49 protein-coding genes and 2 pseudogenes (2 of these 51 cut by a window edge) are annotated in these 57,671 nt (G+C 47.8%); 8 read left to right on the forward strand and 43 right to left on the reverse strand.

Going from position 1 to position 57,671, the window contains the following annotated elements:
* Positions 1-237 carry the final stretch of a hypothetical protein gene (locus tag AC07KQ_RS10045; protein WP_003566723.1) on the forward strand. The gene continues 330 nt to the left of window position 1, outside the view, so only the last 237 of its 567 coding nucleotides appear in the window; its start codon lies off the left edge, out of view; it ends in the stop codon at positions 235-237.
* 251 nt (positions 238-488) lie between these two features.
* Here the strand turns inward: AC07KQ_RS10045 and AC07KQ_RS10050 are convergent, their stop codons facing one another.
* The 5 genes from AC07KQ_RS10050 to AC07KQ_RS10070 all read right to left on the reverse strand — a co-directional run bounded on the left by AC07KQ_RS10050 (position 489) and on the right by AC07KQ_RS10070 (position 4,100).
* Complete coding sequence (locus tag AC07KQ_RS10050; protein ID WP_019893179.1) at positions 489-824, reverse strand: PTS lactose/cellobiose transporter subunit IIA; 336 nt, start codon at positions 822-824, stop codon at positions 489-491.
* A gap of 56 nt (positions 825-880) precedes the next feature.
* Complete coding sequence (locus tag AC07KQ_RS10055; protein ID WP_480156553.1) at positions 881-1,981, reverse strand: DUF871 domain-containing protein; 1,101 nt, start codon at positions 1,979-1,981, stop codon at positions 881-883.
* 109 nt (positions 1,982-2,090) lie between these two features.
* A complete protein-coding gene (locus AC07KQ_RS10060) occupies positions 2,091-2,501 on the reverse strand; it encodes a DUF3284 domain-containing protein (RefSeq protein ID WP_480156554.1) in 411 nt (136 codons plus the stop codon).
* A complete protein-coding gene (locus tag AC07KQ_RS10065) occupies positions 2,473-2,679 on the reverse strand; it encodes a hypothetical protein (RefSeq protein ID WP_003588354.1) in 207 nt (68 codons plus the stop codon). Before AC07KQ_RS10065 ends, AC07KQ_RS10060 begins: the two co-directional genes overlap by 29 nt.
* Positions 2,676-4,100: a PTS sugar transporter subunit IIC gene (locus AC07KQ_RS10070; protein ID WP_003566732.1), complete on the reverse strand. Its 1,425-nt coding sequence runs from the start codon at positions 4,098-4,100 to the stop codon at positions 2,676-2,678. Before AC07KQ_RS10070 ends, AC07KQ_RS10065 begins: the two co-directional genes overlap by 4 nt.
* Positions 4,101-4,902: 802 nt before the next feature.
* Here AC07KQ_RS10070 and AC07KQ_RS10075 point away from each other — a divergent pair.
* The 3 genes from AC07KQ_RS10075 to AC07KQ_RS10085 all read left to right on the forward strand — a co-directional run bounded on the left by AC07KQ_RS10075 (position 4,903) and on the right by AC07KQ_RS10085 (position 8,953).
* Positions 4,903-7,125, forward strand: coding sequence for an alpha-galactosidase (locus AC07KQ_RS10075; RefSeq protein ID WP_003580183.1), 2,223 nt, complete (start codon positions 4,903-4,905; stop codon positions 7,123-7,125).
* Positions 7,126-7,187: 62 nt separating this feature from the next.
* Positions 7,188-7,931, forward strand: coding sequence for a peroxide stress protein YaaA (yaaA, locus tag AC07KQ_RS10080; RefSeq protein WP_003580186.1), 744 nt, complete (start codon positions 7,188-7,190; stop codon positions 7,929-7,931).
* 275 nt (positions 7,932-8,206) lie between these two features.
* The gene (locus AC07KQ_RS10085; RefSeq protein WP_003580188.1) at positions 8,207-8,953 is read left to right on the forward strand and encodes a DUF2087 domain-containing protein; all 747 of its coding nucleotides are present in this window, start codon (positions 8,207-8,209) and stop codon (positions 8,951-8,953) included.
* A gap of 50 nt (positions 8,954-9,003) precedes the next feature.
* On the opposite strand, the pseudogene AC07KQ_RS10090 reads toward AC07KQ_RS10085, so the two are convergent.
* The 3 genes and pseudogenes from AC07KQ_RS10090 to AC07KQ_RS10100 all read right to left on the reverse strand — a co-directional run.
* A pseudogene (locus tag AC07KQ_RS10090) lies at positions 9,004-9,195 on the reverse strand (hypothetical protein); the annotation flags it as partial.
* 103 nt (positions 9,196-9,298) lie between these two features.
* Entirely contained in the window at positions 9,299-11,881 is a 2,583-nt protein-coding gene (locus AC07KQ_RS10095; RefSeq protein WP_003580190.1) for an ATP-dependent DNA helicase, read from the reverse strand.
* Between the two features lie 40 nt (positions 11,882-11,921).
* The gene (locus tag AC07KQ_RS10100; protein WP_003570989.1) at positions 11,922-12,512 is read right to left on the reverse strand and encodes a hypothetical protein; all 591 of its coding nucleotides are present in this window, start codon (positions 12,510-12,512) and stop codon (positions 11,922-11,924) included.
* A 425-nt stretch (positions 12,513-12,937) separates the two neighbouring features.
* On the opposite strand from AC07KQ_RS10100, the gene AC07KQ_RS10105 reads away from it, so the two are divergent.
* On the forward strand, positions 12,938-13,543 hold the full coding sequence (locus tag AC07KQ_RS10105) for a WxL domain-containing protein (protein ID WP_003585334.1): 606 nt from the start codon (positions 12,938-12,940) through the stop codon (positions 13,541-13,543).
* A 685-nt stretch (positions 13,544-14,228) separates the two neighbouring features.
* Here the strand turns inward: AC07KQ_RS10105 and AC07KQ_RS10110 are convergent.
* The 4 genes and pseudogenes from AC07KQ_RS10110 to AC07KQ_RS10125 all read right to left on the reverse strand — a co-directional run bounded on the left by AC07KQ_RS10110 (position 14,229) and on the right by AC07KQ_RS10125 (position 19,032).
* Complete coding sequence (locus tag AC07KQ_RS10110) at positions 14,229-15,041, reverse strand: PfkB family carbohydrate kinase (RefSeq protein WP_003570994.1); 813 nt, start codon at positions 15,039-15,041, stop codon at positions 14,229-14,231.
* A gap of 321 nt (positions 15,042-15,362) precedes the next feature.
* Positions 15,363-16,025: pseudogene (locus AC07KQ_RS10115) on the reverse strand (hydantoinase/oxoprolinase family protein); the annotation flags it as partial.
* A gap of 18 nt (positions 16,026-16,043) precedes the next feature.
* Positions 16,044-16,850 carry a hypothetical protein gene (locus AC07KQ_RS10120; protein ID WP_003585337.1) on the reverse strand — a complete coding sequence of 269 codons (807 nt, stop codon included), beginning with the start codon at positions 16,848-16,850 and terminating at the stop codon, positions 16,044-16,046.
* Between the two features lie 46 nt (positions 16,851-16,896).
* On the reverse strand, positions 16,897-19,032 hold the full coding sequence (locus AC07KQ_RS10125) for a DUF262 domain-containing protein (protein WP_003580307.1): 2,136 nt from the start codon (positions 19,030-19,032) through the stop codon (positions 16,897-16,899).
* A gap of 117 nt (positions 19,033-19,149) precedes the next feature.
* Between AC07KQ_RS10125 and AC07KQ_RS10130 the strand changes: the two genes are divergently transcribed.
* The gene (locus AC07KQ_RS10130) at positions 19,150-20,286 is read left to right on the forward strand and encodes a restriction endonuclease subunit S (RefSeq protein WP_411814953.1); all 1,137 of its coding nucleotides are present in this window, start codon (positions 19,150-19,152) and stop codon (positions 20,284-20,286) included.
* Between the two features lie 47 nt (positions 20,287-20,333).
* On the opposite strand, the gene AC07KQ_RS10135 is transcribed toward AC07KQ_RS10130, so the two are convergent.
* From AC07KQ_RS10135 to AC07KQ_RS10155, 5 genes are all read right to left on the reverse strand, one after another.
* Positions 20,334-21,260 carry a site-specific integrase gene (locus tag AC07KQ_RS10135; RefSeq protein ID WP_003580311.1) on the reverse strand — a complete coding sequence of 309 codons (927 nt, stop codon included), beginning with the start codon at positions 21,258-21,260 and terminating at the stop codon, positions 20,334-20,336.
* A gap of 80 nt (positions 21,261-21,340) precedes the next feature.
* Positions 21,341-22,582 carry a restriction endonuclease subunit S gene (locus AC07KQ_RS10140; protein ID WP_263774509.1) on the reverse strand — a complete coding sequence of 414 codons (1,242 nt, stop codon included), beginning with the start codon at positions 22,580-22,582 and terminating at the stop codon, positions 21,341-21,343.
* A complete protein-coding gene (locus AC07KQ_RS10145; protein WP_003580315.1) occupies positions 22,575-24,173 on the reverse strand; it encodes a type I restriction-modification system subunit M in 1,599 nt (532 codons plus the stop codon). The genes AC07KQ_RS10140 and AC07KQ_RS10145 overlap by 8 nt, the downstream gene beginning before the upstream one ends.
* A 17-nt stretch (positions 24,174-24,190) precedes the next feature.
* The gene (locus AC07KQ_RS10150) at positions 24,191-27,241 is read right to left on the reverse strand and encodes a type I restriction endonuclease subunit R (RefSeq protein ID WP_076665435.1); all 3,051 of its coding nucleotides are present in this window, start codon (positions 27,239-27,241) and stop codon (positions 24,191-24,193) included.
* Positions 27,242-27,711: 470 nt separating this feature from the next.
* Positions 27,712-28,278 carry an SAV1803-related protein gene (locus tag AC07KQ_RS10155; RefSeq protein ID WP_003580320.1) on the reverse strand — a complete coding sequence of 189 codons (567 nt, stop codon included), beginning with the start codon at positions 28,276-28,278 and terminating at the stop codon, positions 27,712-27,714.
* Between the two features lie 249 nt (positions 28,279-28,527).
* On the opposite strand from AC07KQ_RS10155, the gene AC07KQ_RS10160 reads away from it, so the two are divergent.
* Positions 28,528-29,712, forward strand: coding sequence for an AbrB/MazE/SpoVT family DNA-binding domain-containing protein (locus AC07KQ_RS10160; RefSeq protein ID WP_003566756.1), 1,185 nt, complete (start codon positions 28,528-28,530; stop codon positions 29,710-29,712).
* Between the two features lie 557 nt (positions 29,713-30,269).
* Here AC07KQ_RS10160 and AC07KQ_RS10165 read toward each other — a convergent pair.
* From AC07KQ_RS10165 to AC07KQ_RS10265, 21 genes are all read right to left on the reverse strand, one after another.
* A complete protein-coding gene (locus tag AC07KQ_RS10165; RefSeq protein WP_027111533.1) occupies positions 30,270-32,231 on the reverse strand; it encodes a PTS sucrose transporter subunit IIABC in 1,962 nt (653 codons plus the stop codon).
* A 2-nt stretch (positions 32,232-32,233) separates the two neighbouring features.
* On the reverse strand, positions 32,234-33,901 hold the full coding sequence (locus AC07KQ_RS10170; RefSeq protein ID WP_003580326.1) for a glycoside hydrolase family 13 protein: 1,668 nt from the start codon (positions 33,899-33,901) through the stop codon (positions 32,234-32,236).
* A gap of 74 nt (positions 33,902-33,975) precedes the next feature.
* Entirely contained in the window at positions 33,976-34,977 is a 1,002-nt protein-coding gene (locus AC07KQ_RS10175; protein ID WP_003580329.1) for a LacI family DNA-binding transcriptional regulator, read from the reverse strand.
* 144 nt (positions 34,978-35,121) lie between these two features.
* The gene (locus AC07KQ_RS10180) at positions 35,122-36,600 is read right to left on the reverse strand and encodes a sucrose-6-phosphate hydrolase (RefSeq protein WP_003580330.1); all 1,479 of its coding nucleotides are present in this window, start codon (positions 36,598-36,600) and stop codon (positions 35,122-35,124) included.
* A 596-nt stretch (positions 36,601-37,196) separates the two neighbouring features.
* Entirely contained in the window at positions 37,197-38,072 is an 876-nt protein-coding gene (locus AC07KQ_RS10185) for an SDR family oxidoreductase (RefSeq protein WP_003566762.1), read from the reverse strand.
* 80 nt (positions 38,073-38,152) lie between these two features.
* A complete protein-coding gene (locus AC07KQ_RS10190; RefSeq protein WP_003580332.1) occupies positions 38,153-39,334 on the reverse strand; it encodes an SAM-dependent methyltransferase in 1,182 nt (393 codons plus the stop codon).
* A 99-nt stretch (positions 39,335-39,433) separates the two neighbouring features.
* The gene (gene accA / locus AC07KQ_RS10195; RefSeq protein ID WP_003580334.1) at positions 39,434-40,207 is read right to left on the reverse strand and encodes an acetyl-CoA carboxylase carboxyltransferase subunit alpha; all 774 of its coding nucleotides are present in this window, start codon (positions 40,205-40,207) and stop codon (positions 39,434-39,436) included.
* A gap of 152 nt (positions 40,208-40,359) precedes the next feature.
* Positions 40,360-41,175, reverse strand: coding sequence for an acetyl-CoA carboxylase, carboxyltransferase subunit beta (gene accD / locus AC07KQ_RS10200; protein ID WP_003580336.1), 816 nt, complete (start codon positions 41,173-41,175; stop codon positions 40,360-40,362).
* A 243-nt stretch (positions 41,176-41,418) separates the two neighbouring features.
* A complete protein-coding gene (locus AC07KQ_RS10205) occupies positions 41,419-42,783 on the reverse strand; it encodes an acetyl-CoA carboxylase biotin carboxylase subunit (RefSeq protein WP_003585370.1) in 1,365 nt (454 codons plus the stop codon).
* Positions 42,784-42,823: 40 nt separating this feature from the next.
* On the reverse strand, positions 42,824-43,264 hold the full coding sequence (gene fabZ / locus AC07KQ_RS10210; protein WP_003571030.1) for a 3-hydroxyacyl-ACP dehydratase FabZ: 441 nt from the start codon (positions 43,262-43,264) through the stop codon (positions 42,824-42,826).
* A gap of 112 nt (positions 43,265-43,376) precedes the next feature.
* The gene (gene accB / locus AC07KQ_RS10215; RefSeq protein WP_003580339.1) at positions 43,377-43,820 is read right to left on the reverse strand and encodes an acetyl-CoA carboxylase biotin carboxyl carrier protein; all 444 of its coding nucleotides are present in this window, start codon (positions 43,818-43,820) and stop codon (positions 43,377-43,379) included.
* A 5-nt stretch (positions 43,821-43,825) separates the two neighbouring features.
* Positions 43,826-45,046 carry a beta-ketoacyl-ACP synthase II gene (gene fabF / locus AC07KQ_RS10220; protein WP_003580341.1) on the reverse strand — a complete coding sequence of 407 codons (1,221 nt, stop codon included), beginning with the start codon at positions 45,044-45,046 and terminating at the stop codon, positions 43,826-43,828.
* A 22-nt stretch (positions 45,047-45,068) separates the two neighbouring features.
* Positions 45,069-45,797, reverse strand: a complete 729-nt coding sequence (gene fabG / locus AC07KQ_RS10225) for a 3-oxoacyl-ACP reductase FabG (protein WP_003580342.1) — start codon at positions 45,795-45,797, stop codon at positions 45,069-45,071.
* A complete protein-coding gene (locus tag AC07KQ_RS10230) occupies positions 45,794-46,717 on the reverse strand; it encodes an ACP S-malonyltransferase (protein WP_003580345.1) in 924 nt (307 codons plus the stop codon). Before AC07KQ_RS10230 ends, fabG begins: the two co-directional genes overlap by 4 nt.
* Before the next feature lie 36 nt (positions 46,718-46,753).
* Positions 46,754-47,740 (reverse strand): nitronate monooxygenase, encoded by a 987-nt coding sequence (locus AC07KQ_RS10235; RefSeq protein WP_016382227.1) that lies wholly within the window; start codon positions 47,738-47,740, stop codon positions 46,754-46,756.
* A 23-nt stretch (positions 47,741-47,763) separates the two neighbouring features.
* Entirely contained in the window at positions 47,764-48,003 is a 240-nt protein-coding gene (locus AC07KQ_RS10240) for an acyl carrier protein (RefSeq protein WP_003566774.1), read from the reverse strand.
* Positions 48,004-48,106: 103 nt separating this feature from the next.
* A complete protein-coding gene (locus AC07KQ_RS10245; protein WP_003580349.1) occupies positions 48,107-49,069 on the reverse strand; it encodes a beta-ketoacyl-ACP synthase III in 963 nt (320 codons plus the stop codon).
* Positions 49,070-49,084: 15 nt separating this feature from the next.
* Positions 49,085-49,534: a MarR family winged helix-turn-helix transcriptional regulator gene (locus tag AC07KQ_RS10250; protein WP_003566777.1), complete on the reverse strand. Its 450-nt coding sequence runs from the start codon at positions 49,532-49,534 to the stop codon at positions 49,085-49,087.
* 70 nt (positions 49,535-49,604) lie between these two features.
* On the reverse strand, positions 49,605-50,042 hold the full coding sequence (locus tag AC07KQ_RS10255; protein ID WP_003566778.1) for a 3-hydroxyacyl-ACP dehydratase FabZ family protein: 438 nt from the start codon (positions 50,040-50,042) through the stop codon (positions 49,605-49,607).
* 613 nt (positions 50,043-50,655) lie between these two features.
* Positions 50,656-51,639, reverse strand: a complete 984-nt coding sequence (locus AC07KQ_RS10260; RefSeq protein WP_480156555.1) for an alpha/beta fold hydrolase — start codon at positions 51,637-51,639, stop codon at positions 50,656-50,658.
* A 63-nt stretch (positions 51,640-51,702) separates the two neighbouring features.
* Positions 51,703-52,896, reverse strand: a complete 1,194-nt coding sequence (locus AC07KQ_RS10265) for an iron-containing alcohol dehydrogenase (RefSeq protein ID WP_003575944.1) — start codon at positions 52,894-52,896, stop codon at positions 51,703-51,705.
* Between the two features lie 352 nt (positions 52,897-53,248).
* Between AC07KQ_RS10265 and AC07KQ_RS10270 the strand changes: the two genes are divergently transcribed.
* On the forward strand, positions 53,249-54,493 hold the full coding sequence (locus tag AC07KQ_RS10270) for an ISL3 family transposase (protein ID WP_194958360.1): 1,245 nt from the start codon (positions 53,249-53,251) through the stop codon (positions 54,491-54,493).
* Between the two features lie 127 nt (positions 54,494-54,620).
* On the opposite strand, the gene AC07KQ_RS10275 is transcribed toward AC07KQ_RS10270, so the two are convergent.
* From AC07KQ_RS10275 to AC07KQ_RS10295, 5 genes are all read right to left on the reverse strand, one after another.
* Positions 54,621-54,812, reverse strand: coding sequence for a hypothetical protein (locus tag AC07KQ_RS10275; protein WP_003566781.1), 192 nt, complete (start codon positions 54,810-54,812; stop codon positions 54,621-54,623).
* A 106-nt stretch (positions 54,813-54,918) separates the two neighbouring features.
* Positions 54,919-55,218 (reverse strand): DUF2316 family protein, encoded by a 300-nt coding sequence (locus AC07KQ_RS10280; protein WP_003585389.1) that lies wholly within the window; start codon positions 55,216-55,218, stop codon positions 54,919-54,921.
* A gap of 39 nt (positions 55,219-55,257) precedes the next feature.
* A complete protein-coding gene (locus tag AC07KQ_RS10285; RefSeq protein WP_003580367.1) occupies positions 55,258-55,671 on the reverse strand; it encodes a MarR family winged helix-turn-helix transcriptional regulator in 414 nt (137 codons plus the stop codon).
* A gap of 290 nt (positions 55,672-55,961) precedes the next feature.
* Entirely contained in the window at positions 55,962-56,750 is a 789-nt protein-coding gene (locus tag AC07KQ_RS10290) for a zinc-ribbon domain-containing protein (RefSeq protein ID WP_003580372.1), read from the reverse strand.
* Positions 56,751-56,805: 55 nt separating this feature from the next.
* A protein-coding gene (locus AC07KQ_RS10295; protein WP_003580374.1) for an alpha/beta hydrolase crosses the window boundary here: on the reverse strand, positions 56,806-57,671 show its 3' portion. The gene runs 142 nt beyond the window's last position; the window shows 866 of its 1,008 coding nt (coding positions 143-1,008); the start codon falls outside the window, past its right edge — the gene reads right to left on this strand; it ends in the stop codon at positions 56,806-56,808.

Here is a 57,671-nt window from a genome sequence, read left to right on the forward strand (position 1 = left end):
GCCGACGACAATGGCTTTTACATTTACCAGCAGCGAGTTGTCATGTCAGACTTGCGGGAACAGTTGCTCAAACGTTATGGCACGGATGTCTTCAATCTTGATAATGCGGTCATGTATGTTGACGGCGTCCAAAGCGATGTCCTGTTGCCGAAAACAGTGATGAGCGATTTGGACAAAGAGAAACCTTATCTCACCTTGCCGATTGCCGTTGGTAAGTTGCGTAAGGTGATGGGTTGATCATTGTCCCCCAATATGGGATTCGTGAAAAGGTTGGGCTAAACAATTCTCTGTCGTGCCAAGCTCTGTAGTCGTAGACTTTGATCTTTCAAGCCTAAAAGGCACTGTGGCGTGGGCAAAAATTCTTTGTTTCGGTAATTGCAAATTTTGTCCTGACCTGTTCACTGTTTCTTGTTAGCTTTACACCATTCAAAAAAGCCGATCATCCTCTGACCGGCTTTTCGTTTGTCATTTTTGTGTTGCGCACACGATTACACAGTTGGCGCTGTTGTCATTTCCGCCATTCGCTGATAAACAGCGACAACTTCACCCGCCAAATCGCGGAAAGTGATGGCATTCATGAGGTGATCCTGCGCGTGAACCATTAGCAATGACACCTCGGCATGATCGCCGCTCGCTTCGGCAGTCAGCAGCTCTGTTTGCGCATTATGCGCTGACACTAATGCATCATCAGCTTCTTTTAACTGCACAGTTGCTTCAGGAAAGTCACCGGCTTTGGCAGCTTGAATCGCGGTGAAAACCGCACTTTTGGCATTGCCGCCTGCTATAATCAAGCCCATGATCGTCTGTTCATTCACTTGCGTCATCGTGTTTTCTCCTTTGTCATGATCAGTGTTTGTTAACTCATCGGCGGTTTGTGGCTCTAACTTTTAACATGCTTTAACATGAACGTCCGCCATGGTTTCAGCAACGGCAACAAGTCGAGATCTGAGTCAGTTAATTGACCAATTTTATTGCGTCGGCCATCATTTGCCAGTTCACGCAGGACAATCTGCAGTTCTCCGGCATAACGGGCATACGTTTCATTCACCACGACAACATCGCCACGGTGTAACGTGCCAGTTGCATCATGCGCTGGAATCGCCTGTCCTGCATAGCGAACGCGTGGTTGGGTGTCGCGAACCAGATAGTCTGAGGCGTCACCACGATATAAATGCGCCTCACTGAATGCAATCTTGGTTTCCAATTCAGAAATGGCCGCCGTTGGATGCACGCGCAATGCCGGATACGGACAGAAGAAGGCCAGTGCCGCGGCGTGCAAATCAGCCTCGCTCGCCATCGCATTGCCGATTAACACATCGTCAATCACCTCGGTCAGTCGCAAATGGTGCACCTGACTGGCAATGACCCGATCGCGATCACTTTCCAGTGTTGGCAAGCCTTCGCTGATCGGCCACGGCCCATGATCAGCACTTGGCGCAGTCACAAATGCCGCGGTGCGAATGCCATAATGTCGAAACTTCTGCGAGTAGGCCACAAACCGCTCATCACCCAAACCAGTATATTGCTGCGGGTAAAAATTATGACAGCCTAACAAGTTATCTAGACGTGGTCCAAACGGCATGATGGCATCAACATAATTCGTGCCAGCACTCATATTGATCTCAATTTTCAAGCCATACTGGTTATGCGTCATCAACGCCTCTTCTTGCCCAGTAAATCCCTCGTCAAGCCGCAAGCCCCAGACGCCCAGTTCGTGAAAGAAACTCAGATCATGATAATCAATTTCTAACTCGGAAAATAACGGTGGTGCAATATCGACAATCGTTTTAAATCCAAGTTGAGTTGCTTTGGCAACAACAGCCTTAAAAATGGCCAACTGATCGCGGCCTTTTTCGCCAGACAACTGCAATAGCGATGTAAACAGCCGCCGATACCCAAGCTGATGAGCCATTTCTAGATAAGCAGTCGCCTTCGCTACCGTGGTTTGTTCTGGGTAGAGACTGATCCCAATCTGTCCCATTTTTTCGCCTCCTTCTGTCGAGTCATTGTTTTTTGTTTCACTGTCTTGTATTGCTTGCTTCGTGCTCCGTGCCGATACACATGGTGTGTCACCTCTAAAGGCAACTTTTTTAAGATTGACACATCTTCAAGGCCATTTTCTTGAATCGGCGTTTCCGAAACCAGCCCATCAGTAGGCCGCTCACTCGATTGTTGGCCGTGCCGCGCGCCGTTTTTGCGACTAAGGATTCTTCATATTCCAACCGACTTTTCCCCAATGCAAGTGGCGCTAGGCGATAGCTAACGCGAAAGTCGTCTTGCGGCGTTGCCAATGTATAAGCATAGACTTTGTTCGGCTCCATGTCGGTAATCTGCAGCCACGCCTGCCGACCATTCGGCCATTTTTTAGCATAGCTAAACCCGCGCAAACTTCCCGGTAAAGGTTCCCGGCCGGTATGCGTGCGAATGTCTGCCAATGCCGAAAGCTGTAACTGTTTGAAAAAGACCGCCGGCTCAACCGGCAGATTCATGGTGATCTTCATCGCGCCCCTCCTGCTTTTGTGCCTTGATCAACTGAACATAGCAACGGACGAACACAATCGTTAAACCAATGCCGATGCCGCAGCCAACGATCTGCCATGGTGCTGGCAATAATGGACTGAACATCACGATGGCCATACTGAGATTGAGCAAGATCAAGTTTGCTGTCACATTTTTCAAACAGCATCACCTTCCAGCTTGCCTGTCTCCTTCACGCGTTTTTCTTTTTTCATCACCGGTTCGTCAACGGTCAACTCAGGGTCCAGCTTGTTGGCTGCTTTGACGAATGGCACATAGATCAAGAACCCGATGACCATATTGACTGCCTGTAGAATCGGTGCACGCCAGTCCATGGTTGCAATCAGCGAGTTGACAAACGGTGGCATTGACCAGACGATTTGATTCTTAACTGGCGATACCCAGCCGAGGATGTGGGCGCCATAAGCGATTGAGACCATGACCACTGGCGCCAAAATGAATGGGATGAAGTAAATCGGATCCAGCACGATCGGCAACCCAAACATCACAGGTTCATTCACATTGAAGCAGCCTGGGGCAATTGATAATTTTGCCACGGTACGTTGATCGTCTCGTTTTGAAAACAGGAGGATGGCAATCAGCAGCAGCAAGGTACTGCCGGCGCCGCCAATCCATGCATACAGATCAAATGCGTTTCGGGTCCAAACAAACGGTAACGCTTCACCTTTCATGAACGCATTCATATTAGCAATTTGCGCGGTCAACCAAATGGAATCCAACACCGGTCCGAGCACATTGGTCCCGTGCAGACCGAAGAACCAGAAGATTTGCACCAACAGTGTCATCAGTAAGACTGCCCAGAAACCTTGCGACATATTCAGCAATGGTTCCTGGATTAAGGTAGCAATAAATTCGATCACCGTTGTTTTGTTTAAGCTAATCAGATAGTTGATCACACCGGCTAAATACAACGCAGCCGTTGCTGGAATGATCCCGGTAAACGCCTTCGCAATAGCAGGCGGCACCGCCTCTGGCATCTTAATCGTGACATTCTTTTTCATGAGCCAGATGTATAAGGTCATGGCGATGCCGCCCATGATCATGACGGTGAAGAAGCCATAGGAACCAAAGAACTTGCCAAAGTTGAAGTAGCCCCACATGCTGATGTTCTTGCCATCAACGACCCCACCAGCATCGGTAATCAACTTTGTAGCGCCTTTACCAAGTGCACTGCTTAAAGCGACTGTGAAATTCTGCGGTAAACTCATGATGAATGCGCCTAGTACCACAATCCCCCCAGTCACCGGCTCAACTTGGTACTGGACTGCTAATTGATAGCCGAACGTGAAGGCAAACAGCAAGCCTAGAATCGCCAGTGTGCCGGTCCAAACCATCGCATTAATGCCGATCAGCCATTGCATTGAATCAACAATGCCCATCCACTTGAACTGGGTCGGAATATCGCGAATTAAAACGTTCAAGACTGTCGAAACTGCGCCGGCCATCATCGCTGGCATGATCGCAATAAACGCGTCACGCAAAGCAACTAACCACCGAATTGATCCAATCTTAGCCGCGATCGGCACCACATGCCGATTCAGCCATCCAATAAATGCATTCATAAAGATGCACTCCCCTCGAATATTTTTTGATAATGTCGCAGTCATTCTTTATTACAATTAAAATTTTACGGGAGTGCTGGTTCGCGGGTCAAAGATAATAGTAGTTATTATTTATAATTTTTATAAGCAAAATAGTTGCGGCGGCCTGTTCTTGTGTTGGCTTGTTGAACACCCTTAGTCCGAGCTGGCTACGCGGCGATTGGGCTGGAACGTGGTGGGCACGACTTCAAGCCCGCAAAGCCCGCGGTCTTGAAGCTCGGCCTTGGTCTAAGCGGAGAAAACCACTCCGCCAAGACCAACGTCACCACTGAGCCCATCGCCGCTCCGCCAGCTCTCTGCTTTCTATCCCATAACTTGAACCCGATTGCTCATAATTTTCCAGGTACAAGAACTACTTTTTCCACATCGAAAGTCGAATTCAAGAGCGGCTTCTTATTAATATATGGACACGAAAAAAATACTTCCTACAGCAGAAAGAAAGAGCTGGCGGAGCGGTGGCGGGCTCAGCCTTGAAATTGTTGTTGGCGGTTTACCGCCTACAACAAGGCCAGACTTTGAAATCGCGTGGGTTTTGCGGGAGTTCAAAGCTGTGCCCACGGCTCTAGCTTCGCGGTCGCCAGCCCCCGCCGCGGAGTTAGCTCGTTCTGTCGGTGTTCAAACAGCCCCCGTAAGAAAGGAAGCCCTCCCCCGATATCACAAGCAGTTCGACGGCCATTCGCTTATAATAGATTGAAACCAGTCACCATAACGCGCTCGCAGTCGCAGAAACCTGCTCGCGCTTTCCATCATGGGGGTAAACTTTATGGCAAATATTGAATATGATCCGGAACGTCAATTGTTTCATTTGCACAACGACACCTTTAGCTATGTCATTCAGGTTATTCGCGGTTATCTTGTTAAACGTTACTGCGGACCGGCGCTGGATCATTTTTCCGGTACCGCCAAACTTGAAGACTTCAGTCATGCTTTTAACATTCAAAATGATGCCGCACCTTACTCACTGACGACCTTGCCGCTGGAATATAGCACATTGATGGGTGGCGATTACCGTACGCCAGCTTACGCCGTGCGTAACGGTCACGGTCAGCTGATTGGTAATCTCAAGTTTGACCACTATCAAATCCTTGCTGGCAATGAAAGCTTTAACGGTACCTTGCCGACAGCGCGGACACCGCACGGGCAAACGCTGATCATAACGATGCACGATGAAACCCAGACGCTTGCTGTCAGGCTCAAATACACGATTGTCGGCGATTTACCTGTCTTGCTCAAACAAGTTGAGTATCGTAATCTGACAGACACGACACTGACGATTACTCATGCTGCCAGCCTTCAACTGGATTTTGACGACCACGCTTATGACCTCATTACGCTGACCGGTGCTCATCTCAATGAGGCCAAAGTGACCCGCCAGCCGCTGACCCCCGGCAAAAAGTCAATCGGCAGTAATTATGGCGCCAGTGGGCCGCAAGGTGTCCCGGCGACGATTCTTGCAGCGCCAGCGACCAATGAATTTGCTGGGGAAGCTTTAGGCGTCACGCTTTTGTGGAGCGGCAATTTTAACTATACAGCGCAAGTCGATCAGTTCGACAACAGCCGGCTCGTGATGGGACTGAATCCGGAGCTCTTTGCTTGGCAGCTCAAGCCCGGCAAGCCATTTGTCACGCCGGAAGCAGCCGTCGCTTACACCAACGATGGCTTAAATGATCTCAGTCGAATTTTCCATCGCTTTTTCGCCGATCATGTCATGCCATTGCCGCGCAAAAACCTAATTGAATACAACACGTGGGAAACCACTTATTTTGACGTTAGCGAAGCCAAAATTCTTGCCGAGATTCCCAAAGCGGAAGAGTTGGGAGTTGAGTTACTGGTCATTGATGATGGCTGGTTCAAAAATCGACCTAATGATGCTGGCCAACTTGGCGACTGGGTACCTGATCCCGTTAAGTTTCCGCATGGCCTGCGCCCGGTGGCTGACGCAATTCACGCTCGCGGCCTTGCTTTTGGACTTTGGGTCGAACCCGAAATGATCAGCGAAAATAGTGAGCTCTATGCCACCCACCCTGACTGGGCCATGCAATATGTCGGCCAAAAACCTCTGCGTTCTCGCAATCAGCTTATTCTCGATCTCAGTCAGCGGATTGTGCAGGATCACTTGATCACAGTTCTAACTAACCTCGTGCGCGATAATCATATTGATTACCTCAAGTGGGACTATAACCGCCACTTCAGTCAACCTGGCAGTCCGGTACTGCCACCTGATCAACAAGGTGAAGTCGGCTATCGCTATACCCGCGGCTTATATCGGGTTTTGAAAACGTTACGCGACACTTTTCCAAAGCTACTCATCGAAAACTGTTCGTCCGGCGGTGGTCGTTTAGATGGCGGGATGATCGCCTACACCGACCAAACATGGACCAGCGATTTTACTGACCCGGTTTACCGCATGAAAATTATGAACGGCTTCTCGCTGTTTTTCCCGCTCAAAATTTTTGTCTCGCATTTCACCGCCTCCCCGAATCTACAAGATGCGCGGTTAACGCCCTTGCATACCCGCGCACTGTTAAGTCTGGTTGGCATCACTGGCATCGAATGCCCGCCGAGTCAGCTCAGTCCCGCTGAAGCCGCGGCGGTCAAGGCCAGTTTTGCCTTTTACAAAGCGAATCGCAAAGAATTGCAGAATGGTTTGCTTTTTCGGTTACAACCTAGCCATGTTAATCAAGACGAGGTTTGTTGGCTGATCACTAACGCCGCCAAAACCAAGGCACTGGTCTTGACTTCAGTCGGTGTCACTTCGCCGATTCCCCATTATCAACATGTACTGCTGCATTACTTGGACCCAAGATTGTCTTATCAAATCGACAACACCAAAAATGCCACCGGGTTAGAACTGAACCACGCCGGTGTTACCTTACCACTTGCCCATGGTGATTTTTCAGCAACGCTCATGGAGCTGACGGCAGTAACCAACCTTCCGCAACCCACCGCAGCACCGACGCTTGATCAAATAACCACGCAAAGTTAGACCATCTTGTTGTTCAAGCATGACCGTTTAATCTCAGCCGTTAGAAAGTGAGTTTCGCTCGCATGAAATTTATCATCGCTCCCGCAAAGAAAATGATCCGCGCTCAAGACGATTTCCCGGTCCAAAGCCAGCCCAAATTCCGTGCCGAAGCTGGCGAGCTGTTGCTGCTGATGCAACAATTGACCTTTTCTGAAGCGCAAGCGCTGTGGCATACCAGTGACAAACTCACGCAAACCGCTTACAACCAACTGCAGCAAAGTGACCTGACTCGCCAACAGTCACCGGCCATCTTCAGCTATTCTGGCATTCAATACCAATACATGGCCCCGGACTTGCTAGACGACGCCGGACTGGTGTACATTCAGCAACATCTTCGGATTTTGTCAGGACTGTATGGCATTTTGCGCCCATTCGATGGCGTTGTGCCTTATCGCTTAGAAATGCAAAATCACTTACGTCTGCCTCATCATCGCAATCTATATGACTTTTGGGGCAACCGCCTTTATCAGGCTTTAGCCAGAATGCCCGGCCCCATCATCAACCTCGCCTCTGACGAATATGCCAAAGCCATTCGCCCCTACTTGCAAGCAAAAGATCAATTCATAGATGTCCGTTTCGCCCATCGCGTTAACGGTCAACTAAAAACCCGTGCCACTTATGCCAAAATGGCCCGTGGTGAAATGATTCGTTTTGCCGCCAGCCATCGGTTAACTAAGGCGGCTGATTTGAAAAATTTTGATTCCCCGACTTATCGCTTCGATGCCCACCTTTCAACCGCAACACAACTGGTGTTCATCGCGAAGTGAGTCTTTATAAAAAGCTGGCCCAAATTGCCTTTGATGAGTATCACCATGACCGACCCAGTCTCTTTTGGCCGGTAATGATGTGAAGAATCAGCCATCATTGACAGTTTGAGTCAGTTTTTTTGCGTAGGCGGCTCGCGCTCAAGCCCCACCATTAAACTTATCGCATGTGTCAAAAAACGCTTCTTTGCAGGTAAAAAGTCATCAGCGAGCTCAAAACTTGCAGTTTCGCAAAATCCAAGTTAATATATAAACAAATATTAGAAAGGTTTGTTCATATGGAAACCTCAAATAATTTTGTTTGCGAAAATTCAGAACTAACGTACGGTTATCGGCTCAAAGATCATCATTACCAATGCCGCTACTGTCCGGTCACATTTGCTGCGGATGAAGTCTACCCGCAAGATGGCCATTTTTTCACAGCTGAAGCCATGATCCGTCAGCATGTCGCCCAAGTCCATCATGGCGCGCTTGCAGCGTTAGTGGCACAACCCGCTGGTCAACTTGGGGTGTCATCCAGCCAACAGACAGTTTTACAGTTGTTCGCCCAGGGACTCAGTGATACTGTCATCGCGCAACGACTCAAAGTCTCGCCTTCCACCATCCGCAACTACCGCTTTAAGTTCCGTGAAAAGGCACAACAGGCACAACAATTTCTCGCCGCCATGACGTTGCTAGCGATGCCAGACGCGCTGATCATCCCTCACGACGGTGCAAAAATGGTCGATGATCGATATGCGATCACGCCTGAGGAACGAACCAAGACACTCAAAAGTTTCATGGACGCTGATGGTCGCGTGACGAATTGGCCATCAAAAGAGAAACGCAAGCTCATTATTTTGTCGGAAATTTTCAAAGGCTTCGATCCTCAAAAGAACTACTCGGAAACCGCGGTCAATGAAATCCTTAAGCAACACGTTGAAGATTATGTCACGGTCCGGCGTAATTTGATTGAATACGGCTTTCTCGATCGAACAGCAGATGGCCGCACGTATTGGGTCAAGGCTAGTGGTCCGCGAATTTAAGATAGCACGATAAATGTGTTCGCGGGATATTCAAAAAAGAATTTAGAATAAAGATTCTGCGCCGTGCCAAACTCCGCAATCTTCAGCCAGACGGGGAGGCGACGCGTAGCTAGAGCGGAGACGGCGCTTCGAGCGCAAAAACCGGTCTCGAAGTCGCCTAACAACATCAGCGACAAGGCCCGGTCCCTGTGTTGTTTGCACGGCTGAGCCCGATCTGGCCTACGATTGCTCCGCCTTGGCACTGAGGTCTTTAAAAAGTTATCGTGATAAGCCGAAAGGCGAGGGATTTTCCGAACTCTCAGAAAATCTCTCGCCTTTATTTGTCTTCCATGAATGATATGACTATCAAACATCCCGAGCAGGTTTTCTAGCCGGCAATTGAGCAACCTCATCGACAATCTGATCCAAGATGTCCAGTTGTTCCGCATAACGAACGGCAAATGGCTGCTCGCTTGGTTTGACTTCCTCTGCTTCCAGCGCGGGTCGCGTGGATAAGCGTTCAGCGTGCCGCCTATCCAACCAAGCCAAGACCTGATCAAAGGTATAGCGGCTGAACGTATCGACTGTCAGTTGACCGGATAGAAAACTACCAAGTAAATCATGACGAGCGTCGATGGGATAGATTTTGGTGCGGGCTAAGAGCACCCGAAAGTCACCAAAAAAGATGAATTGCTGCTGGGTGCGCGTCAACGCCGTATAAAAGCTTTGGGCATTGAGCATCATGTCGGCGCCGTTGACAATGGCAATAACGGTATCTGCCTGCCCACCTTGGGCCTTATGCACCGTAATCGCATAAGCCAGCGTCAAATCGCGCGGCACGCTGCCAAAACTGTAGTAACAATATTGCTGGCCGATTTGGACCACAACAAAATGGCGTTTGGTATCAATATGGGCTACCACCCCTGCGTCGCCGTTTGCCACAATTGTCTCACGCCAACGTTTAGTGCCAAAATCATCGGTCTGTTGCAAGCCATTTTCACCCAGCACCGCACGCCGTTCCCATGTTTTCGGATCAACAAGCGGGACATGTTTGTCGTTTTTCAAAATCATGACCCGATCATTGAGGCGCAAGTGATGTTTTTGATTAGTGACCGGGTCCACGTAACTGCTGATATACTCCGGTTCGCCATTTTTAGCCGGGTTGACCAACGCTTGCAACTCAGCATTAAATCGCAAGCGGCCAGTTGCGCCGATGTTTTTATTCACGATCAACAATTGCGCATCAATCTGCTGACCACTTTTGACCAGCGCATCCTGATACGCCTTCACCCCAGCATCAAACACCCGGCCAGCATTGCGTTGGTTATACAGCCCCACGTTGCCGCTGACATAGCGATCATCGTCTGGTCCAAAAGGCAGCGCTAACCGCTCACGAATGCGATTAGCTAGTGCTAACACGCCGGACTGGCTATCTTGCCGATAAACGCGCGTCAGTGTTGTCGCCGCCACCTGTTCATCGTCTAGACAATCTTTTAAAAAGTTGCCAGGACCGATGGGCGGCAGTTGGAAAACATCACCGACAAACAGCACATGCGCCTTTTTAAAATTAACGTTCTTCAAAACCGTGTAGGCTAGCGGCGTTGTCAGCATTGAGCTTTCATCCACCACAATGAGTCGCGCATCGCCAAAGGTTTCCCAGTCGGCATCCGCGTCAAACTGGCCGGTTTCTTCACCTGGAAGCAAATGCAGATAAGCATGAATCGTAGCAGCCGGCTCGTGCGTATACTTTGCCAAAACTTTGGCGGCGCGGCCAGTTGGTGCAAGCAAGACACTTTTCCCTTTTGCTTGGGCGTTAAAAAACCGAACCAGCAAATCGGTCAACCAAGTTTTACCGGTGCCAGCACTGCCGTTCAAAACGCTCAAGCCATGACGGTTCACATTTTGAAAAGCGGCGCGCTGTTGATCATTAATGGTTAAATGAAACCGATCGAGAAACTGATCGAGAGCATCATCTAGCTCACCCGGAGCCATCAACGGTTCGGCTGTTTTTTGAGCGACTTTAATAATCCGCGCCACCGATCCTTCTGTGGCAAACATATCGCAACTCGTCACCAGTCCATACTGCTCATTAAGTAAAAAGCCGTATTGCAAGGCTTCTTGCGGATCAGCAAACATTTTCAAATCGGCTTCGCGTACAGCCAATAAAGTAGCAGCTTGCTGCCGGAACCACGTAATGGTGATATAGGTCAATCCTTGCGTGAGTACAGCCGTGCGAAAAATATATTGCAATCCTGCCGTAAGCCGATGCGGATCATTCGCTGCAATGCCACGCGTCTTAGCAAAGGTGTCGACTTTCTTGAAATCAAGCTGGGCAACTGACATCAACAGGTACGGATTGGCATCAATACTTTGCATGGCCAAATTGGCATCTTTATAAGCCAGCCAAATTTTTTCATAGGTCATTGAGCTTAGTGCCTTGCCCCAGTGATTGGCCAACACGGCAATTTCCAGTTTGCCGCGGATGGCGGTAGCGATTTTCTTAATTGTGGCGGGACCAATGCCCGGGACACTATCCGGTTTTACCTGATCGGTTGAAAAAATCGTCAAGATCGGGGTGTCATCTGCAAAATGTTCATGCAATCGGCGCCGAACTGTCGGCTGATGCACCAGCAACGTGTCAATCAGCTGCCACTGCCGGCGCGGTTCTTTGGGCAAGCCAAAATGCAACCGCGCCAATTTGTAAGACGGCTTGTTATAACGCAATGAGCCAGCATCATCGTAAACCAAATCAGCGGTGATGATCGCTCGGCGATTGTAGTAGCCCATATCACCGGTAATGGTTGCCTCTTGGGTGAGCGTCATTTTAAGCGCCGGATTCGGATTCAGAATCCGCACGGCGTAAACTTTATAATCACCGTTATCGCTATTAAACAGCAACTTGATCACTTGCAGATCAACATTTTCATAAACTTGTTCCTGATTAGCCATGTGCGCCCCTCCTCTCAAAAAAAAATCACCGACAAAAACTTTATAGTTGCATTCTTAGTTTCGTTGTCTCGTGTGTCGCAGCCTTGTCGAGCTTCGGTGCAATCCGAAATCGAAAATCCTCCGGTAAGGCTTGCAACTCATGCTGAGCCCACTGTTGGATAAAGGTCGGTTGCTGCCGGGCCTGATAAAACTGCAACTCTGGGCGATGCGTACTGTAAACCACGACATCTTCTCGCCCGTGCTTCACTGACCACTGAATGGCCGCCAGCAGTGCGACCAAGCCGGCAGATGGTAGATAAAATTTTCGCGCCGGGTTGAAATCGTCCGGTGTCAGCTCAGCATTTGCTGGCGCATCAGCGTATGCCAACTCTTTGACTGCATCGTCCAAAAACTGGGTGTGGCGCAACAACGTTTTATCTGCCGCATCCGTGATTTTCAAGCCAAATCGATTGCCATTCAGGTCATTCAGCCACGCTAAATAAACCTTTGTCTGCGGCGCAAAATCTGCACTATCAACCTCATGTTGCAGATTAGCCATGCCGCGATGCAGCATGATCCCCTCAGTTGTGCCGCCATTAGGAAGTTTAATGATGTGTTGTGCCTCGCTTGATGTTGCGTGTGTATCTGCCATGATCGGCCTCTTTTCTTCAAATAAGCTTAACCGGTATGGTGGTTGGCTGCAAATATTGATTAGCTAACCCTCAAAACGGCGGCTGACTTGCTGCTAACATTGACTTTTGAGTGATCTCGAACGTCCCATTAGCATCGACTTTTACTACTATCATTCTTTTGATATTTTTGGGGTTGGAGCTTAGACCGGCAATTTAAGTCTCACAAATCGGCATTTATTTACCTTAAAACGAGACAAAAAGTTATTTTTAGCTTTGTGATCTCGTGAATTTGAAAGCGGGTTTCCATGTAAAGCCTATTAATAAGCGATTAAATAAATTTTGTTTGCTCACTCAATTCGTTTTTGTTGGCTCTCGCAACCATTCGCGTACAATTAAAGTTGTTCCAGCGAATGGAACGATTTGACATCAATTGGGGGGAACTTTTATGTCAAAGAAATTGTGGTTGAGCGGTGTCGCGTTTGCCGGTCTCGTTGTGGGGAGTATTGCAACCGGTTCATCGCTTGTAGCTGCGGACAATACCGTTGGCACGACAAATACGACAGTCGCAGTGACGGGTGGCACAATCGACCTTGCAGTGCCTGACACACTGACTTTTCCAAGTGAGCCTGTCGAAGGGATTGTTAGAGGCAATGTCAACGAGACGGTTAATTCCGCTGACAACTCATTATTAACGATCAATGACTTCCGCGGTACGGACGCCGGGTATACGGTGTCGGCCAAAGCGTCTGCGATCACAGCCGCTAATGGCGATGTTCTGCCAGGCGCGGCCATCGAACTAACGCCGGATGCCCCAGCAGTGACGAATGCTGATGCCCCGACTTGGAGTAAAGCGGTAACGTTGACGGATTCAGATCAACCATTATTCGCCACGACCAAATCGCTAAACGGTGCCGGCATTAGCAGTTATGATCTGAACAAAACAACGTTGGCAATTCCTGAGGACAACGCTGTTAAGGCTGAAAGCTATTCCGGTATCATCACCTTTACATTGACACCTGGTCAGCCAGCTGCACCAGCTACTGCACAGTAACGGTGGCGCGAGGTTGATGGTTTTCGACTTTTCTGGTTGTACTTGCCGGAAGGGAGTTGATTCATGTCAGGACATCACCAGAAGACTGTTCGGTCACAATTAAAAATCAGCGCGGGTACCCACGTCGTTTGGATCGGCAATCATTCACGCACCATATCGTATTGAATCTACAAGTCTTTCATCTCTCTTATGAATTTTCATCTCTACACATGCGGCATCACCATTGTCTTGGGGGAGACGGTGATGCCGCATGAAAAAGAACCAAAGTTAATGTCTTGCTCAAGGTTGACTTGCAACTGTCAGCTTTGATAACCAAGTCGCGACACGGCAACCAGCAACATCAGAGCGCAAACAGAAGCGCTAAAAAATCGGAACATGTTCAAATCCCAATTTGATGTTACCGGCATTGCTGATCGTTCACGCGCACGGTCAGCGATCCAAAACCCACAGTACCGATCTTTTCAAAGTTCCCGAAATGGGCTGCCGACTTGGTCTATCAAAAAGCATCAAAGAAACCGTCGATTTTATGATCGACGGTTTTTTCGTGAGCGCGAACCAGCCCGGGTAGAAACCGGAGCATAAGTGGCCTTGGGCGTGATGGTTGGTTTTTGACTATTGCGATCAAGGTCCTTATGCGAAGGTTTCTGGGCTGGCAAGCGCGTTATGGCGAAACACAGCGTAATTTTCACGAAAGCAGTGGTGCGCCATGCCCAAATGAACCGGGCAACAAAACCTGCGCCGAAGCGAACTTAGCCGCATGACTTAATGATTCCGAAACTTTGGCATCCAATGTTGGCTTGCTCGAAGAGTACAAGGTCGCAGCAAAGGACGTAATATAAGCATCCCCTGCTCCCAACGAATCCACCGCCTTCACGCCAAGCGCCTGCTGCCAAGACATCATGCCGTCAACCAGCGCCGCCGAACCACGCAATCCGCGTGAACAAACAATCCGATCACAACCAGCTGCCGCAACCCGGCGCATCAATGCCTCCACATCATCATCAGACCGTGCTTTGCCAGAAAGATAGGCGAGATCAATCTGTGGCGCAATCTTTTTAAACAGTTTGTCATCGTCAAGGATCGAAAAGTCATAAACCTTGCGCGCTGTGATAGCCTGCAGAAAAGCATCCGCATGACTTTCACTATTCAGATAGACCAGATCGAAACTATTGATATAGGCGATGTCCTCTGGGTCAAGTCGCAGCTCTTGTGGCGGCTCGCCGACCACTTTACGCCGTGCCCCGTCTTTGCCTGTGATCGTTGTAAAAGCATTTCGACCGGCATATTGTAGCGAATGCTGCACATCTACGCCGCGTTCGACCAACATGCGCCGCGCAAAATCGCCACGCGCATCATTCCCGAACGTCCCGATATAGGCCGCCTGCAAGCCGAGTTCGGCGGCAAAAACCGCCGTATTCGCTGCATGACCGCCAAGATACATCTGCTTATCAGCCGGATAAAGGTCAACGACATTGTCTCCAATCGCAATGACTTTCAACGATCTCTCCTTCTTTCCATCAAACGCAGCAACTGCAGTCTTCGATCAAACTGCCGTCATGCACACCCCTGCTTCCTGTTAACAAGGTCAAGTTTACCACAGCAGGAATTGGGTGTGGCATCAAGCTTGTCATGTTTTCCAGAATGCATGATCATCACCAAGCCTATCAGCCTGAGGAAATGAACAAAACGGCGTCCAAAACTGGCCGTCGTTTTTTCGTTTTATATGTTATTCCAAGCTAATGTCTGAAAACTTATTACGGTCACCAATAACAGTCTACAAATTTCGATGATGGGTATTATCATCATCAGGTTTGCTTTTTCATTTCGCCAAATTTCCAACCACCTTAATCTTCACCCGATTCGCATTCTCAGGATGATAAGCCAGCGGTACCTCATCAACTTCAACGACTTCAATCGTCGTTTCATCCGCGCCAGATTCAATTGCTGCGGCAGTAGCTTTCTCCTTTGCATCAGCCATCGCCTTGTCGCGCGGAATCTGGTTGTATGGATAAATTCGGCCGTATTCACCCGAAACCTGACTGATGGACGCACCAATCGCGTTTGCCACACCGCCCAATGGGTCACGAACTAGTTTGCCGACCCCTTTCAACCGATGCGGTGCGATGATCGCCCCGCCACCAACAAGGATCACTGTTGCCGGCTCAGCACTCGTCTTCATTTTATCAATCGCCACGGCGATCATGTCGCTGATCGTTTGCAAAGCCGCCTGAGCGAACTTCAGCGAAATTTGCTTGGTCAGTTGGGGATCGCCGACATCCGACAAACCCAAACGAACCGCAATGTCAGTGGCGGTGATGATGTTACCGCCAAACGTCAGCGCCTCGTCGGTAATTTTGTAGCCAACGGAATCGGGGCCCACCGTGGCACTGCCATCTTGCTGCTGGCGAACGATTGAACCACCGCCTAAGCCAATCGACATGATGTCCGGCATCCGGAAGTTAGTCGCCACGCCGCCACAATTAGACTTTATATGCGTTTTTCAGCCCAATATTTGCCGAATCGCCAGTAACACCAAACCCAATCCCATCATTGCCATCGTAACGTTAAGTACCTTCGTCACAATTCGCCGCTCTTGGTCATCCATCTCCTCTATCATGCTCAAACTATAGTCATTGTAAGGACCAGCATCCCAGTACCCGACATAATAACTCAGCAACTTCTTCTCACGACCAGTCAACGGCTTACTGTCAGCGCGAAGCAACAGTTGATCATCAAACAAAGCATACATATCATCGCTCAACATAGCGGTCTTACGATGCCGCCTCGCCTGCTCACTGACCCGATCGAACAACCGCTGAAACCGTTCCCGCGCCTGCGCATCTTCATCATCCTCCGCTGACCACGCCGTCAATTTCCGCTTAAAAATCGCCATCACCGCGTTAAAGTGCTTCCGTTGAAAATGATTTGCAAACGTCAGATAACGATTCTGTTCATTCAGATATTTATTTTGCCAAGTCTGATAAAGAAAGTAGCCAAACAACCACAACACGATCAAAGCATTGATCAAGTTCCCCAAGTTCCAAGCCGTCATCAATTTCTCAAGACTACCAATCACCCAAAAAGTCAGGATCATGAGACTAACAAACAATGACAACAGCTGCTTCTGCCGCATCTGCGGATTCCGCTGCATCTCGGCATAAATCGTCTGGCGATGCTTCAGGTAAAGGACAAAATAATCCAAAAAGTCCAACGAGCGGACTTGTCGGTAAGTTTTAACAATGTAAAAGAGCAGGATGACCAGTGAAACCATGTTGATGACGCGGTTGATGGTGTCGATTGGGGACATGAAGGACTCCTTTTCGGTTTATTGACGTGTCACACACCACTTAATGTTATGAATGGTTAACTTTACGCGTTTTAACATTTACTTCTGACAAATCATGATCACTGCCAGCTAACAATCGTTTGATGTGTTGTACCCGACTCCAAGCGCTATCTCCACCTGCGTAGACGGCAACGTCAGAATCACCTAGTTGCCGGTAACGTTGATCTGCCTCGACTTCATTAACATGTTTAACAAGGCTTTCATCACTATTGGCCATGGCAAAAAAGTTAGATGGGTCAGCATCCCACAGGAGATCAATCAGTTGATTGTATAAATCAGTCCAACTTTTAATTTGAACCACCTGATCATCAACAAAACTGAAAGCAACTGGCTTAGTGCCGGTTGGGTTGGCTTCTAGAATCACATCCAACGTATCCCATGAATTTGGATCGTCTGTCGCAAGCTGAGTTGACACATTGGGACGTGGCCAAACTGTTAACGCTCTTGTTAACAAATCTGCCTGCCGTTCCTGTAAAGTTGCTTCATCCCACTTATCGAATTGTGCTACCCATTGGTTAAGTTTAATACCTGACTTACGATAACCGTCTGCCATATCCCGCTTCTCAATATAAGGGCGATTGCTCATCTGACCATTAAACCCAGTTAAAGTCAGGTTAGCTAGTCGGTTCAACCAAACATTGTGGACCAGTCGCCAATCGGTCCCCAAAGCCTTCTGCCAACTATTATTCACAACTCGCGGCATAATATGTTCAATCGAGTACTTACCAGATTGCGCCGTATCGAATAGGTCCTGCTCCTCACCACTCGCATTATTCAGTTCATCTAGAATGAACCACAGTGACATAGAACTCATGTGGTAGTAATCTTTCTCAACCAACGCGTCTTTTAAAGATTGATCTGTTGGAAAACGTTTATTTTCTTTAACGACCTGCGTCAACACTAACTTCAAGCCTTCAACATAATCAACCTTAGCCTGGTCAACATAATGCTCCACTTGGCGATCCAGCGCGGCAAACAGCAAATTCAGTCCAGTAGTGGGGACCCCGACAAAAAGTCGCCGAGCTAGATAGGCAAGCAAAACCCGCAACACTTCAACTAACTGATCAGCCGACAGCGCGCCATCACGCGTTTTTGCAAAAACCTGCAATAAGTACGGCACCAAAATATCGTTATTCAAATGACCGAGTCTAATCAAAAGTGATTTGACTCGTTGATCTTTGATGGCAACAGTCGCTGGCGCTGTGATTTCCGCAAATAATTTGGCTGCCGCCTGCTCCTTTTTCAATTGAGCAATTTGATCAAAGTTTTTGGTCAAGCCCACATAACGGCGATAATCGCTGTAAATTTCATTTTCTTTAACCGGCTTTGAACTCCGAGCCAACGAGGTCAAGTACTGCCGATAGAACCGCGAGAGCTCCTCACTGCCAACCAAGCGCTCGTTCTGTTGCCACAGTTGAAAAGCCGCTGCTTGTTGATCGCCCTTCAAGCCCATCAGCAAAAAGTTCCGGATCTTGTCTGATTCCGTTAAATTCATACCGGTCGAATTTAAACTTTCAAAGATCAATTGAGCATCATCGTACTGATCAACAACGATGTTCATAACTTGCAACCGCTGTTCCAATAAGGAAAGCCACTCACGAACTGTTAAGTCTCCCTGCTGCAAAACATTCCAAAAATAAGCGTAGGTGCTTTTGAAAATCGTATCCGCAGCTGACATACCATTAACTAGTACATCGACATACTGTTCCTCATCACCAGGTACCGGATGCAACCGATTCTTCGCGATTGAATCCCGATCAAACCTGTCTATTAAAAACATTTCGTTAACTCGTTGATAATCCACATCACTTGATCCTAAAAAATCACGGATAGCAATCAAGAATAACGAAACAGTGGTCAGTCGTTGCTGCCCATCAATGACATCTACTGTACTAGTGTCACCAGTGGCGTTCAAAATTAAACTTCCAAAGAAATATCGCTCGCGTTGATTCGCATAAGCCGTCTTCAAATCCGCGACAAACCGTTCCAACTGTTCCCGCCGCCAACTATAGCGTCGTTGATAAACTGGAATATTGATGGTCCTATTATTCGCAATCACCTGACTGACGATAAGTTCTGCATTACCCTTCACAATTGTCACCCCAAAGTAGTATTTTGCTGGCAAGTTCAACTTGATTAGCACTAATTGATCGCTAGCATTCTCTGGGTATTAGCATACCAGATGTGTGGGTTTGTGGCGGAGTTTGGTTGTTGATATTTTTGGAGTTTGCTTGCTCGGAACGCTTGGGAAAAGCGTAAGTTGAGTGAAGTAACTAATCTGATAACCAAGGGGACAACTCCGAGAGAAAAAGGTGGTAGGGGCGAAGTCAATTTTATTAAGGTTGAAAATTTATCAAAGAATGGAAATATCTTCACTACAAGCAAAGTCTCTGTTTCAGAACATCAAGGCTACCTAGCTAGGTCCATTCTGCAAGAAAATGATATTCTGTTCTCCATTGCCGGATCTCTTGGAAGAACTGCAATAGTACCAAAATTAGTTTTACCCGCAAATACTAATCAGGCATTAGCTATTATCAGACTTAGCACAGGTTGTGTAGAATTCGTTGCCACTTATTTATCTGGAGAGGCAATCGATAGATATATTAGAAGGAACCCAACAGTCGGAGCACAACCCAATATTTCGTTAACTCAAGTCGCAAGTTTGCAAATTGACTGGCCATCTTTACATGAACAGGAAGTGATTTCAAAATTATTTGCCAGAGTTAAGGACCTTATCGCTGCAACTCAGGATAAGATTGATGCTTTAGAACAAGCTAAAAGGGCGCTACTTCAGCGTCTCTTTGATCAGTCGTGGCGCTTCAAAGGTTACTCTGACCCGTGGGAAAAGCGTAAGTTGCGGGAAGTGAGTGACGTGCGAGATGGAACGCATGCTTCTCCCAAATATTACAGTCAAGGGTACCCCCTTGTGACTTCGAAAAATCTAACCTCAGCGGGTCTAGATTTCTCGAATATTTCATTGATCTCTGAATTAGATTACAAAAACATTAATAAGCGATCTCGTGTAGACAAAGGTGACATTCTTTTTGGCATGATTGGTACTATTGGGACGCCTGTAATGGTACATGAATCAAATTTTGCAATTAAGAATGTTGCGCTTATTAAAGAAAGAGAAGCTGTACTGAACAGTTTTTTGGTTCAGTTACTAAAATCTCCGGCATTTATTAACTATATTCGTAATGAAAATGTGGGAGGAACTCAAAAGTTTCTCAGCCTCAACACGATCAGAAATTTTAGATTTTCTTTTCCCACCAGCAAAGAACAGGCTATGGTCTCACGGTTTCTCGAGAAAATTGATAGCCTTATCGCTGCAACTCAATCCAGACTTTCTAGCCTTGAATTATTAAAAAAAGCCCTATTACAGGACCTTTTCATTTGAAAAGGATCGTCTTACGCGGTGAAGCTGCGTTAGGCGATCCTTTTGTGTTACATCAATGAGGTAAGATAGCGCATTATCTTATCGTTGTCTTGGTTTTCTAATTCTTGGATGATATGCAGGTATGTCTTCTGGGTGGTGCTCATATTGGCGTGTCCAAGTCGTCTCGCAACTGAACCAACTGAGACACCTGCGTATAGTAACAGAGACGCGTGGGTGTGGCGCAGTCCATGAATACTGATGACAGGGATGCTTGCCCGCTTACATTTGCGCTCAAGAATATCATTTGCTGTCTCATTGTATACGCGTTGCCCATCTGTAACAAAGATCGGCTTGTCCTGCGGTAGACTTTTGATTTGAGCTGCAAATTGCATCGCAACCTGCCAATCAAGCGGCACCTTGCGAACAGAGGCAGTATTCTTTGTCTCTGCAAAGCTTCCAGTGGCACTTTTGTAGTCCCATGTCTTGTTGATCGTCAGCGTTAATTTTGCCATGTCAAAGTCCATGGGTGTGACGCCAAGCGCTTCACCGAATCGTAGGCCTGTTTTGGCGATCAGCAGCAGGAAATAATCCCAGTCCAATCCGTGATCGAGATCCAACAAGGCCAACAGCTTTGTGAGTTCATGTTGATTTAGAAACTTAACCTTATGTACACGCGACACGGTTCCTTTGATGACAACTTTGCGCGTAGGGTCTTGTTCTAAAATGCCTTCGTCCAAAGCATCCAGGATCGCTGCCTTGAGATGGTGGTGAAAGTCGAGTGTCGTCTGCTTTTCGTGGTTCGCGGCGAATTCATTGATCAATTCTTGATATGTCCGTCGCTTGAGTTCGTCCATATGCAGATCAGGAGCCAGCGTGACCAAATGCTTGTGAGACATTTGATACTTCTGATAAGTGACTGGTCGAACAGCGCCTTCCTTGTAGAGCTCAATCCACTGTTTGAAGTACATATGGAATTTCTGTGTGCGTAAATTCATTGCGCACCTCCTTGGTTTAGTTGTCTTTGTTAGACAATTAAACTGTTTACCATATGAACTAGAAAAAGTCAGCGTAAGCTTTATACAAAAAGATTCTTTAGTAAGGATGTTTTTAATAGTTCCAGTTTTGACAATCTGTTAGAGGTTGATTTAATAAGGTCATCAAATGACTTTAATAGATTGCCGATACTAATCTGTTCCTCTAAAGAGGTTGGAATTAAAACGGATTTTGCCAGTAACTCAGATTTCGTTACTCCTTTTATGGAAGTGCCCTGGCCTTCGTTAGACATTTGTTCCATCACACGAGTCAATAAATTAACAGAAAAAAACGCAGACCAGTTAAGGAAAGAAAACGAGAGGAAGTCTTGACTTGTCGCATAGTCGTAATTAATGAATGCTAACTTTCCAACTCCAACTCTGGTTACAACTGCAATACTATTTGAGGGCACTTTTTTTGCTGCACTGCTTTTTAACGCAGCGGACGAAATAAACTTCTTTGGAATCACTGTATATTTATTTGACTTGTCTAGATCAGAACTTTGAATCCAGGGTAATGAACCGGTCCAAAAGCTTCTCTTCTTGGTGGAGGGAGTGCCGCCGCCAAAATTTTCTTTAGCCATATTGGCCACTTTACTCTTTACCCATGGGTCGGAGTATACGTTGAAGCGCCACGACTGGTCAAATAAATGTTGCAATAAAGTTTTTTCGACTTGTTCTAAATCATCAATTCTACGCTGAGTTGCAGCGATAAGGTTGTCGATGCTTGTGAACAATGCGCTAATCTCTTTCTGCTCATCAAGATTCACGATTGGAACTGGAACATCTTTCAATTGCTTAATTGGTAATTGTTTTAAAGCAGTTCCTGTATTTCGAGATAATAGTTCTTTTTGACCTCTCCAGGAAAGAAGAAACTGAGCCAAAAATTTTCCACTTAACTCCGACTTATCAGTTCGAATAACTGCTAGTTGAGAATTGATATTCCAGTCGATGTTCTCTTCCTTAACGTATCCTAACGCTCCTAAGGACCCACGAACTGCCAAAACAATATCGTCTTCAACTAAATGACCTGACGTCAACTCAGCGTGTTTTTCCTTTGTAATGTAATTTGCATTATCTTCGATAAGTTCACCATTTCTAAGATTACTCCCTCTTAAAAATGGAACTCCATTCTCCTTGTCACTAAGTTCAGATTCTTTCGGATATGACTCGCCATAATTTCCATCAGTAAAATATGAGTTTGTCTCCCCCAACTTACGCTTTTCCCAAGCGTCAGAATACCCCTTAAACCGCAATGCAGGAACGTTTTTAACATCCTTACTCATTTTTAAACAGCTCCTTCAAGGCGGCGAGTTGCTTGGCAGCTTCGTCATTATTGGCCACTAAATCGTCAAAATCTTTGGCTAGCTCCGAACTTAATCTTGCAATTTCTTCATCGTTTTTCTTGATATCAGCAACCACTTTGACCACATCAACTGGCTTTTCTGGTTCTGTCGTATCAACATAACGCGGAATATTTAAGTTGAAGTCATTTTCCTTGATCTCATTAAATGACGCGACATGGGCATACTTATCAACATCCTTGCGATTGATATACGTTTCGAGAATTTTTTGGATGTTGTCGCCTGTCAGATGGTTTTGGTTCTTAGCCTTCTCGAATTCTTTTGATGCGTCAATAAAGAGCACATCACGAGTCGTTCTAGATTTTTTCAAGACCGTGACTGTGGTTGGAATGCTCGTGTTAAAGAAGATGTTTGCAGGCAAACCAATCACCGTGTCGATCGCGCCGTTTTCAAGTAATGCTTTACGAATACGCCCCTCTGCACCACCACGGAAAAGAACACCGTGCGGCAAAACGATACACATTACCCCAGTGTCCTTTAAGTGATAGTAGCCATGGAGTAAGAAGGCAAAGTCAGCCTTAGATTTTGGTGCAAGTCCATAGCTGACAAACCGGGGATCGTTTTCCGTCCCCTTCGATGGCTGCCAATGCGCTGAGTATGGTGGGTTCATCACAACGGCATCAAAGTTTGTTGGTTCTTCAATTGGCCAGTCTTGATCCAAGGTGTCAGCATTGTGCAGATGCTGGTTATTAATTGGCACACCGTGAAGAATCATGTTCATACGCGCTAAATTATACGTTGACGTATTCAGTTCCTGACCAAAGTAGTTGATAGACAGACGTTCGTTCGAATAGCGACGCGCATTTAGAAGCAGTGAGCCTGATCCCATTGTCGGATCATAAATCGTGAAACCACGGACATCTTCCTTACCGTGCATCGCGATTTGCGTAATAAGACGTGACACCGACTGCGGCGTATAAAACTCACCAGCATTTTTGCCGGAATCAGAGGCAAATTGACCGATCAGATACTCATATGCATCCCCAAGTATGTCATTCGTGTTCTGACCAACCAGATCAAGCGTCGAGATTTGTTTCATGACATCCGAGATGACTTGATTCTGCTTCTGTGGAGTTGCCCCTAATTTTCGAGAATATAAATCAACATCCTCGAACAATCCGGAAAAGAATTCACTGGATTGTTCAATATCTCGAAAACTCTGACTAAGGTCTTCAAGCTGAAAGGTGCCATGATCGATTTTGTCTATGAGAGCCGTAAAAGTCAGATCAGGCTGAATGTGATAACCAAACTCATCGGAAACATTACTTATCAGATCATCATGCAAATCTTTATCATTGTATGCATCCGTGTAAATTTGCTGGGCTTTATCCAGATCTGTTGTCTTCTCCTCCAATTGATCTGAAGCATAAACCACCATGCGATCAGAAAGATACTTGTAAAAAATTAAGCCTAGCAAGTAATTCTTATATTCGCTGGCGTCCATCTTTGATCGTAAGATATCGGCAGAATTCCAAAGTGCTTGGTACAGTGTCTGTGACGTCATTTGAGCCATCGTTAAGTTCCTCCAAATTAGTCCTGATTAAGTGGCAAGATCTCTTCGCGAATAAGATTCGAGTATGCATCTTTAAATTCGCGCCAGTACGAGATCTTCTTAACCGGATTTTCAGTTTTTTCCTTATACATTTCATAATCCATATGACGTTTTAAGCTCTCTTCGCCGGGATTAGATTCTTTCTTAGGATCAAAATTTTCAGCGTAGAAAAGCGCCTCTGCAGGATCAGCACCCCATGTCGTCGCGACATCCTTGACCAAATGCTCGATTGTTTCGTTTTTCATTGTCTGAAGCAAAGTTTGGACATTCTGATTTTGAAATTCTTTAGGATTAGCTTGAATTTTACGCCATAGGCTTTCCATCAACGTGCCAAGTTTCTCGTTGTTGTTCTTCAATCTATCGACGTAATTCGAAATTTCTTCCACCCGCTTTTGGCTAACAGCAGGCTTATCATCGCGAGAATCGCTGACATAGGCTTGGATGAGATTAACGATGTACTCGTAGTTGATCGTATCCTGACGTACGGTTTCCAACTCATACTCAATATCTAAATCGTCTTCTTCCGGCCCTTCAGTCTGTCGACGCCGCTTTAATTCGTCAATGACATTTTGATACGCACTCGTATACGCCTCGATGTCTTGCGAATCGATAGCAATCTCATCTTGAATTTCGTCTGAGTCATATTCGCTATAAACCTGCGCAGCAGCCAGTCCCTTATCAAAGCCTTGAAATGCCTTGGCAAATTGCTTCAAGGTCGCATCTGGCAATTCACTGATAGGTGGACCAGAAGGATCAATCTTGAACTTTTTCAAGCTTGAAGCTGCCTTCTTTAATCGGTTGTGTGCTACCTTCCACTCAGGGGCAAGGACTTCATTTTCGCCGCCATTTGAATAGAGGATTAACGCATCTTCGACTGCTTTTGCAAAGGTATTCGGCAGTTGATAGACAACAATCTGTCCATACTGTTTATTCTTGTCAAAGATACGATTGGTTCGAGAAAAGGCTTGAATGATATTTTGCAGCTGCATCGGCTTGCGATCAATAAACAAGGTAGACAAGCAAGGTGCATCAAAACCAGTCAATAATCGATCAACCACAATAACGAGGTCTAATTGCTCTTCACGAGACAGATAACGGGCCTGTTTACGAGCTAACCGATCATTGATATTAGCGTTATATAAGTTAATATTCTCAAGACTGTAACTCGTACCAAACATCTCGTTATAGTCACTAATGGACTTCCGCATCGCGTCTTGATTCAGGGTTGAATCGAGATCATTTTCAGTGACTGAATAAGTGATAGCAACTTTCGGAAAGTCAGGTAATAATTCTGAGGTACGCTTGTTCATTGTAAATGGCGCTTTACCAGCACGTAACTCTTTGAACAATTCATAATATTTTTGTGCTTGCGAAATGGAGCTAGTTGTCAACAAAGCCGTGTAAGAATTGCCTCGGCCATTGTACAAGCCCAGCTTCTTTTGTGAATGGTTGACGATCCCCTCTATCACTTTCCACATATGATTTTTGTTCAAATAATCAGAAGAGAGCAGGTTCTTTTCCATCTCAACAGGATCCATCTTCGCCACATCTGCAAGGGACTCTCCTGTGCGCTTCGCAATTAACTCAGTGAGTTGATCTTCACGAATCGTATTTATATACTCCACTTGAAAGCCCAAGACAGCACCATCATGAATTGCTTCTTTAACTGTATACTCATGCAGTCGTTCGCCATATTGTTCCGCAGTCGTTCGGGGCAAGTTCCCCTCTTCTTTGCGTGCATTCTGCTCAAATATGGGAGTTCCCGTAAAGCCACACCACAACGCGTGATGGAAAAAGCCGTTAATCTCCCACTGTTTTCGCGAAGTAACAGCACGATGACACTCGTCAACAACAAAAGCAATCTTTAATTTTGTCAATCGCTCATAGTCTCGTGTGCCTTGCTTATCCGCGAACCGACGCATGACAAAGTTAAGCTTTTGAATCGTTGTGACAATGACAGTGCGGTCTGTACTTTTTAGCTTCTTAATAAGATCGCGAACGTGTTCAGTCTCATCAATATCAATCGTATCGTTTTCAGCGTAAGCCATGAAAGAGCTTGTAGTTTGCTGGTCTAGGTCGACTCGATCCACAATAAAGATAGTTTTATCAATACTGGGAATTTGTAAAAGATTTCGAGCTACTTTGTATGCTGTAAGCGTTTTTCCTGAGCCTGTGGTATGCCAGACGTATCCGGACACTTGGTGTTTTGTCGCCTCACGAACTCGCTCAATCGCATGAATCTGATAAGGCCGCAGCAAAATTAAGGACTTTCGAATCGAATCAATCACGGTATACTGAGTCACCATTTTATGTGCTTGTGGAATTGAAAGTACCTGATCCGTAAAATCAGTAAGCGTCTCTACAGGTTGATTATGCTCATCGACCCAGTTGGTTAAGAAGCGCTCGTTCATCTTGGTGCCTGAAGCCGGCGCAATATAACGTGTGTGGTACGGGTCACTGACAACGAACATTTGAACAACTGAATAGATGCCGTTAAACATACCGTCACTCAGATACTTTTTTATCTGACGAAAAGCATCCATGTATGAATGATCCGCATTCTTGAGTTCGATATGAATTAACGGTAGTCCATTGATCAAAAGTGAAACATCAAACCGACGGTTCTGATAGTCAGCAAACACTTTGGGCATTTCGATCTGATTAACAACCTCGTAGGAAGAAGTACCACCAGCTACATCTTCCCGACGAACAACTTCTAGTCGAACTGTTCCCAGCGTGGCATCTTCACGTTGCACTTGAACTTTGGCCACACCATTTTCGCCAGCCAACCACTTAGCGGCATCATAAAACGTACCAAATTGAAGCTGATTCTGAATTTGACGAAACTCTTGTTCTGTTAGCGGATGTCCGTCCAACACAGCAACATTATTTTGTTCGATTTTCTGCCGAAAGTTACGCCACAAATCCTCCTCTGTCTTTAGCTCCGGACGATACGTCCATTGTGAAATGCCCCTCGTTAACTGTTCGATTAATCGTTTTTCAAACGTAGATTCAAGTGTTGCACCCATTCTTGACTCCTCCTGTTGTCATTGCAAAACCCGTTAGTCGTATTTCTTCAGATCCTGCAAGCCACTGACGAACCATTCATACTCCTTGATTCGCATCTTCAAAACTGTATTAATATTCATCCAAAGCAGCCCGCAAGACCGAGATGCTTTTTGAACCTTAACGCTGCGTTCCAGCGTATAGATAACCTTCTTCATTATGAAGCATATTACGGGCAACGTCCATACAGAGGGACTCAACTGACTGACTGATTTAATATGTACTTCTGACAGAAAATCAGGATACGTTCGTCACCGATTCGGACTAAATTGAAGTTGAGTAACGAATAGAGCAAATATTGTGTTAGAGTTTACATTTGTTTTCGGGACAATTCTGTAGCGAAATCTGACTACATTTAGAAACGTAAACAAAAAGCAGTGCCACTTCACGCTAATCATGAAGTAACACTGCTTTTTCACCGCGTAAGAATCATTCAGATTCTGTAATATCGAGCAACTTTTGCTCGTGGGCCACTATCAATTTGCTCTAAAAGTCTCTTTGCCTCTTCTTTAGTCAGAAACGAACGCCGATACACTGCCTTCATCCACTCAGGTTCCGGCATCTTCTTACTTATAAACCATTGATCGACATTTGGGGCTAAGAAAACGCTATATCCTTTTTCACCAAAGCGTCCATCTGTCTCTTTAGCAATAATGGCGTGCAAAATAAGATGTTCGATTAGATCCGCATATACCAGTCTGTCTTTACGATGCATACTAAACGGATATTGATAATGTCGAATAAATCTTAGATCACTCAGGTTTTCTGCACGATTCTCGTCAACATGGTGCGTATAGAGTCCTTCTGAAGTTCTGGCATACTTGCCTTTGCTAATAGACTTGATTTCACCGTTTAGAAAACGCTGATAAGATTTTTCATTAAAATAGTTGTCTTTCACCGGTCCATATTTATTGAGTAAATAGGCAACTGCTTCAGAATAGGTCATGTTGATCATATTCATGTACTCTGCATATCTTATTTCGTGGTCTGCTTCTGTCATGACGCGTACCTCCTATCGTTTAGAAAAAGGCTCAATCAATCTTGAAAATAAAAGCTCCCTTTTGTGCCAGCCCATAGGCGGACTGCGAGTCTCCCTTACCGCATAACTTCAGATTGATTGTATCATAGGCATTGCCTAACAATCGAAAGTTAGACCGTACTTTAAGTTGGCAACACCCTTTTTCCAAAATGTGCTACAGTAAGTTCCTGAACACATCACATCAAACCAACTTTGGAGCGTGTTAAAACATTGGCTAAAGAAACACATCACGTCGTCATCCCAGACGCCATCATGGAAGATCTTGATATTAAAGATGGCGAGCAAGTTGAAGTTACTTTAAAAGATAAGGAAGCCGTGATTCGGCCTAAACGGACGGATACGGGGACGCAGACGATTTCGCTACGGTTCTTCCTGATTCCCACGGTTTTGGCTGGAATCGCGTTTTTGGTCTACTTTATCTATTTCCAGATTTTGCAGGTGCCAATGACGGGAAAGAACTCGATTGCCCAGATGGTCATTGTGCTGGGCGAGTTGAGTGGGATCGCTACGTTTGCGGTTGCTTACATTCAGAATCATCGCCAGATTCATGGGCGGGATCATCGGCGCCGTTATTGGCGAATTTTTCCAACGATGCTGTTGTCCTTTGCAATTATTCTCGCGTTTGTGACATCAGTGTTTTTCTGGGTGATTGGCTATATGTTTGAAGGCGTCAGTTTTGATATTTATACGGCGACTGGGTTATTCCTGCTGTTTATCAGTATTGTGAACTACCTGATGATTTATTCGGCCTTGTCGATTTCGACCTCCTTCATCACGACCCTGTTTCTATCGACCTTCGTTGGCGGCGTCATTGGCGCGATTGTGACAAATAGTTCGCGCCAGTGGTGGCAACATAACGTCAGTTTTCTTGGCACGAACAAGGCGTTGAATGCGTGGCAATTTAATCTCACCATCGCTGTGTCGGCCTTGCTGTGGATCGCGCTGGTGGATTATCTCTTCGTACCACTGATGGCGCATCGAAAAAATGATTGGCGGTTGATCACGATGCGGATCATGTTGACGGTTGCGGCGATTGCCTTGCTGGGCGTCGGCCTTTTCCCGAACAATCGCGGCCTCATGCATATCTTGCATACGCAAAGTGCTTGGTTCCTGAATTATTTCATTATCGGCATGATCATTGCAGTTCGTTGGCTGTTGCCAGGCGTTTCGCGCGAATTTCTAAGCACCAGTTACATCATCGGCGGCATCATCATTTTCGCCGCAATCCTCTTCCAATTCGTCCACTACTTGTCACTGACAGCGTTTGAGATGATTGCCTTTGCCCTCGCAATGTCATGGATCATGTTGCTACTGCAAAACATTCACCGGCTTTACCAAAAAGACGAGTCTACGTTTGTCGTGACGGTGACCACAGACAAGGTAAACACTGACTAGCTATGATCCACTGTTGTTTCTTGGCACGCTCTACTAATTTAGCACTCAGCTTCTCGCAGCCTTGTTAACTAAGGATGTTTGCAAAAAAAATAGACCGACTAGTCGAAAGCCGCTACAGGTTGGCAACTTGTCACTCTGGCTCCCATCTAGCATTGAAAATACCCCAAGTACTAACAGACGCTTCAATCATCTGTCGGTACTAGGGGTATTTTTTAAAATTGGGGGCAATTTGGGGGCAATTTTTAGCTACGCATGTTGAGACATCACTCAATGTATAGCGGAAAATTATTAGCCTTATCATAGGTAATTTAGCATCAATTTTAAAGATCCCAGTGCCAAAGCGGAGCAATCGTAGGCCAGATGGGGCTCAGCCGTGCAAACAACACAGCGACGGGCTGTGGAGCTGATGTTGTTAGGCGACTTCGAGACCGGTCTTTGGGCTCGAAGCGCCGTCACAGCGTTCCAGCCCCATCTGGCCGGAGATTGCGCAGTTTGGCACAGCATAGAACTTTAGCCTAGAGATTCCCACCAGCTTATTTGAACGTTGTTTAACAACATCAAGCCGGTTCAACCGATTCAACCTTCACATCTTCACGCTGCACCGCGAGCAAATCCGCCCCAGCCTGAACCGTGGTATCAGCCGCCACTGGCTCGATTTGTGCATAAGACTTGCTATTGGTAATGAGCACGATGGTAGTCGCGTCTAGCCCAGCCTTTTTAATAGCTGCTTGATCAAAGGTGCCGAGCAAGTCGCCTTGGTTGACATGCTGACCGGCTTTGACGGCGACTGTAAACGGTGCACCTTTGAGATTGACGGTATCGATGCCTAGGTGAACGAGGATTTCCATGCCATCATCTGTCGTTAGGCCGTATGCGTGGCCGGTGTCGGCGACGACGGATAAGGTGCCGGCTTGTGGTGCGTAAACTTTGTTGATGCCAGGTTCGGCAGGCTTGATGGCCATGCCTTCACCCATCATCCCTGAAGCGAAAACGGGATCGCTGACTTGATCCAACGCAACGGTTTCACCGCCAACCGGTGCATAGACTTTGTTGTCGCTGACAGTTGAGGAGATCACAGCATTGGCGGTTTCGACATCCCCATCTGGCGTTAGCACTTCCTTCGGGATCGCAAACGCGTTGGTCGCGACAAAGGCCGCGACAACGGTCCCAAGTGACACGATGGTATACCACAACAACGCATGGCCGTTATAGATGTACATCAGATAAGATGGCACCACTGCAAGGCCATACGAGTTAGCAGCGACGTTGAGCATGCTTAAAATCGCAGCACCAATTCCGGATGTCAAAACGGTGACGATCAATGGCCGAAAGTTGTAACGGATTAAGACCCCAAACAACGTTGGTTCAGAAACCCCGAATAGTTGTGAGGTAAAGGCACCCATTGAAGTTGCTTTAGCCTTGTTGGAACGGGCCCGTAAGAAAATGGCGAGGGCAACGCCGAGGTTGGCAAAGCCATACATCGCTTCAAGTGTGATCAACGGATTCAAACCGGTTGAAGCAAGCAGCGAAGTTTCGATGGCGATCATGGTCTGATGAATCCCGATGAGAACCATCAGTGGATAAGCAGCCCCGATCAGGAACCCACCGATTCCAAATGGCAGATGGATCACGGCTTCAACACCGACAAGCATGCCACTTTCAATGGCGTGGACAATTGGACCGACGCCCATGATCATGATGGCGAACGTGACGAGCATCGTCAAAAATGGCGTGAGAATCTGTTCCAAAACGTTGGGCATGTGACGCCGGAAGAATAGTTCAAGTTTGGCCCCGATAAACCCAGCGACCAAGGCGGTTAACACGGAGCCTTGACTACCAACAACTGGCAACCAGCCAAACAGCATAATGGCCTTGGCACTGCCATCAGCAACCGAATACGCATTTGGTAGAATTGGCGAAACCAGCATTAAACCAATGACGATCCCAATGATCGGTGTGCCTTTGAAGTAGCGGAAGGTCGACCAGACGATCAAGGCGGGCAAGAAAGCAAAAACGGTATCGGTGAGCACCGAGATTACCGATGTCAGGCTAGCCGGTATATCGCTTGGGACCGCTCCGAAAAGTTTTAATACTTGCGCATTGGTTGCTGCACTTTTCAGCCCTAAGAACAGACCGGTGGCAGCAATCACAGGAATAATTGGAATGAAAATGCCTGACAGCATCGCCATTAATCGCTGTACGACTGTCTTGTGCTCGTTGCTGGTTTTACCGGCAGTGTCGGCGTCGTCTTTACCATAAATCGCATTCACGGTGCCAAGCTTAGCAATGGCCGCGTAGACATCGTTGACAACGCCGGTGCCGATAATGACCTGATATTGGCCAGAGCCATAGAAAACACCTTTGACTTCCGGCAACTTCTCAAGGGCTTTGTCATCAATTGCCTTCCGATCTTTCACTACAAAACGCAGTCGCGTCTGGCAATGGGTCACGGAATCGACGTTATTTTCACCAACCAGCTTTAAAATTGCTTTTGCTTCTTCTTCATAGTTTTTAGCCATGATCATTTCACCTCAATAAGAATCACTTGATAGGGTTGTAAGCTCGTTCCAACGTCCGGGTAATTGTTCAGCCAAACGTGACCAGCTGGTAAGTCAACTGCAGCTGACTTCGGGCTAAGATTCACAAAAATTTGGACATGTTGCCCGCGGGCATAGGCAATCACGTTGTCGTTGTGTGCATCCAGCGGGGCAAAGTCGCCTTCGATCAAATCGGCGCGCAATGGTGATGCATTCCGCAGGCGGCAGAGCGTTTGATAAAACGTCCAGACCGAATTGGGATCATCGTGTTCTGCCTGCCAGTTCACGCCAGCAGCTTGCTTGGCCAGTGGCAACCAAGGTTCATGACCAGCGTTGAAGCCGCCATTTTGGCTGTCGTCCCATGGGTATGGCGTACGGGCATTGTCACGTGAGCGTCGGTTGACACAAGCAAGGGCATCAGCTTCGGAGTAACCTTCTGCCAGTGCACGGCGATAGTTGTCATGCGCGGAAAGATCGTTGAATTGATCAATGTTGGTTCGCACCGCATTGACCATGCCGAGTTCTTGGCCTTGATAGATAAACGGACAGCCACGTAAACCGAAGTATAACAGTGCTAAGGCTTTTGCCCCAATCGCATTGCGATATTGCGGCTCACGGATATACTTGCTTAGGCTTCGCGGTTGATCATGATTTTCAAGAAAATTAGCCCCCCAGCCAACTTTTTGAATCGCCAGCTGGCTTTTGGCAATCGCCTCGCCAAGCATTTTCGGCGTCCAGTTGGTTTGCTTGAACCACTCAGACCCGGAAGCGACGTCAATGTCGGCGTAATGAAAATCAAAAATCATTGAGAAGTAGCCGTTTTCGCCAATGAAGTCACCGAGTTGATCGTATGCAACGCCGGACGCTTCGCCGATCGTGACGGCATTGGCTGGTTTAAAGGTGGCAGTGTTCAACTCTTTGAGAAATTGATCCAGACCCGGTCGATTTTCCGTTTTGCGCTTAACCTTGCCTAACCCATCGCTGCCATCTGGCGTGATAGAAGCAAAATCCTGATCCTTTTTGATAAACGTAATGGCGTCGACCCGGAATCCGGCGAGGCCTTTGGCTAGCCACCAGTTGATCATGCTATAAATGGCTTGCCGCAACTTCGGATTTTCCCAATTCAGGTCCGGTTGTTGTGGGGAAAAGACGTGGTGATAATAGGTGTTGGGCTCTCCGGGAACCGCTGTCCATGACGAGCCAGCGCCGAAGTTTGAGCGCCAGTTGTTCGGCGGCTGACCATCATGACCCTGGCGGAAAATATAAAAGTCCCGATATGGTGAGGCCGGATCCTTGAGCGCCGCTTGAAACCACCGGTGCTGATCGGACGTATGGTTGACCACCAAATCCATTACCACTTTGATACCGAGATCTTTGGCAGTTGCCATGAGCTGATCAAAGTCAGTCATGGTCCCAAAGCGCGGATCAATCGCCTGATAGTCGGCAATGTCATAACCATTGTCAACCATGGGGCTCTTATAAACCGGCGACAACCAAATCGTGGTAATGCCTAATTCTTTTAACTTCGGTAATTCGGCAGTGATGCCAGGCAGATCGCCTATGCCGTCATTATTGCTATCTTTGAATGAGGCCGGATAGATTTGATAGAAAATTTCTTGTTGCCACCAAGTACGGCTAGTTTCGTTCGTCATGACTTTATCCTCCAGTTAGCTGATGCTGTCGTATGAGAATGTGGTATCGATTCCATATGAGGCAAAAATAAAACTCAGGCGCTTTGCCTGATTTTCAACGATAAGTGCAAGGTTGGTTGCGTGTCTTGGGCGACTTGTCGGCCCAACCCTTTTAACAACTCGTGCGTCGCCGCCGCTGCCATCGAAGCAACAGGCTGATGCACCGTCGTCAGCGGGACTTTGGCAAAAGGCGCAAACGGCTGATCGTCATATCCCATAACTGCGATGTCATTAGGTACCTTCACGTCGGCAGCCAACAGACTGTCAATCACGCCGACTGCGACCTCGTCCGAGTTGGTAAACACGGCATCCGGCCGCACATTCGGCGCCAAGCTTGCGAGCTGCTTGCCAACTGCCTGCCCTTCTTTGGCTGTGTGAATTTGACCAAACAGTAAATCTTGCGCCACTAAAAGCTGATGTGCCTGCATAAAGTCTAAAAACGCTTGCGTACGGCTTTGTCCATGGTGGGCGCCGCTGATGGTGCCACCGCTGACATACGCAAACCGGCGATGGCCTTGATTGAATAAATAGTCGAGTGCATCACGGGTCGCCTGATAATGTGGCAATACCAGCGAAGTAGCCCCGGGGATCTGGGCATCGGCATTCACAACCACAACCCGCCCCGGAAAGGCCTTCGCAACTGCCATAACTCGATCAGGGGCTTCAACTGAAGCTAAAATGACGCCGTCCAATTCGCGACTTTTCAGTTGCTTGAGAAACCGTTCTTCGGCCTCGGGATCATCATATGTCTGGGTAATCATCACTTGGTAACCGTGGGCATGTAGTTCCCGTTCAATCGCATCGAACAAGCCAGCAAAAAACGGATTGGTCACGCGGGATACCAGAACCCCGATGTTGCCAGTGGCTTGAGCGCGCAATGATGTGGCGGCCGCACTCGGCGTATAGCCCAACTGATGAATTGCTTTTTCGATCCGCGTACGCTTTTCAGCGGAGATGTAGGGATGATGATTCAGATAGCGCGAAACCGTGGTCACGCCAACCCCTGCTGCTTTAGCAATTTCACTAATCGTCGCCATTCCTTGCATCTCCTTTTATATGGAATCGATTTCATAGACGAGTATACAGCGCTTTCAAAAATTGTCAAGCATTGACTAAAAAGATTTTTTGCGTCCCAGTCTAAAAAAGCCTTACGCCGTGTCGCCACAACGTAAGGCTTGCGATCAAAGACCGCCATTATCCTTTTTAAGATTCCATGACACAACATCACTGGCCGCTGACGGTGGGGTAATGCGTGCCGCGGTTGGTGCTTCATTGCCAAAGAAGCGACCGGAGACAACGCGGTAGCCTTGGTCAATGAATAATTCGAACACAGATACATCAATGAACAAGCGGATTTCAACTGTTTTTCCAGCTGGAAAGCCGAACTGGCGCAAACTGCCGCCATTATTGCGATTCTCGCGCTGAATCATCCCCTGCCCGCTATCAGAGTCGAGATGAATCAGCAACTGATCATGGTCCCCATCAGGCAGATGAATCGTTGTCTTTTGACCTGCCGCAAGCGTGAAGGCTAGTTCAAAGGCGCCTTCCAAGTTGGTAACGGTCCACTCATCATCATGCTGCTGAATGACCGGTAGATCTTCCACCGCCGTCTCCCGCAGACTTTTGATAGCCGGGTGCGGATAGAGGCAAACGTGATCATCACGCAGCGTCAATTGGCGCACATAACTCAAGACCCCGGCCCAACCATCATCATCTGTTGGGTAGGTGGTATCTGGCAAGCCGAGCCATGAAATCGCCAAGGTGCCATCATCATCTGTATTCGCCAGACGAGTCGCATAAAAGTCAAAACCCTTGTCAATGTTTTGCAGCCGCTGGTGGGTTAAGTTACCAGTTGCCGGATCAAAACTATCAGCCACGAGGGCAATATTCGGATAGACATTTTCATATTCGAAAAAGTCCTGATCGAGACCTTGTGGACAGTATACTAAGACCACTTTGCCATTGATGAACGTGATGTTCGGGCACTCAACCATGTAGCCGCAAAATTCATCAGGAATACTTAGCGGTGCCACAAACCGCCAGCTCTTGTCGGTCTGCTTGGCATAAAGCAGAATGGCGCCGGTGTGATCTGGACGCTGGCCGCCAATCAGGACATAGGTCTGGCCTTCATAGTTAAACAAAAATGGATCGCGGAACTCCTGCGTGTAACCAGTAGGCGGTGTTAGGATTAATGGCTTCGGATCCTTGAACAACCGGCCATCAGCGCCGAGAACGGCCCCTAGCTGGGTGCTATGCCGATGCCACTGATCATCCCGCGCATTGCCGGTATACATCAAGCGCAACGTGCCGTGTGTCACCAACGCTGATCCTGTGTAAGCCCCATGCGAGTCATACTCGTTATCCGGCAATAGATCGCCTGGCACCCGGCGCCAGTTAAACAAATCCTTCGACACCGCATGCGCCCACGACTTCAGGCCATGGACCGGGCCAAACGGAAATTGTTGATAATAAAGGTGCCATTTGTTGTTGAAAAAGTTCAAGCTGCACGGGTCATTGATTAAACCAGTATCTGGTTGAACATGCGTCTTTGTCCGCCATTTACTCGCAGCAACCTGAGCCTTCAACTTCATAATATAATCAGGCGCCCAGGACGAATACGGCTGATACCGCGCCGCCGTACTCCAAGTTGCTTCTTTCATGAACTTACCACCTTGTTTGAAATGTTACCCCCATCATATATGAGTTAGGGGCAATGTCAATGAAGACAGAAAAACAGGTTTCTGAAATCTTGATGCAATCATTTTCGGGAGAGCTGGTTGACCACCGAAAGGACGGGGTGGCGCCGCAGTGATTCGGGATGGTGACCACGAAGCTAGCGTGGTGGGCACGGACTTTGAGCCAACGGGCAAATCCGGCACGCTGGCTCAAAACTCGGCCTTCTCCTAAAGCAGGCAACCCACCTGCTTTAGGAAAATCCCGCCACTGAGCCCATCGCCGCGGAACCAGTTCAGGCTAGCGGATAAATCGCTGCCCAAGATAGATCCTGAAAAGCGATCCGCAACAAACAAACTTGATGCAAAAAATCCGCAGCTTAGGCCGCGGATTTTTGATTGGCCGATCGGAGGGTGGCCGATCAGCGATTTTTTACTTTGGAGGAGTAAAAATGAAAAAGTTGGGTTGGGGAAGGAATGAGTGGGTGGCTCATTTCTATGTTGTTAATACTACAAGCGATGTGTGAAATTTTTGTGATGGTAAATGGGTCTTTATGTTAAGTCTGTTGATTAAAATCATCTGCTCACGACAGCGGTTTAGGTAGAAATTCTGCCCGATAATCATGGACATATTGCTCGAAGCTGATTGCTGGGCGCCCGAGCACATTTGGCAATGTTGTCGTAACCGTTTTGGCGTTACCTAACTGGGTGATCAAGTAAAGCATCACCATGACATTGACATAGTTCTTCGGTAGCCCGCGTTGCAGCATGACCTTGCGAAAACGCCACAAACTCGGCTTGCTATAGGTGATCGGCACACCGAGTTCCATCGTCATGATCTGGGCAGCATCGGCGTAGGTGAGCGCTTGGGCGCCGGTAATATCGAGCTTTTGGCCAATATATGCCGGATCGCGCAGGACAACCGCAGCAGTCGCGCCGATATCACGGGTATCAATGAAACTAGTGCGAGCATGCCCAGCAGGCACAAACAGATCGCGATGGCCGACGATATCAGCTTGGTGGGTGGTATTCAAATTTTGCATAAAGAAACTTGGACGAATGAAAGTATAAGGCAAACCAAGTTCAACAATCCGTTTTTCGATTTGATGATGCGGCGTCATTGGATTATGCGCCACCCCAAGTAGTGACACAAAAACAACTTGCTTCACATGTCGAGCCACCAAGGCATCGAGAAAAGGATACATATCCTCTTTGGGCTTAGCCAATTGTGGCGGCCGAACGAAGAAGACCTTGTCGATGTCAGCTAAGGCTTGCTCGAAAGTGGCAGGATCGAGAAAGTCAAACCGGCGTACTTGAACCTTCAGCCCGTTTAACGCCTGTTTGGCATGCTCCGAATTGTGCACACCAGCAAATAGGTGAACATCTGGATCATCTTGCAGGTCGCGGATCAGCGGTTGACCGATATTGCCAGTAGCACCAATCACTAATAGATTTGTCAATAACTTTCTCCTTATAAAGAAAAAGTGCCTGAACAGGCACTTTTTTAATCTTGATCACCGCTTAATTATCGCGGTTGACCCTATTCATACATATAAGCACGGGTTGCCGGCAGATCTTTTCCAGACGGCCCCTTGCTGATCAAATACTGCATCACGTCAATGTTGCCAGATTCAAAGCTGGCAGCGGCCGCCTGCAGATAAACATCCCACATCCGCGTAAATTCGTAGCCGAATTTTTGCTGAATCGGATTACGATGATTATTGAAGTTGGTATCCCAAATCTCAAGTGTGCGTTGATAATGACGCCGCAGTGGTTCAAGATCTGCAACTTGCATGCCAGCGTCGACAATGTGATTAAGGTTTTCCGCCATCCCGGGCACATAACCATCCGGGAAAATGTATTTGTTAATCCATGCGTTTACCGCGCCGCCTTGTTGTCGCGTGATGCCGTGAATCAATGCCACACCGTCATCTTTTAGCAACTTAGCGACATCTTTAAAGTAGCCTTCTAGATTTTCCTTGCCGACATGTTCAAACATGCCAACTGATGTGATGTAATCAAATGGCTCGCGATTCAGTTCGCGATAATCCATATACAGCACCTCAGCAACATCGGATAGATGTTCTGATTCAATCCGATCCGAAACCAGTTTAAACTGTTCCTTGCTCAGGGTGATGCCGACGACCTTCAAGTGATAGGTCTTAGCTGCGCGTAACATCAACGTACCCCAGCCGCAGCCAATATCCAGCAATGTCCGCCCCGGCTGTGGATTAAGTTTCCGCAAAATATGATCAATCTTATTTAATTGGGCGGTTTCTAGATCGTCACTCCAGTCCTCAAAGTAGGCACAGGAATAAGTTAAAGTCGGATCCAACCACAGTTTATAAAAATCATTGCCAAGATCGTAGTGAGAATGAATGTCTTCTTTTGACTTATGTTCGGTATGACTTTGCTTCGGGAGAAAGCGCATGAGTTTCTTGTTGCGCATAAAACTGCCCGCATTCGCATAAGCCGCCGCGATTAATTGTTGCAATGGCCGTGTGCCGCCAAGCACTTCAATGTCGCCACGCATATAAGCCTCACCCAGTGCCAACGATGCATTTTTCAGCAAATCACGGACCGGAATGGCCTTTTTCATTTTAATCGTGATCGTTGGCTCACCTGTACCATACGTTTCTTCCGTATGATCCCAGTAGTCCACGCGAACCGGAATATTGAAAGAGTGACTGAACATGGTATGATAAAACTTTTTTTCAAGCATGATGGCCTCCGTTTTGAGAAGTTACAAGAAGAATTATACGGCTTTTTAACCAAAGAAAAAACACCGCCGTGAAAATGGACGGTGTGTAGCCGTTTTCATTTAAAATTTTCGAAAACGCTGCTGTCGCTTGGCAATCAGTGCCTGCGGATCAGTAGCAACTAATTCTGCGAGCTTGGGCTTGATTGCTGCCTTCAACGTCGTCGCGAAAGTCGTACCGGTATCCGGAATAATGCGATCACAGACCGCTTTAGCCAATAAATCTTGCGGGGTCAGTTGCATGACCGCGGCCGCCTCTTTAGCACGGCTGGCATCCTTCCACAAAATAGCCGCAAAACCTTCTGGGGATAGAATGCTATACATGCTCTTGTCCGTCATCCAGACCTCATCCCCAAACGCCAAAGCCAAGGCACCGCCTGACCCGCCTTCACCGATCAAAATCGCAAGAATCGGCGTTGGGAGATCAGCACAGGTGTATAACAAATCAGCAATAGCGGCGCCTTGGCCATTGGCCTCCGCCTCTTTGCCAGGATATGCGCCGGGGGTGTTAATGAGCGTGACAATCGGTCGATGAAACTTGGCTGCCTGCTTCATTAACCGTAGCGCCTTACGATAACCCCAAGGCTCAGGACTGCCAAAATGCGTCTGCAATCGCTCCGTTAGGTCTTGCCCTTTATCCGTTGCAATCACGGTCACGGCTTGCTGATCAAGCCAGCCAATGCCGCCAATGACAGCCGGATCATCGTGACTTGAGCGATCACCGTGAAATTCATGAAAGTTTGTCACCAACCCGTTAATCAGTTCCCGCGTGCGATATGGTCGTGGTGCTCTGGCTGCTAGAACTGTCTCATACGCTAGCGTTTCTTTATCCGTCATGCTTGAAAGCCTCCCTTATTGCTGCAACTGTATGCCTGTCAATGTGTTTGTCAGACGGCTACGCGTGATATGAAGAACGCTAGGCAAATTGATCCAAGATGGCAATCAATCCGTCTAGCGTCGCGTCACCATGCCTCATCAAATGTCACTGCTCAGGCTGTATGCAACGCCAACAAATCCCCTAAATAACTAGGCTGATCCTGCCGCTGTACCACTGCATCAATAAAACCGCTTTGCAAAAGGGTTTCTGCTCGCTGAAAGTTTTGCGGCAGCTTTTGGTTAATCGTTTGTTCAATCACCCGCCGACCTGCAAAACCAATCAAACTGTGTGGTTCTGCCAACGTGATGTCGCCTTGCATCGCAAAACTCGCGGTTACGCCGCCCATCGTTGGATCGGTCAATACACTGATGAATAACAAGCCTGCATTGCTGTGCGCTTTAACTGCGGCACTTACTTTGGCCATTTGCATCAGCGAATGAATACCTTCCTGCATCCGCGCACCACCGCTAGCACAGAAAAGAACAACTGCTAAATTGGCGCTGGTTGCTTTTTCAAATAACCGAGTCAACCGTTCGCCAGTCACAGTGCCAAGTGAACCCATCATGAACTGTGGATCCATGATACCAAGCGCACAGTTTTGACCACCAATCGTCGCCTGACCTGTCCACACACTGTCTTTCAAACCAGTAGCAGCCTGGCCTGCTGCCAATTTCTCGGTATATCCCGGGAAATCCAGCGGGTCCGACGTCACCAGATCGGCATCCCATTCTTCTGTTGCTGTCGCGATAAGGGACAGTCGTTTTTTAGCAGTGATTCGAAAGCCGTAGTGGCAGTGCGGGCAAACTTGAGCATTGCCCAAACTCTCACGATAGCTGCCTTGCTTACAATACGGACATTGAATCCACAAGTTTTCGGGTAAGGCTGCCTCACGAGCAAGTGCTTCTTGGGTCAGTTGTGGTTGTGACATGCAGTATCCTTCCTTTCAAAACGCGTTCACCACCCCAGAAACCTGCACATAAGGACCTCAAGCCTAAATGGCCAAAGCCCAGCCATTTATTTAGGCTTGAGGCCACTTATGCTCCGGTTTCTAAACGGGCCTGCTCACGCTCTGCTTAAACGCGCTCTCCAGCCCAGAAACCTGCATGTAAGGACCTTGGTCGCAATGGCCCAAAACCGGCCATCACGCCCAAGGCCGCTTACACTCCGGTTTCTAACCGGGCTGGTTCGCGCTCTGCCATTTTGGTAAAAAGTCGCGATTGAGATAGGCGGTATCGGCTTTGCCGGCCAGAACAGTCGGTGCTTGGAATAAGGCCAGAGCAAAATCCCGGTTGGTTTTGACACCTTCCACATGCAATTCAATCAGTGCACGATGCATTTTCGCTAAGGCCTCGTCACGGGTTCGCCCATGGACAATGAGTTTAGCAATCATGGCATCATAATAGGGGCTGATCTTATCGCCAGGCGCAACGCCGGTGTCAACCCGCAGCCCCATGCCGCCGGTTGGAAAGCGCAGTTGTTCAAGGGTGCCAACGTCTGGTCGAAAATCATGATAAGGATCTTCCGCGTTTAACCGGCATTCGATCGCAACCCCTGATGGTTCAGGTGTCGTTAATGCCACTTCATCGCCAGCTGCAACTCGTAGTTGAGCTTGGACCAAATCAACACCGGTCACCATTTCTGTAATTGGATGCTCGACCTGAATACGCGTATTCATTTCCATGAAATAAAAATGATGCTGCTGATCCATCAAGAACTCAATGGTACCAGCATTGAGATAATCGACTCCTTCAGCAATGGTCGCAGCGAGGTGAAGTAACTTTCTGCGTTCAGGTGACGTCAAGACTGGACATGGACTTTCTTCGACCATCTTTTGACTGTGACGTTGCAAGCTGCAATCTCGTTCTGGGAAAACACTGGTATGCCCGTGCATGTCGCGTAAAACCTGAACTTCGACGTGTTTGGCAGGGACAATGACTTTTTCAAGATACATCGTCGGATCGCTAAACGCCGCTTGAGCCTCTGCTTGGGCCCCCGCGAATTCAGCTTTCAATGCAGCAGCATCCGTTAATTTGCGAATACCTTTGCCGCCTCCGCCTGCGCTGGCCTTGAGCATCAATGGATAACCGATGGCCTCCCCTGCTGCCAGCGCGGTTTCAACGTCCTGTAAAGGATGACTGCCTGGAATCACGGGTACGCCTAAGTCAATCATTGTTTGTCGAGCAACGGCTTTGTCGCCCATTTGATCAATGGCAGTCGGTTTTGGCCCGATAAAGGCCAATCCGGCATCGGTTACGAGTTTCGCAAACTCGGCATTTTCCGATAAGAAGCCGAACCCGGGGTGCACTGCCTCGGCACCGCTCAAAATAGCGGCACTGACAACATTGCGCATATTCAGATAAGAGTCGGCCGCCCGCGGTCCGCCAATACAGATGGCTTCATCTGCAAGGGTGACATGCAGGCTGTGACGATCAGCGTTTGAGAACACCGCCACAGAGGTGATGCCCATTTCGCGCAAGGTCTGGATAATCCGGACCGCAATTTCGCCACGGTTGGCAACGAGTACTTTTTTGAACAAAGTTCCACTTCCTCACACAAATCTGGTTTCAATGGCAGTTTCAGCCAATAGCAAAAACTAAATCCGCACTGCTGGCCATGTTTTCGCCAACATAAATTTTGCCTTTGCCCAAACCTGCATTGTCAATCAGTTTCTCCAAGGTCACTTCAATCCGCAGCACGTCGCCTGGACGCACCATGTGGCGGAACTTGGCCTTCTTAATGCCGCCAAGGTAGGCTGTCTTTCCTTTGAAGTCCGGCATCGAAAGCAATGCAATCGCGCCAGCCTGCGCCATGGCTTCAATCTGCAACACACCAGGGAAAATTGGATTACCAGGAAAGTGTCCCTGAAAAATCTGTTCGTTAATTGAAACATTCTTTTGTGCCACTACGGATTCACCGGGTTTAAGATCCAAGACCCGGTCGACCATTAACATCGGATAGCGATGCGGCAAAATGGCCTGAATTTCTTGTGCTTCAAGTGTTTTCTTGGTTTCGAGCATAATGCCCTCCTTTTAAACGCGCTCTCCAGCCTAGAAACCTACGTATAAGAGCCCTGAACGCAATGCCATCAGGTTCAGGCCCGCGTACACACCGATTTCTAAACGCTCCTACTCACGCTCTGTCTTCTTCAATTGTGACTAATGCCTGATCATATTCAACGAGGCTTTCATTGTCGACGTTAATCGCCTTGAGTGTGCCGCTGACGGTGCTTTTGATTTCGTTCATCATTTTCATCGACTCAATGATGCAGACCACATCGCCTTTGTTAACGTGCGCGCCGACTTCAAAGTACGGATCAGCGTCAGGTTTAGGGGAAAGATAGACAATACCGACCAATGGCGCCTTAATCGCGGTGCCAGCTTCTGGTTCAGCTGGCACCGCCGTTTCCGGCGTTACCGGTTGACTAGGCACTGTTGCCTGAGTATTAACAATTGGCGCCGGAGCCGCACTTGCTTTGACCAGATGTAAAGAATCGTTGCCAAGCGTCAGCTCTAATTCATGCAAAGAACTTTGCTCCAACTGTTTGATCAGGACTTCAATCATTTCGGTGTCCATGATGCTCACCACCTTTTGAAGGCCAAGACCGCATTATGCCCGCCGAAACCAAAGGAATTGCTGAGTGCATAGTCAACTTCGACATCGCGATTAGCGGCATCCACCAAGGTGACTGGGCATTCAGGATCTTGCTCATCATCACCGACATTGATCGGCAATTTACCTTCGTGCAACGCACTAATCGTCATGATCGCTTCAATCGCACCAGCCGCACCCAGTAAATGACCAGTCAAAGCCTTGGTGGAACTCACCAAAACATCGTCCCCGAAAAGATCGTGGATCGCCTTGCTTTCCATGGCATCATTAGCCTTGGTCGCCGTGCCATGTGCATTGATATAGCCGACATCACTTGGCGCAATCCCAGCTTCTTCAATCGCCAGTTCCATTGCCCGTGCCGCTTGATGGCCGCTTGGATCAGGCGCCGTCATATGGTAAGCATCGCTCGTAGCACCATAACCAACAACTTCGCCTAAAATGTTGGCACCGCGTTGTTGCGCATGTTCGAGGCTTTCCAAGATAATCGCACCGCCACCTTCGCCGAGGACAAAACCGCTGCGATCAGCCGCAAATGGCAAACTTGCTTTGGCCGGATCGGCAGCCTTGGATAAGGCAGACAGGGCTGCAAAACCAGCAATACCGATTTCGTTAACAGAAGCCTCGGCACCACCTGTAATCACAACATCGGCTTTACCACTTTGAATCCGCATGGCTGCTTCGCCAATGGCATTCGTGGCTGAAGCACACGCAGTCACAACGACATAGCTCGGTCCGTGCGCGCCAAAGTACTGAGAAATTGTCCCGGCGACCATGTTGCTAATCGCTTCAGGCACAAACAGTGGACTTACTCGATCAGGGCCTTTGGCATTCATTTTTGTGACTTGTTCCTGAATGGTTGTCAAGCCACCAATACCTGAGCCAAAAATGACAGCCATTCGTTCAGAATCAACATCATCTTTAGTTAAACCTGACTGTTCATATGCCTCGATTGCACTGTAAAGGCCATATTGCGTGAAAAGATCCAGCCGTTTGCTCAGCCGTTTTTCCATTCGCACTTCAGGTTTAAAACCTTCGACCTCACCAGCGACTGTGATCCCGGTCTTCTCGGCATCAAACTTAGTGATTGGCCGAATACCAATCTTGCCAGCATCCATCGTTGCCACTGTTTCGGCAACTGAATGACCCAGCGGATTCACAGTACCCATTCCGGTTACGACTACTCGTTGCAATGTCATTCCTCCGTTCATGTACTTAGCCTAATCCACCAGCAACAGTTAATGTTTGCCCGGTTATGTAGGCATTTTCGACCAGAAAACGGGCCGCATGCGCAATTTCCTCAGGTTGACCGAATCGCTTTAACGGAATCTCCGCCAAAATCTGATCCTGACTAGCCTGACTCAGCGCTGCGGTCATATCGGTAGCAATCATGCCAGGTGCGATCGCATTGACTCGCACGCCACGCATGGCACCTTCTCGTGCTAATGTTTTGGTCAGACCAATGATGCCCGCTTTACTAGCTGCATAATTGGCTTGACCGATGTTCCCGGTCAACCCCACTACACTGGCAAGATTGATAATGACACCAGTGCGTGCCTTCAGCATTTTTTTGAATACTGGCTGACTCACATAGAAAGTCCCATCTAAGTTGACGCTGACAACCCGGGCAAAATCTTCCGGTTTCATCCGCATGGCCAACATGTCACTGGTGATTCCCGCATTGTTGACTAAAATATCGGCACTGCCAAACTTGTCCAGAGCGGTTGCCACCAGCTGCTGACCGGTTGCTGGATCGTCAACACTGCCAAGGACAGTGACGACGCCATGACCAAAGGCTTCAAGCTCTTTGATCAACTCAGTGGGAAATTCGTGGCGAGCGTTTAAAACAAGATTTGCGCCCGCTTCAGCAAAGTTTCGGGCGATCGCTTCGCCGATGCCTCGTGAAGCACCAGTGATGATCGCGGTTTTATCAGTTAATTTCAATCTGCCTTCACTCCGTTATTCAAGTCAATGACTGCATTAAGGCTCGCTGCGTTACTGATCAAGTATGTGGTCATACCGCGATCAATGCGCTTAATCATTTTGCTAAGCACTGGTTTTGGTCCCAGTTCAATGACCGTGTCAATACCAGCAGCCTTCAGTTGCCGCACCACATCAGCAAACTTAGTCGGTTCAGCCACCTGGGCCGCCAAAATTGACCGCATGTTTTCAGCCGAGAAGGGCTCAAGAGCCGTGGTACTGATGACCGGTGTAGCAGGATCAAAGACATGTACTTGGTCAAGGGCAGCACGCAATGGTGGCTGCGCATCAGCCATTAACGGACTATGAAATCCGCCAGCAACTTTCAGTGGCACAGTGCGAACGCCTTGATCTGACAACCACGCTTCAACCTGCGCCAAGCCAGCCTTGCTGCCGGCCAGTACGGTCTGTTTAGGGCCATTGTAATTGGCTGGCCAAACATCAGGCGCTTGTTGACAGGCAGCCACAATCACAGCAGTATCGCCAGTCATGACGGCTAACATGCTGCCTGGATGGGCCTGACAAGCAGCGGCCATCGCCTTGCCGCGGGCAGCAACCAGCTTCAACCCATCTTCCAAACTGATCCCGCCGCCAGCAATCAAGGCACTGTATTCTCCTAGACTTAAGCCAGCAAGTGCGGTTTCATCGGGCAATGCCGCGGCTGCTACTTCATGCATGGCCACGCTGTACGCAACTAAAGCCGGTTGCAAAGCATCCGGATGAGCAGCAAAATCGCCAGTCGCCAAAAACTGCGGCAGATCGAAGTCCAAAACTGCATCAGCGCGGTCAATAATCTCTTTGAATATCAAAGTATTCTGGTAAAAATCAATCCCCATTCCGGGGACCTCGGCACCTTGGCCATTAAACACATATGCAAAACGCAAGCAAGTACCTCCTCGTTTCAATGCGGACGTTTGCCGTTAAGCCTGTGCCCGCACATCGACTTGACCTGTCAATAAGGCCGCCATTTTTGAGCCAGCCAAAATTTCTTTGGCCTGACGCATCACGTCCTCAACAATGTCTTCGCTGCTTTCTTCACGCTTAACTAAGCCGGCAATCTCACCAGCCATGAAGGAACCATGTTCACGATCGCCTTCAAGGACGGCTTTACGCAAACTGCCATTACCAAGTTCTTCAACTGCCGAAAAATCGGTCGTGTCAGAAAGGGCAATTTTCTTTTCAAGTTTCAGGAAATTCCGGCTCATTGGGTTCTTCAAAACGCGGGCAGCATGACCGACATACAGGCCGGTTACCAGCGTATCAACGTCCTTGGCTTTAATGACGGCGTCCTTGTAGTTCTGGTGGATTCGGCTAGACGTTGACGTCAGAAAACGCGTCCCCATCTGAACACCGATGGCTCCCAAACTCAAGGCAGCCGCCACACCACGACCGTCAGCAATACCGCCAGCTGCAACGACGGGAATATCAACCGCATCGACAACTTGTGGCACTAGGGCCATCGTGGTAATGCTACCAATATGACCGCCAGATTCCATGCCTTCAGCGATAACGCCGTCGACACCGTCTTTTGCCATCCGTTTTGCCATGGCGACAGACGGTACAACCGGCATCACAATCGTGCCATTTTGCTGCAACCGTTCTAAGTAGCGGCTTGGATCACCGGCACCAGTCGTCACAAGCGCAACCTTAGCGTCAACGATCACGTCAATGACTTGTTCGACAAATGGTGAAAGTAGCATGACATTCACACCAAATGCCTTGTCAGTCAGTGACTTGGCAATATCAATTTGCTCTTTGACCCAAGAAGCTGGGGCATGACCAGAACCAATGATGCCCAAGCCGCCAGCTTCAGAAACTGATGCGGCGAGCTTGCCGTCAGCGACCCACGCCATGCCGCCTTGAAAAAGCGGATATTTAACGCCCAAGCGTTCCATTAATGGACTCATTGGCCCACTCCCTTCAAGTTGTCTTAAGCTTCAGCCTTTTCGGTGATGAAGTTAACAAGATCAGCCACCGTTTCAATGCTTTCATCGGTATCAATCTTAACGTCGAATTCGTCTTCGATTTCGTTGATGATTTCGAAAATGTCCAAACTGTCGGCATCCAAATCGTTCTTAAAGTTGGTTGTCAGTTGAACTTCTTCCGGCTTCTTATCCAATTGGTCAGCGATAATGTTTTGTACCTTAGGCAATACTTCTTCGTTTGTCATGTTTAATGTTCTCCTTTAAAGTTAACTATTTTGTAAGCGCCAGCAGAAGCGGACCCATAAGCGGGCTTCTGCGACTGCGAGCGCATCAGACTCAAACATACTGTTAATAAGTGACGATCAACGAGCCAACGGATAAACCGCCGCCAAAACCGCTGAGTACCAGCCGCTGACCGCGTTGTAAGCGACCGTCTTCAGCTAATTGTGCCAACAAGATCGGCACACTGGCTGCACTGGTGTTGCCATGCTCATCAATATTGATTGGGAACTTGGCAGGATCTGCTTTCAGCTTTTTGGTGACTGATTGCACAATTCTGGCATTGGCTTGGTGTAAGAGATACCAATCAACGTCATCAACCGCAACGGCTGCCTGTGTCAGTGCCCGATTGATTGAGCGTGGCACTTCGGAAATGGCGAATTGATAAACCGCTCGCCCATTCATTTTGAAAAATGGGGACGGCTTAGCTGAGGGTGCTTCGGCAAACGGACTGTGATTCGTCTGTTCACCAGCAACCAAAGCCATCTCAGTATCGCCGAAACTTTTAAGATCCACGGCCTGAACCGGGAAACCTTGATCATTGATCAAAACCCCGCCAGCACCATCAGCAAACAATACGGCCGTTCGCCGATCATGCCAATCGACAAGCCGAGAAAGTACCTCGCTGCCGATCACAATTCCTTGATGAACCGTTGGACTCGTCATCAGGCGATCCGCAACATGTAATGCATATTCAAAGCCGGCACAGGCAACATTGATGTTAAAAGCAAAGGCATGGTCTGCCTGCAAGGCCGCCTGCAACCGATTAGCCTCAGCCGGCGTCGCATAATCCGGACTCATGGTTGCCACAATAATAAAATCAAGTTGGTCAGCCGCGACCTGCGCTTTGGCCAATAACTGCTGAGCAACATCGTAAGCTAAATCAAAATTTTTTTGATTGGTGACGACATGGCGCGCTTTAATCCCGGTGCGTTCCTTGATCCAATCATCGGACGTATCCATGTACTGGCGCAATTGATCATTCTCAATCCGCGTGGCAGGTACCGAATAGGCACTGGCCAGAATCTCCAAAGCGGGTCCTTCTTTCTAATGACGATATTCGTCAATAAATTCATTCAGATTATCCAGTGCCCGCTCGATCAATTCGATCTGTGGCTCGGTAAATCCTTTGACGAAACTCGCAACCATTTTTTGATGAAAGGCAAGATGGGCACGATACATCAAGCGACCTTTGCGACTGAGCCGTAAATTCACAACGCGTTTATCCGACTCAAGATGCAACCGCTCGACATAACCTTTACGCGCTAAATTGTTGATGGCAACGCTCAAAGTGCCTTGGGTGACATGCAGTCGTTTAGCAACATCGCTTGAACTCGGTGTCGCATGAATGCCGATCGCATCGATCGTATGCATTTCCTTGATGCCTAAATCGCGGAACTGACTTTTACGCAGTTCTTCTTCTTCCATTCGTAAAATATCGGTATAAACTCTGATCAATTTATCATTGATCCGCTTGACGCTTGGCTTTTGGGACATAGGTGTGCCTCCATTGACAACTGATTTGATATTCAAAGTATCAGTTGAAAAAAATAGCCTGTCAAGTGAACTAAGCATTGGCTTCTACCACGAAATGCAATTCTGCGTGGCAAACCAATTCATCTCCGATACTGGCAGTCGTCGCAACGACCCCCATATTCTCTCGAACCTTAACCATTTTGATCGCCAGTGTTAGTACACTGCCGGTTGGAACTTGTGCTGAAAAATCAGCTTTACTGATACTGCCTAGATAAGCTGTTTTGCCAGCAAACTTTGGCGATTTTAAAATCAAAATGGATGCCGCTTGCGCTAGTGTTTCAATAATCAGTGTTGGCGGCATCGTTAGTTCATCTGGTAGATAGCCGACCAAATGATCCTCCGCAACACTGACATACTTCTCAGCCACCAGCGATTCATCAGGCACTAACTCACTCACATGATCGATATAAAACAATGGATATCGATTCGGAATTAATGCCTGAATGGTTGAGGTATTTAAAGTTGTCATAGCTTCGCCTCCTCTTTTCAAACGCGATTGCCGGCCTAAACGTTGCCGGCTCACGCTTTCTTTTTAAACACGGTCGCCAGCCCGGAAAAACCGGGCCAGCTTTTTTCAAAACGCGTTCGCTGACCCAGAAATCTACGTGTAAGGACCCTGCACGCAATGGCCAAAGTGCGGCCATCACGTTCAGGCCCACTTACACTCCGATTTCTAACCGGGCCAGCTTTTTTCAAAACGCGTTCGCTGACCCAGAAATCTACGTGTAAGGACCCTGCACGCAATGGCCAAAGTGCGGCCATCACGTTCAGGCCCACTTACACTCCGATTTCTAACCGGGCCAGCTCACGCTCTCAACTAAACTAGTTGAATGTTCAAAGCATATGCAGAACTGCTTTGATTGTCAAACCTTTTTTGCGTTTATTATCTTTTGAGAATATTGATGTATCAGAATGAATACGGTCTCAGATAATATGGTTAAGGGGTTTAAGGGTTACCGAAAAAAGCCTAACTATGCAAAAAAAAATCTCGACTTTTTTCTGGTTTTCGTTGTCAAAAATGGCAAAATAAAAAAGCTAAAGTTGAGAATACACAATAGCTTTTTTACAAAATTCGGTTGAACTTACCACTCATTAGCCGGTGTTTGGGACACGGCAGCACGTAAATGGTTTTCTTTTAGCCGAAGTCGGACAATGGTGCCAACTTTTTTGGGATCGTCAATCCACGGTTCATGTCCTGCCCCATTCACGGTTAACAGTTCACCATGTTGCACGACAGCGGCGATTTCTTGACCGAGTTCAGGATTCGCAAAGGTATCATTCGTTCCCCAGATTAACGTCATTGGAACAGACAGCTCGCGCAATTGCGACTCTTTCAATGCATTGTGGTACTTTTCTTGATTCATCGTCCGTAATAAGGACAAGGTTGCCAGCTGATAGTTCGGCAAATGATCAAATGCATAAACACAGTCCGCAAAGCTTTGCGGCAAAGCACTGACGGCAGCCGGATCAGTCCCCATGCGATGCAGCGGTCCCCAAGCGCGTTTGGCTGATTTAGGGATTTGACGTTTCATGAACCATTTACCAAGACCTGGCATCATCGCCATTTTGAGCAATGTCGGTGTTTTGGTCATAAGCATTCGGCCGGGATTACCCAGTAAAATGAGCTGCTGAACCCGATCTGGATAGGCCAGCGCAAACCAAGTCGCCCAATGCGCACCCATCGAATGAGCAATGATCGGTGCTGATTTGAGATCAAGCTTATCCATGATCTGGCTGAACAAGTCCACGGCAAAATTGTGAACATCTACTTGCTCATGATCAAATCCATCGCTCAAACCGCCACCTGGGCGCGCCATGACAAAAACATGATAGCCGACTAGTTGCGGCAACAACGGCGCTAGCGCATATGGATCACCAGTATTGCCGGGCACAACCAACACGGGGTCGCCATGACCAAACTCTAAGACCCGAACCCGCAAATCATCAGGCGCAATTTTAAACCAGCGCGTCTTAGGCTTTAAGTGAAAGTCAGCCCAGAGTTGATTTTCAGCGTTTCGTGCCGCCTGAAAAGCAACAGAATCATGTTCAAGAATTGGTTGCGTCAAAAAAGAACCCCCTTTAAAAGTGGCACAACAATGTCAGGTATAGACTCGTTACCGCTAACACTTTTATGCCAGCCCATCTGTCATGGATGCTTGATAAATCGTTTCGACATCTTCTACCGACAACGGCACATAGGCGCGCGTTTCAAGACTAGCATTGGCAACAGCAGCAGTCGCCATGGCATCAAAATGCTGAGTATCCTTGATCCCAACTTCAGGCAAGGTCATTGGGAACCCTAAGCGACTAATCCAGTCAAAAGTCGCGTCAATAGCCGCTTGCGCCACGGCATAGGATTCATCACCTTCAAGATCCCAGACATGGCGACCAAATTGTGCCAACATTTCTGCTGTCGTTGCGTCCTTGGTCAGAATAAACGACATCCAACGCGGTGTTAAAATGCCAAGGCCGACACCATGGGTAATGTCATAATAAGCTGATAGTTCATGTTCAAGGCTATGCACTGTCCAGCCATTTTCGTTAGCAACACTCACGATACCGTTTAGCGCCATCGTTGCGCTCCACATTAAGTTGGCGCGGGCATCATAGTTATCAGGTTGTTTCAACGCAATGGGCGCCCACTTAATAACTGTACGCATCAAGCCTTCAATCATGCCTTTGCTGGCGTCATTATTTTTTGAACGATCAAAATATTGTTCAAGCAAATGACTAAGAATATCCATTGATCCCGCCGCCGTTTGTCTGGCTGGCACAGTAAAGGTCAGTGACGGATCCAAAAATGAAACCGCTGGTGTGTTTGGCCCGACTGTGCCGAGCTTTTCATGAGTGACAGGATTTGAAATCACGGAGCCGCTGTTCATCTCACTGCCTGTCGCTGCTAATGTCAGAATATCGACGACTGGCAATTGCTGCAATTTCCGGCGAGTTACGCCACGATCTTTGACAAGATCCCATGGGTCGCCTTCGTAAAACTTGGCGCTGGCAATGACCTTTGCAGCATCAATCACGGAGCCGCCACCAACTGCCAAAACAACATCAATATCCTGATCCTTCGCCAGCTTTTGGCCAGCACGGATAGAATCGATCTTCGGGTTCGGCTCAATGCCCGGCAATTCGGTTAACTGCAAATCAGCGAGCAGTCCAGTCACGGTATCGTATAAGCCTGACTTTTTGATGGAATGGCCACCATAAACGAACAAAACACGCGAACCAAATTGACTCACCGCGTCGTGCAGCTCAACATCTAATCGGCCTGTACCAAAACGAATATCGGTTTTATTCTGAAATCGAAAATTCTTCAAAGTTATCGCTCCTTTTTTGAGTGTGAACCTGATCGTTTCTTATTACTTTAATTGTAACGGTTTTAAGGGTAAAAGAAACGCGAATAGTGACAAATTCTCGGATCTCGTTCAGTTGACGGGTATCGATGAATCCAGCTGGTAACGTGGTGACTCGCTACTTTCTCCCAAACTGGTAAGGAATGAACGCCGGCATGTTCCTCAGCACACAAAAAAGGGTCTACACTTTCTGGTGTTGAGAAATAATCAACACTGAACGTGTAGGCCCTTTTTGGACAACGCAAAAAGACACCTACTCAGTGTCCATGCTATGCTTGTTAGCGTCGAAACCAAAAGCAAGCGAGGTTATGAGTAAATGTCCCAATACGATCCTACACTGTCCGTCCTTGGAATACCAGACCATAATATCAAAGTTGCCTTTGTTCGTCATGAATATCGCGGCAACGGGGTACGTCGCCGCCAGTATCATGTGATTGATGCCGAGCTGACTTACCGGTTAACCCGGTGCCCACTGTGTGGCTTTGAGGCCTTGCACCCTAACGGGTTTTACACGGCCCACGTGCGCGTCCTCAACGGGGTTGAAATACCGACAGTCATTGACTTGCACAAGCAACGATGGCGCTGTCATAACTGTTACCACACAGTCAGTGCCAAGACGCCACTCGTGCAACCCAACCACACGATCGCCGCTCACATGACAGAGCGAATCATGAAGTTAGCGCATGAACGGTTGCCAGTCAAAACCATCGCCCGTATTATCGGAATCTCAGCTTCCTCGGTTCAACGGATCATTGACCAAAATCTCAAACTCCGACCGGCTCGCCGGCTACCCACGCGACTCTGCTTTGATGAGTTCCGTTCCACTCATGGCATGATGTCGTTTATCTGTCTTGATGCCGATTCACATCGTCTGATTGCCTTGCTTGGTGATCGATTCAACCGCACGATTAAAAACTTCTTCATCGCTCATTATTCACTCGCTGAACGCACTCGGGTCCAGACGGTCACCATGGACATGAATGCAGCTTATCAGACGATTATTCATGAGGTTTTCCCCAAGGCCCAAGTCGTCATTGATCGGTTCCATATCATTCAACTTGCGGCTCGTGCCCTTGATCAGGTACGCGTCCAAGCGCTCAAACAGCTTGATGACAAACACAGCCGTCCTTATAAGATCATGAAGACAAACTGGCGGCTTTTTCATCAAACTGCGCCTGACGCTAAACACAAACAGTTCCTGTTTGGTTTGAATGAATACGTCACGCAACAGGAGGCCATCGATATCGCACTTGATACTGAGCCCAAGCTCAAGCAAACCTACGAGACCTACTTAGCGCTTCATGATGCTTTGATGGTGAAGAAACATCCCGCGGAACTGGCAAACCTGTTAGCTACTTACGAGCCAAACGGTACGGCAATGGACATGACGATCGCGACGCTTAAGCGACACAAAGTCGCTGTTCTCGCCGCTGTCACCAGCCCTTATTCCAACGGTCCGATCGAAGGGGTTAACCGCCTCATCAAGTCACTCAAACGATCCTGTTTTGGCTTCAAGAATCAGCTGAACTTCTTCAAACGAATCTACCAAATCACGGCATAACATGACAAAGACGGCTCCCCAAATGGAGAACCGCCTCAAATGATAAATTTATTCTTCAACACCAGTTGACGCAGAGCCACAAAACAAGCCCGACTTAAACAGCCGGACTACCAACCCACTTTTTTTCTTAGTGACTCGCTTTAACCGCGTAAACAACCCGGATTGGAGTGGCTCGCACGCGTAATAACCGTGCGGCCTCCACATTGCCATGGGCCGCGCGGATGCATAGCATCCGCCGTGCCTGCTTTGCCACTAGCAATGTGGGGAAGTTTTTAGGGAAAAGTAAAGCGAATAACTCCTCATTCGTCGCGCCAATCAATGATAAGGGACACCTTTCTGCTTGCTGTAATTTGTGCATAGTGTAGCATGTTTCTCAGCAGGCGCCAAGGGGTAATTGATGTTTTTGTTATTTTACTTACCGAGACTTAATTTAATCGGCCTTTGGCAATCAAATCAGTATTTAAAAACCAGTGTACGGCCGGATCGCCTTGTAGGCGGCTGTAAGGTAGCGGCGTTTTCCCTTGTGCAGCAAGTTGCTTGTTGAGGTAATTCCGAAGAATCCAAGGCTCTTCAATTTGATCAACCTGCAATTGCAAAACCGCTTCGACATGCTCCGGCGTGGTCGCAAGATCTTGGGCAGCTTGCTCAAGTGTGACGCCAGCCAAGTTAAAGTTAGCTGCCAGTTCTTTCTTCGTGTTGCGTCGTTCAATGATGGTTAAAGACATAATTTTGCTCCCTTCAAAGGGTCATAAACGCCGGCAAGGTTATTGCAAGGCTTTCAACACTTGCTTCAACGTCACCGTCAGTGCTTCTGGATCAGGCACGTTTGCCGCAAAGGCCTTTTCCAGTACTTGAAACAAATCACGAACTTGCTCGGCGGTTGTCTCGCCCTCATCAGTCAAAAACAGTTGCCGCTCACGTTCGCTGTGCGGTGCCATTCGTTTTTCCAAAAGCCCGCGTTGGATCAAACTTTTAATCAAATTAGATACGCTAGCCGGTCCCCGACTTAATTCGACACTGACCTGTCGTTGATTAGCGCCTGGATTAGCGGCAATAAACGTAAGCACCTTGGCTTGATCGCTATTGAGATCCAAATTGCTTAAATGTTGATTCAAAAAATACTTCTGTAGTTTTGCGAGCTGATAAACCAGCCCGGAAATGTTCGATTCACTTTGCATTATCAAAACCTCCATGATAACCAGTATACGTCTTTCTGTTTCATATGCAACAGTTTCATGGACACCTTAATGCTGCATTGTTTTATTTTGTAAAAATGCGTCAGGTCATTAGCACCGCCGCATGCCTACTCAGAAAATGCATACCCTGCGACGGATCTGGATCATTATCCGTCAGTTTTGTCCAAACAAAAGTCGGTCCCAACGAAAAGAATCCCATCGTTAGAACCGACTATTTTTCAATATTTAATTCGGAGAATCTCACTCATCATCGTATATTTCAAGTCTGACGACTAGTCATCATCCCCATGAATTAACGTCCACTTACCGGAATCATCGTTAAACTTGCTCATCTGATCATGGATTTCATCATAGCGGTATTTACCGTGCAAGGCGCCGCTATCTTTATCGTAAACATCGACTTCCTTCATGTTAGTTGCCGGAGATGTCACCTCGACGCGATAGTCATCCAAATCAAAATCGTCATAATCGGCCGCCATTTGCGCAACTTCACGATTGCTTAAATCACTGTCACTGCGACTCTCATCGTCATCGCGACTATCTTCGGCCGATTCACGGGCATTGGCGAGTGATTCGCTGGCTGCTTCTTGAGAGGCCGAAGCCGAAGTTGATTCAGCCACTCGTGAATCCGAGGCGGATGCAGCCGCAATTGACGAAGCAGAGGCACTCGCCGCCGCTGAGCTGGATGAATCCAGTGCCTCAGTTCGAGCTTGCTGCTGGCGGTTTTGAAAGAATAAGAAAGCTGCTAGCAAAACAACAGCTGCCACCAACACAATACTAACAATGACCCAAGGACGGCCATGCGGTTGCTTCTGCCCACCGCCACCATTTGATCGCCGACGCGTCGCATTCGGCGGCACAGCCCCTGAAGCCAGTGGCTGTTGTCCTGATGGCTGACTGGTTTGCATCTGACCATTCACTTCACTACCTTGTCCTTGCGCCGGTTGTTCTTGTGCCAGGCCACCCTTTTCAGCACGATATTGGGCAAGATTAAACCCGCAATTATGGCAAAAGGCTTCGTCAGCGCTAACTTGTACGCCACAATTTGGACAATATTCCATAAAAAAACGCCCCCTCAATTTCTTTGCTGCAAGCTAGCGCAGCTTTTTTTAAATATTAGTTGGTTGTTGCTCTTGGTAGCTGTTGCAGCAACCACTGATACGCTGCTGGCAACGCCTGCTGCCAATAGTTAAATCCATGTGTGCCAGCCGCTGACCAGCTAGTAGTCGGTGTCACCCCCACTGCCTGAAGCTGTGAGGCAAAATGAGTGACATCAGTAAATGGCACAGTTGTATCAGCTTGTCCTGACGCCAAATAAACTTTCAAACCAGCAAGTCGGTCTGCCGTCAGCATGTTGGCAGGTTGATCGGCATCCCAACGGGCCTGATCCCATTGGCCATGAGTTAAAAAGGCTGGCATTCGTGATTGGGCCGCTTCAGGTACCTGCTGCCAAACTGCAGGCGACAAAGCCGCGACGATCCGAAACTGTTGAGGTTCGGCTAGCACCAGTCTTAGGGCACCATAGCCGCCCATCGACACGCCGCCAACCGCATAGGCATCCGCCTGCGATAAAAGCGCAAATTGTTGCTTTAAATGTGGTAGTAAATCTTGCATGATTGCCGTCTGCATTTTTTCTGCTGGCGAATCAACGTAAAAACTATTGCCACCATCCACAAACACCACCACTGCTGGATGACCAGTCGAATTAACAGCTTCATCAAGTAAGCTTTTCGAATCCACTAACTGGACCAGATTGGTGTCATCGCCATCCATGCCGTGCAGCATGAGCACTAATGGATAGCGTTTGTGCGGATCGTAGCCAGCTGGCACATAGGCCATATATGACCAAGATCGCTGTAGGGTTGGCGCGAAAAAGGTGAACGCCGCCAAGCTGCTACTTGTTTGCGCTACCGTTGACCCCGCAATAGAAGGAGCGGTCTGTGACGGTGTCGATGCTGCTTGCGTCTTCCTGCTAGACTGCT

Source organism: Lacticaseibacillus sp. YLM2-1, from assembly GCF_056583465.1.

Excerpts from the sequence above, each read along its gene's own strand:
- AC07KQ_RS10050 (WP_019893179.1), bottom strand. The coding sequence starts at position 824 with ATGACGCAAGTGAATGAACAGACGATCATGGGCTTGATTATAGCAGGC.
- AC07KQ_RS10055 (WP_480156553.1), bottom strand. The coding sequence starts at position 1,981 with ATGGGACAGATTGGGATCAGTCTCTACCCAGAACAAACCACGGTAGCG.
- AC07KQ_RS10060 (WP_480156554.1), bottom strand. The coding sequence starts at position 2,501 with ATGAAGATCACCATGAATCTGCCGGTTGAGCCGGCGGTCTTTTTCAAA.
- AC07KQ_RS10070 (WP_003566732.1), bottom strand. The coding sequence starts at position 4,100 with ATGAATGCATTTATTGGATGGCTGAATCGGCATGTGGTGCCGATCGCG.
- AC07KQ_RS10075 (WP_003580183.1), top strand. The coding sequence starts at position 4,903 with ATGGCAAATATTGAATATGATCCGGAACGTCAATTGTTTCATTTGCAC.
- yaaA (WP_003580186.1), top strand. The coding sequence starts at position 7,188 with ATGAAATTTATCATCGCTCCCGCAAAGAAAATGATCCGCGCTCAAGAC.
- AC07KQ_RS10085 (WP_003580188.1), top strand. The coding sequence starts at position 8,207 with ATGGAAACCTCAAATAATTTTGTTTGCGAAAATTCAGAACTAACGTAC.
- AC07KQ_RS10095 (WP_003580190.1), bottom strand. The coding sequence starts at position 11,881 with ATGGCTAATCAGGAACAAGTTTATGAAAATGTTGATCTGCAAGTGATC.
- AC07KQ_RS10100 (WP_003570989.1), bottom strand. The coding sequence starts at position 12,512 with ATGGCAGATACACACGCAACATCAAGCGAGGCACAACACATCATTAAA.
- AC07KQ_RS10105 (WP_003585334.1), top strand. The coding sequence starts at position 12,938 with ATGTCAAAGAAATTGTGGTTGAGCGGTGTCGCGTTTGCCGGTCTCGTT.
- AC07KQ_RS10120 (WP_003585337.1), bottom strand. The coding sequence starts at position 16,850 with ATGTCCCCAATCGACACCATCAACCGCGTCATCAACATGGTTTCACTG.
- AC07KQ_RS10135 (WP_003580311.1), bottom strand. The coding sequence starts at position 21,260 with ATGAATTTACGCACACAGAAATTCCATATGTACTTCAAACAGTGGATT.
- AC07KQ_RS10140 (WP_263774509.1), bottom strand. The coding sequence starts at position 22,582 with ATGAGTAAGGATGTTAAAAACGTTCCTGCATTGCGGTTTAAGGGGTAT.
- AC07KQ_RS10145 (WP_003580315.1), bottom strand. The coding sequence starts at position 24,173 with ATGGCTCAAATGACGTCACAGACACTGTACCAAGCACTTTGGAATTCT.
- AC07KQ_RS10150 (WP_076665435.1), bottom strand. The coding sequence starts at position 27,241 with ATGGGTGCAACACTTGAATCTACGTTTGAAAAACGATTAATCGAACAG.
- AC07KQ_RS10155 (WP_003580320.1), bottom strand. The coding sequence starts at position 28,278 with ATGACAGAAGCAGACCACGAAATAAGATATGCAGAGTACATGAATATG.
- AC07KQ_RS10165 (WP_027111533.1), bottom strand. The coding sequence starts at position 32,231 with ATGGCTAAAAACTATGAAGAAGAAGCAAAAGCAATTTTAAAGCTGGTT.
- AC07KQ_RS10170 (WP_003580326.1), bottom strand. The coding sequence starts at position 33,901 with ATGACGAACGAAACTAGCCGTACTTGGTGGCAACAAGAAATTTTCTAT.
- AC07KQ_RS10175 (WP_003580329.1), bottom strand. The coding sequence starts at position 34,977 with ATGGCGACGATTAGTGAAATTGCTAAAGCAGCAGGGGTTGGCGTGACC.
- AC07KQ_RS10180 (WP_003580330.1), bottom strand. The coding sequence starts at position 36,600 with ATGAAAGAAGCAACTTGGAGTACGGCGGCGCGGTATCAGCCGTATTCG.
- AC07KQ_RS10190 (WP_003580332.1), bottom strand. The coding sequence starts at position 39,334 with ATGCTTGAAAAAAAGTTTTATCATACCATGTTCAGTCACTCTTTCAAT.
- accA (WP_003580334.1), bottom strand. The coding sequence starts at position 40,207 with ATGACGGATAAAGAAACGCTAGCGTATGAGACAGTTCTAGCAGCCAGA.
- accD (WP_003580336.1), bottom strand. The coding sequence starts at position 41,175 with ATGTCACAACCACAACTGACCCAAGAAGCACTTGCTCGTGAGGCAGCC.
- fabZ (WP_003571030.1), bottom strand. The coding sequence starts at position 43,264 with ATGCTCGAAACCAAGAAAACACTTGAAGCACAAGAAATTCAGGCCATT.
- accB (WP_003580339.1), bottom strand. The coding sequence starts at position 43,820 with ATGGACACCGAAATGATTGAAGTCCTGATCAAACAGTTGGAGCAAAGT.
- AC07KQ_RS10235 (WP_016382227.1), bottom strand. The coding sequence starts at position 47,740 with ATGAGTCCATTAATGGAACGCTTGGGCGTTAAATATCCGCTTTTTCAA.
- AC07KQ_RS10240 (WP_003566774.1), bottom strand. The coding sequence starts at position 48,003 with ATGACAAACGAAGAAGTATTGCCTAAGGTACAAAACATTATCGCTGAC.
- AC07KQ_RS10250 (WP_003566777.1), bottom strand. The coding sequence starts at position 49,534 with ATGTCCCAAAAGCCAAGCGTCAAGCGGATCAATGATAAATTGATCAGA.
- AC07KQ_RS10255 (WP_003566778.1), bottom strand. The coding sequence starts at position 50,042 with ATGACAACTTTAAATACCTCAACCATTCAGGCATTAATTCCGAATCGA.
- AC07KQ_RS10270 (WP_194958360.1), top strand. The coding sequence starts at position 53,249 with ATGTCCCAATACGATCCTACACTGTCCGTCCTTGGAATACCAGACCAT.
- AC07KQ_RS10280 (WP_003585389.1), bottom strand. The coding sequence starts at position 55,218 with ATGTCTTTAACCATCATTGAACGACGCAACACGAAGAAAGAACTGGCA.
- AC07KQ_RS10285 (WP_003580367.1), bottom strand. The coding sequence starts at position 55,671 with ATGCAAAGTGAATCGAACATTTCCGGGCTGGTTTATCAGCTCGCAAAA.
- AC07KQ_RS10290 (WP_003580372.1), bottom strand. The coding sequence starts at position 56,750 with ATGGAATATTGTCCAAATTGTGGCGTACAAGTTAGCGCTGACGAAGCC.